This is a genomic window from Rhizobium sp. NFR07, from assembly GCF_900111905.1.
Lineage (GTDB): Bacteria > Pseudomonadota > Alphaproteobacteria > Rhizobiales > Rhizobiaceae > Neorhizobium.
The window spans coordinates 1-42,104 of sequence record NZ_FOKM01000028.1; the positions used below are offsets into that span (position 1 = coordinate 1).

Annotated in this window: 33 protein-coding genes and 2 pseudogenes; 18 read left to right on the forward strand and 17 right to left on the reverse strand. The window is 57.1% G+C overall.

Features of this window, described 5'->3' with window-relative positions:
• On the forward strand, positions 1–350 hold a 350-nt coding region (locus tag BM216_RS34520; protein WP_210217100.1), incomplete at its 5' end, for a hypothetical protein.
• 228 nt (positions 351–578) lie between these two features.
• On the opposite strand, the gene BM216_RS32415 is transcribed toward BM216_RS34520, so the two are convergent.
• From BM216_RS32415 to BM216_RS33885, 4 genes are all read right to left on the reverse strand, one after another.
• Positions 579–941 carry a hypothetical protein gene (locus BM216_RS32415; RefSeq protein WP_093002733.1) on the reverse strand — a complete coding sequence of 121 codons (363 nt, stop codon included), beginning with the start codon at positions 939–941 and terminating at the stop codon, positions 579–581.
• Positions 942–1,053: 112 nt separating this feature from the next.
• Positions 1,054–2,598, reverse strand: coding sequence for an IS66 family transposase (locus BM216_RS32420; protein ID WP_093002731.1), 1,545 nt, complete (start codon positions 2,596–2,598; stop codon positions 1,054–1,056).
• Between the two features lie 68 nt (positions 2,599–2,666).
• The gene (gene tnpB / locus BM216_RS33880; RefSeq protein ID WP_143102878.1) at positions 2,667–3,020 is read right to left on the reverse strand and encodes an IS66 family insertion sequence element accessory protein TnpB; all 354 of its coding nucleotides are present in this window, start codon (positions 3,018–3,020) and stop codon (positions 2,667–2,669) included.
• Complete coding sequence (locus tag BM216_RS33885) at positions 3,017–3,403, reverse strand: IS66-like element accessory protein TnpA (protein ID WP_143102877.1); 387 nt, start codon at positions 3,401–3,403, stop codon at positions 3,017–3,019. Before BM216_RS33885 ends, tnpB begins: the two co-directional genes overlap by 4 nt.
• Positions 3,404–4,248: 845 nt before the next feature.
• Here BM216_RS33885 and BM216_RS33890 point away from each other — a divergent pair.
• Positions 4,249–4,464: a hypothetical protein gene (locus BM216_RS33890; protein WP_143102940.1), complete on the forward strand. Its 216-nt coding sequence runs from the start codon at positions 4,249–4,251 to the stop codon at positions 4,462–4,464.
• A gap of 135 nt (positions 4,465–4,599) precedes the next feature.
• Here BM216_RS33890 and BM216_RS32430 read toward each other — a convergent pair whose 3' ends face one another.
• Positions 4,600–5,307 carry a LuxR family transcriptional regulator gene (locus BM216_RS32430; protein ID WP_093004401.1) on the reverse strand — a complete coding sequence of 236 codons (708 nt, stop codon included), beginning with the start codon at positions 5,305–5,307 and terminating at the stop codon, positions 4,600–4,602.
• A gap of 112 nt (positions 5,308–5,419) precedes the next feature.
• On the opposite strand from BM216_RS32430, the gene BM216_RS32435 reads away from it, so the two are divergent.
• Together BM216_RS32435 and BM216_RS32440 are read left to right on the forward strand one after the other, a co-directional pair.
• Entirely contained in the window at positions 5,420–7,030 is a 1,611-nt protein-coding gene (locus BM216_RS32435; RefSeq protein WP_093004403.1) for a putative bifunctional diguanylate cyclase/phosphodiesterase, read from the forward strand.
• 18 nt (positions 7,031–7,048) lie between these two features.
• Positions 7,049–7,495: a BLUF domain-containing protein gene (locus BM216_RS32440; protein ID WP_093004405.1), complete on the forward strand. Its 447-nt coding sequence runs from the start codon at positions 7,049–7,051 to the stop codon at positions 7,493–7,495.
• 83 nt (positions 7,496–7,578) lie between these two features.
• On the opposite strand, the gene BM216_RS32445 is transcribed toward BM216_RS32440, so the two are convergent.
• Complete coding sequence (locus tag BM216_RS32445) at positions 7,579–7,821, reverse strand: DUF6894 family protein (protein ID WP_093004461.1); 243 nt, start codon at positions 7,819–7,821, stop codon at positions 7,579–7,581.
• 131 nt (positions 7,822–7,952) lie between these two features.
• Here BM216_RS32445 and BM216_RS32450 point away from each other — a divergent pair, with 131 nt between their 5' ends.
• Entirely contained in the window at positions 7,953–8,642 is a 690-nt protein-coding gene (locus BM216_RS32450; RefSeq protein ID WP_093004407.1) for a Crp/Fnr family transcriptional regulator, read from the forward strand.
• Between the two features lie 3,018 nt (positions 8,643–11,660).
• Here BM216_RS32450 and BM216_RS32475 read toward each other — a convergent pair.
• A complete protein-coding gene (locus BM216_RS32475; protein WP_093004415.1) occupies positions 11,661–12,308 on the reverse strand; it encodes a BA14K family protein in 648 nt (215 codons plus the stop codon).
• A 2,248-nt stretch (positions 12,309–14,556) separates the two neighbouring features.
• Here BM216_RS32475 and BM216_RS32485 point away from each other — a divergent pair.
• The 6 genes and pseudogenes from BM216_RS32485 (at position 14,557) to BM216_RS32510 (ending at position 20,436) form a co-directional block, all read left to right on the forward strand.
• On the forward strand, positions 14,557–15,660 hold the full coding sequence (locus BM216_RS32485) for an FAD-dependent monooxygenase (protein ID WP_093004419.1): 1,104 nt from the start codon (positions 14,557–14,559) through the stop codon (positions 15,658–15,660).
• Between the two features lie 433 nt (positions 15,661–16,093).
• Positions 16,094–16,969 carry an alpha/beta fold hydrolase gene (locus BM216_RS32490; RefSeq protein ID WP_093004421.1) on the forward strand — a complete coding sequence of 292 codons (876 nt, stop codon included), beginning with the start codon at positions 16,094–16,096 and terminating at the stop codon, positions 16,967–16,969.
• A 957-nt stretch (positions 16,970–17,926) separates the two neighbouring features.
• Positions 17,927–18,154: a hypothetical protein gene (locus BM216_RS32495; RefSeq protein ID WP_093004423.1), complete on the forward strand. Its 228-nt coding sequence runs from the start codon at positions 17,927–17,929 to the stop codon at positions 18,152–18,154.
• A pseudogene (locus BM216_RS32500) lies at positions 18,154–18,824 on the forward strand (SOS response-associated peptidase). Before BM216_RS32495 ends, BM216_RS32500 begins: the two are co-directional and overlap by 1 nt.
• A 135-nt stretch (positions 18,825–18,959) precedes the next feature.
• Positions 18,960–19,478 carry a YidB family protein gene (locus tag BM216_RS32505; RefSeq protein WP_093004425.1) on the forward strand — a complete coding sequence of 173 codons (519 nt, stop codon included), beginning with the start codon at positions 18,960–18,962 and terminating at the stop codon, positions 19,476–19,478.
• Positions 19,479–20,085: 607 nt separating this feature from the next.
• Entirely contained in the window at positions 20,086–20,436 is a 351-nt protein-coding gene (locus BM216_RS32510) for a hypothetical protein (RefSeq protein WP_143102941.1), read from the forward strand.
• Positions 20,437–21,047: 611 nt separating this feature from the next.
• Here BM216_RS32510 and BM216_RS32520 read toward each other — a convergent pair.
• Entirely contained in the window at positions 21,048–23,093 is a 2,046-nt protein-coding gene (locus BM216_RS32520) for a response regulator (protein ID WP_244530459.1), read from the reverse strand.
• Between the two features lie 329 nt (positions 23,094–23,422).
• On the opposite strand from BM216_RS32520, the gene BM216_RS32525 reads away from it, so the two are divergent.
• The 4 genes from BM216_RS32525 to BM216_RS32540 all read left to right on the forward strand — a co-directional run bounded on the left by BM216_RS32525 (position 23,423) and on the right by BM216_RS32540 (position 27,823).
• Entirely contained in the window at positions 23,423–24,241 is an 819-nt protein-coding gene (locus tag BM216_RS32525; protein WP_244530460.1) for an N-formylglutamate amidohydrolase, read from the forward strand.
• Positions 24,238–26,124, forward strand: a complete 1,887-nt coding sequence (locus BM216_RS32530; RefSeq protein WP_093004431.1) for a flavohemoglobin expression-modulating QEGLA motif protein — start codon at positions 24,238–24,240, stop codon at positions 26,122–26,124. The genes BM216_RS32525 and BM216_RS32530 overlap by 4 nt, the downstream gene beginning before the upstream one ends.
• Complete coding sequence (locus tag BM216_RS32535; protein WP_093004433.1) at positions 26,124–27,170, forward strand: glutathione synthetase; 1,047 nt, start codon at positions 26,124–26,126, stop codon at positions 27,168–27,170. The genes BM216_RS32530 and BM216_RS32535 overlap by 1 nt, the downstream gene beginning before the upstream one ends.
• 404 nt (positions 27,171–27,574) lie before the next feature.
• Positions 27,575–27,823, forward strand: a complete 249-nt coding sequence (locus BM216_RS32540) for a hypothetical protein (RefSeq protein WP_093004435.1) — start codon at positions 27,575–27,577, stop codon at positions 27,821–27,823.
• Positions 27,824–28,292: 469 nt separating this feature from the next.
• On the opposite strand, the gene ugpC is transcribed toward BM216_RS32540, so the two are convergent.
• The 4 genes from ugpC to BM216_RS32560 form a co-directional block, all read right to left on the reverse strand.
• Complete coding sequence (gene ugpC / locus BM216_RS32545; protein ID WP_093004437.1) at positions 28,293–29,363, reverse strand: ABC transporter ATP-binding protein; 1,071 nt, start codon at positions 29,361–29,363, stop codon at positions 28,293–28,295.
• 22 nt (positions 29,364–29,385) lie between these two features.
• A complete protein-coding gene (locus BM216_RS32550) occupies positions 29,386–30,183 on the reverse strand; it encodes a carbohydrate ABC transporter permease (RefSeq protein ID WP_244530461.1) in 798 nt (265 codons plus the stop codon).
• A 79-nt stretch (positions 30,184–30,262) separates the two neighbouring features.
• Entirely contained in the window at positions 30,263–31,201 is a 939-nt protein-coding gene (locus tag BM216_RS32555; RefSeq protein WP_093004467.1) for a carbohydrate ABC transporter permease, read from the reverse strand.
• Between the two features lie 123 nt (positions 31,202–31,324).
• The gene (locus tag BM216_RS32560) at positions 31,325–32,620 is read right to left on the reverse strand and encodes an extracellular solute-binding protein (RefSeq protein WP_093004441.1); all 1,296 of its coding nucleotides are present in this window, start codon (positions 32,618–32,620) and stop codon (positions 31,325–31,327) included.
• A 227-nt stretch (positions 32,621–32,847) separates the two neighbouring features.
• Between BM216_RS32560 and BM216_RS32565 the strand changes: the two genes are divergently transcribed.
• From BM216_RS32565 to BM216_RS32575, 3 genes are read left to right on the forward strand one after another with little or no spacing between them, the layout of a single operon-like run.
• Positions 32,848–34,047: an ROK family transcriptional regulator gene (locus tag BM216_RS32565; RefSeq protein ID WP_093004443.1), complete on the forward strand. Its 1,200-nt coding sequence runs from the start codon at positions 32,848–32,850 to the stop codon at positions 34,045–34,047.
• Positions 34,048–34,083: 36 nt separating this feature from the next.
• Entirely contained in the window at positions 34,084–35,187 is a 1,104-nt protein-coding gene (locus tag BM216_RS32570; protein ID WP_093004445.1) for a Gfo/Idh/MocA family protein, read from the forward strand.
• Between the two features lie 21 nt (positions 35,188–35,208).
• The gene (locus BM216_RS32575) at positions 35,209–35,850 is read left to right on the forward strand and encodes a ThuA domain-containing protein (protein WP_093004447.1); all 642 of its coding nucleotides are present in this window, start codon (positions 35,209–35,211) and stop codon (positions 35,848–35,850) included.
• Positions 35,851–36,340: 490 nt separating this feature from the next.
• Here the strand turns inward: BM216_RS32575 and BM216_RS32580 are convergent, their stop codons facing one another.
• The 5 genes and pseudogenes from BM216_RS32580 to BM216_RS32610 all read right to left on the reverse strand — a co-directional run.
• Complete coding sequence (locus BM216_RS32580) at positions 36,341–36,808, reverse strand: hypothetical protein (protein ID WP_093004449.1); 468 nt, start codon at positions 36,806–36,808, stop codon at positions 36,341–36,343.
• 203 nt (positions 36,809–37,011) lie between these two features.
• Positions 37,012–37,341 carry a hypothetical protein gene (locus BM216_RS32585; RefSeq protein ID WP_143102942.1) on the reverse strand — a complete coding sequence of 110 codons (330 nt, stop codon included), beginning with the start codon at positions 37,339–37,341 and terminating at the stop codon, positions 37,012–37,014.
• A 686-nt stretch (positions 37,342–38,027) separates the two neighbouring features.
• The gene (locus BM216_RS32595) at positions 38,028–39,491 is read right to left on the reverse strand and encodes a benzaldehyde dehydrogenase (protein WP_093004455.1); all 1,464 of its coding nucleotides are present in this window, start codon (positions 39,489–39,491) and stop codon (positions 38,028–38,030) included.
• Between the two features lie 842 nt (positions 39,492–40,333).
• On the reverse strand, positions 40,334–41,485 hold the full coding sequence (locus BM216_RS32605; RefSeq protein ID WP_093004459.1) for an epoxide hydrolase family protein: 1,152 nt from the start codon (positions 41,483–41,485) through the stop codon (positions 40,334–40,336).
• A gap of 154 nt (positions 41,486–41,639) precedes the next feature.
• Positions 41,640–42,104: pseudogene (locus BM216_RS32610) on the reverse strand (glutamine synthetase); the annotation flags it as partial.

The window sequence follows — 42,104 nt, forward strand, 5'->3', positions numbered from 1 at the left end:
ACGGCTCGCGGTGTTGCTATGTCACGCAGAAGAGGCTTTCGATGTCAGAGGCTGATGAAGACCAGGAGTTCGCCAGATGCTTCGCTGAAGGGCGACGAGCAGGGCGGATTGGTTTGTCGCCGATCGCAAATCCATACATGCAAGCTGACGCGATCTGTTTAGCCGCTTGGGTTGAAGGGCATGCCTCAGTCGATATGATAAGCCTATCAGGTGCGGATCGCGCGGCTATATTCGATGAAGGATCGATCGCAGGGCAAACAGGCGAGCCCGCAACATCATGCCCATATCTTGACGATGAGGAACCAGAGCGAATGGAGATATGGTTATTAGGGTATGCTCCAAATGTCTAATTAGCCCATCCTGAGTTTTGCCGTGCGCATTTGCCAAGGGCACGAATGGACGACCATATCGCGTTTCCCCCGCGACTTAGAGCAGTCATGCCGGTACATGAAAGGTAAGCGCTGTCTCCCCGCTACCTTGACCCATTTGAAGTAGCTCGTTTCCAGCGCTACCGCTGAGACAGAGATGCTTAGAATTCGCCTACAGCTACTCCGTAGTGAATTGCTTCAAATGGTGGCTCACTTTCCGGACACATTGATTTTTCGTTCGGTATCAGGAGTGCTGATCCAATCACGCCAAGTTCGATAGGTAATCTCGCCTGACGCAATTCCTTCAATGATATCACGACACAGGCGCTCCTGTAGAGCGGAGCGAGTTAAGCCGCTCTTTTGCCGAAGCTCCTTTAGTCCAGCTTCGCTCAGCTCCAGAAAACCAGTTTTGGGGCAGCCCTTGATCATCTCGTCATGCGTGGATGGAAGCTGCCGAATTATGGATGCGCTGTATTCGAATGTTTCGGCGTTCAAGGGCTGCGGATTGCCTTGTGCGACAGCGTGACCAGTGATCGTGAGATAGGCAATCAGAAACAAGCGCCCAGTATTCATCTATGATCCCCAGCAGCGTTGAAGCGATTGCGAGCAGATTACGTCGCCGCGATGCTGTCAAGTTGGGATGGTGAAATTCGATGTCACGAGCGAATTGGCTCGATAGCAGACTTCAGCCTTGTGCTGGCTGCGGATAATTCCACGGCATCAGCACGTCAATCTGACTCTGCCTGTGCCCATTGACGATGGTGCTGAGCGTGGCGGACAGGTAGGCGAACGGATCGACAGCGTTGAGCTTGCAGGTTTCGATGAGCGAGGCGATGGTCGCCCAGTTCTCGGCTCCTGCATCGTGTCCGGCGAAGAGCGTATTCTTCCTGTTCAAGGCAATCGGCCTGATTGTTCTTTCGACTGTGTTGTTGTCGATCTCAATGCGGCCGTCGCTGAGAAATAGGCAGAGTCCGTTCCAGTATTTGTCGATGTAGGCAAGAGCCTCACCGAGCGGCGACTTGCCAGCGACACGGGCGCGATGATGCGTCAGCCAAGTTCGCATGTCCGCAATCAATGGCGATGATCGTTCTTGCCGCCCGGCGAGGCGAGCTTCTGCGGAGAGCCCGCGTAGTTCGGTCTCTATCCGATAGAGTTCGCCTATCCGCCGTACGCCGTCCTCTGCAATTGGTGCCGATCCGCTGCGCGTGATCTCGACCAGCTTGCGACGAGCATGGGCCCAACAATAGGCAAGCCGGATATCCGGTCCAACGCGATCCGGTGCGATCAGGCGATTATATCCGGCATATCCATCGACTTGGAGGATGCCTGCGAACCCTTGCAATATCCGCTCGGCATATAGACCACTGCGACCGGGTGCGTAGGTAAGGGCAACACCGGGCGGCGCACCGCCGCGCCACGGTCGGTCATCACGAGCCAAGGCCCAGAAGTATCCGGTCTTGGTCTTCCGGGAGCCAGGATCGAGGACCGGCGCACGTGTCTCGTCCATGAACAGCTTCGTCGACCGCTTCAGGTCGGCGATAAGAGCGTCGAAGACCGGGCGGAGTTCGAATCCTGCCCGGCCAACCCAGTCGGCAAGAGTGGATCGATCAAGATCGATGCCCTGTCGACTCATGATCTGAGCCTGCCGATAGAGCGGCAGGTGATCGGCATATTTGGACACCAACACATGCGCGATGGTCGCCTCGGTCGGCAGTCCAGCGTGGATCAATCGTGCAGGCGCTGGAGCCTGGGAAACGCCATCGGTGCAAGCACGGCAGGCATATTTGGGACGACGAGTGACGATGACGCGGAACTGCGCCGGGATGACATCCAGTCGCTCGGACACGTCCTCCCCGATGCAATGCAAGCCGCCACCACAGGTGCAGATCAAGCTTTCCGGCTCGATCACCTCTTCGACACGAGGAAGGTGCGCGGGAAGAGAGCCCCGATTGGCGGCGCGTGGTTTGGGTTGCGGTTTGCCCGGAGCACTGTCGGCCTCGTCTTCGGCATGAATCGCCGCAATGGCCGTTTCCAAGTCTTCCAGTGCAAGATCGAACTGCTCAGGGTCAGTCTTCTCGGATTTACGACCGAAGGCTGCCTGCTTAAAAGCAGCGACCAGTTTCTCCAGCCGCTCGATCCGCTCATCCTTGCGGGCTTCACGCGCCTGCGACGCAACCAGCATCGCCTTCAGGGCATCGATATCGTCTGGAAGATCGACCGCATCCAACATACTGGAAGTTTATCAAATTGGGCGGCGTCTCGCTGTCGGAATTTACGAACCGAGTCATCGTGACGCACCTACTCGATTGCCGTTGGCGCTCTTACCTCAACAGAACGGACCCGCCGCCAGTCGAGCCCCGCAAATAGCGCCTCAAACTGGGCATGGCCTAAGGTCATCAGACCGTCCCGGATGTCTGGCCAAGTGAACGTGTGCTCCTCCAGTCGTTTGTAGGCCATCACCAGACCGCTGCCATCCCAGTAGATCAGCTTCAATCGGTCCGCCTTGCGTGATCGGAATACGAAGACCGTCCCCGTAAATGGGTCCTTGTGCAGCTCGTTCTTGACCAGTGCGGCCAAGCCGTCGTGACCCTTGCGAAAATCGACAGGCTTGGTCGCCACCATGATCCGAACCCGGTTCGACGGAAAGATCATGCCGGAACCGCACAAGCCCGCGCAACGGCGGCGATCCGGGAGGCGGACGCGCCTTCCTCCAAGCGGATGGTGACAGCGCCGACAATGATCTCGGGACGGCTGGCTTTCTTGATGGGCGGCTCCACAACTGGTGGATCGACGACAACCGCCGCGAACTCCACCGCATCCTCGGGTGCTGGCAGAACCAGCTTGCCCTGCCGTGCCATCGTTCGCCAAGTCGACAGGTGGTTCGGCTTCAGCCCATATCGCTCAGCTACTTCATTCACCAACGCTCCGGGCCGTAGGCTTTCCGAAACGATCTGCGCCTTGATCTCGTCCGGCCAGTGCCGATGCTGCTCACGCCCAGACTTTCTGGTCGTGAGAAACTCCAATGTACTCTCCATGGAGAAACTCCAGTTGCTCGTCCGTGGAAAGGCGATCACAGATCACGGCGGCGAGGACAACGTGGGAGCGGAACACCGCTTACCATGAAAGAGCCGGCAACCATAGTAAGGGGCTTGCCGTTACCTGTGCGTTGGAAACCAATATGGCGGTGCGTTGGGACGAGTTGCCGTTTAGAGGGTCAGTGCGTTCACTGCCATTAAAACTGGCAGACAAGACGCAGCGATAGCCGCGGCCCACGTCACCAATATTTTCGCGATGTAAATCCGGCGAGCTTTCGTCGCATTCCACTCGTAATACACGCCATTTCTCCACGGAACTCTGGCATTACATCAACCATTGCTAATCCGCGATGTGAAGTAGCATGGTGGCAACAGTGGCGTATATTTTGCCAAATGGACGCCATTCCGTTGCGAACTCGCAAACTCATAAGGGACCGTCCCCATGCGGATCGAAGAGTGCTCCATCAATGAAATTCTATCAGAAATCGGCCAGGTTTCTCCGCGTGTGAGCGGGAGTACGGCTGCACTGATTGCGGCGCAACTGGGTCTCGCAATAGCAAGGATGGCTTTTCTTGTATCGGCTCGCCACGGTGCCGACACACAGCTTGAGGTGACGCTCTTGGCGTCGCTGGCACATGACATAAAAAAAGCTGCCGATCGCGATCGAGCGTTCGCGAGAGCGTTCCCGCTCCCGCTCCCAACGTATATACGGCCGCGGGCCTTGCCTCTCGGGCCCAGGCCTTCAGACCGAAACGCAGAATGGCTGCGCCGAGCCGACATTCCTCCTCGAGGCGGTAAGGGATGCTTGCAAAGTAGTGATTGTCGAACGCACCCCAGAGACGTCGATGAGTGTCCGCAAATGCGAGGCAGTCCACGTCCTTTCCAAGGAGAACTTCATCGGCATATGGTTTTCCCATATCCGGTTGATTGGCGGTTCCACGAGCCGTTTGTTCGAAGAACTCGGCAAAAGCGCACAGTCGTGGTGCCCGGCGCCATTGGTTTATGATTTCGCTGTTCATCACAACCTCTCTCTAATGGAAGCTGCAGGATTGCCGCTGTGATCCAGCCTGAAACGTTGACGCACCAAAGCTGCTCGACAGAGCGAGGATCCAGTTCGTCGTGCAACCACGCAACCTGTCGATTCAGTGAGGCTTGTGCTCTGAGGACAATCCGGTCTTTCTTCTATCGACGGCGTCTCAAATGTCGATGATCTCAAGTGCGGTGGCTCGCGCCACAGCCTGTGAAACCGTCCTGGCAAGAAGCTTTTGTTTCGCCGAATGGACGTATTGCCGGACAGCGCTCTCTGAGATTTGCAAATCGCCAGCAATCTGTTTGAAGAGAAGACCCTCCCCGAGAAGGGTAAGGCATTGACGCTCACGCCGAGAAAGAGCCTTGGGGCTGTTCGACGACCGAAGACCCGAGAGAGCGACATAGCGTTCATGGAAATGGCGGCCGAATGCGAAGAGGGCATCTTCACATAGTGCGCATTGCCGCCGCCATTCGCGCATGGAGAGATTCGACGTCACCGAGAGAAGGCTGCGTTCGCCATCCGCCGCTCGGATTGGTACCGTCAGTCCATATCGGCCAACTCCAAAGGATCGTGCCTCGTCGAAAAATTTCCGAATGGTGACCCGACGATCACCAACCAAGGACCAATGGAATGGGAAAAAAGACCTCCGTGCCTCCTCGATGATTGGGTCTATCTCGAAGTAGTTGCGCCGCACGTAAATCTCCGTCCATCCCGCCGGATAGGTTGTAACGAAAGGCGGGGTCGCTTCTTCCCGGATACCCACCCTGGCCAACAAAAACGTCAGGTGCGCGAGCCGGAACGCTTCGCGTGCCCTATGCGTGTCGATCTCCAGCTCCTGCATTACAGGCCGGCAATCAAAAGCCGGATGCTCCATCTTTATTTCTCGCTAACCGTGTCAGAAGAAACCCTCACCTTTTACGGGCTTCTAGTCTCGGCAGGTAAGGATCGCCAATTATCGTGGAGCGGACTCAAACCCGCAGGCTGCCATGAATGCCACAATGTACCTATCGCAAAAGCCCGAAGCGACCGCAGCTGACATTCTCAGTTATGAACAGATCCTGGACGTTCTGCCGCATCCCATTTTGTTGGTACGGTTCGACGGGGTCATAATCTATGCCAATCAGGCCAGCCAGGCCATGTTGGAAGCAGTCGTAGGGAAAGATGTATATCAGCTGTTCCCAAGCTTTTCACCGAGGATTGTCACTGATGCTGATCACTCGACGCATTTAATAGTGTCGAAAGACGGTAGAAGCTTCGAGGCCACTCCTGAGTTCGTAAGTGATGGAATAATCCTCCTAGATCTACGGCGTCTCTTGAACGGCCCGGTTGGCACCGCGTCGAGGGATCGGGACGAACTAACAGGCCTTATGAACCGCCAGGCGCTGTTGTCGCGTATGTCCCGCACCCTTGGTCAAGGAGGGGCTTGTCGCCCAATTGCCGTCCACTGCCTTGATCTTGACCGTTTCAAGATGGTCAACGACACACTTGGGCACGTGGTAGGCGACCTGCTTCTGAAGAAGGTGGCTGGCCGGCTGCAATCCGCTTGCGGCGGCGGTGACGCCATTGCGCGCATCGGCGGAGATGAATTCGTTATACTGCAGCATGACGTAACTGACGAGGCGACGGCAGCGAAGTTGGCCTCGCGGATCGTCGATATTGTTGGCCGTACCTATGTCATACATAGCCATACCATCAACATAGGCGTTAGCGTCGGGGTAGCTATCGAAACCGAAGCGTCGCAGGCATGCAATCTCCTTCGTAACGGAGAGCTGGCTTTGTCCGAGGCGAAAACGGACCGTGGTCGTTACTGCATTTTTCAGCCGGGCATGGATACCTGTCTCATCCAACGTCGGGAAATCGAAGTCGACCTTCGACGAGCCGTGGCCTTGAAACAGTTCAAGCTGAACTACCAGCCGTTCGTGGATGTGTTGACGAACGAAGTGGCCGGTTTCGAGGCTCTTCTTCGCTGGGAGCATCCTGCCAAGGGCTTTATCCCTCCCCTTACTTTCATTCCGGTCGCGGAAGAAACAGGTCTCATCACGAAGATTGGGGACTGGGTGATGCGAACAGCCTGTGAGGAAGCCGTCTCCTGGCCGGGCGAGGTGATCGTTGCGGTCAACGTATCGCCTCTTCAATTCCGTGCCCACACCCTCCTTCAAACAGTTGCATCCGCTCTAGAACGATCAGGATTGCCCGCCCACCGTCTGGAAATTGAAATAACCGAGGGCGCCCTTCTCGACGACACAGAGAAGGTGGTGCAGACATTGAATGCCCTGCGTGATCTCGGGGTGAAGATCTCGATGGATGACTTCGGTACCGGATATTCGTCCCTTAGTTATTTGCAGAAATTCCCCTTCGACAAGATCAAGATCGATCGCTCTTTTGTTGCTGTTGATTCCGAAGATAGCGCCGCAATCCTCAAATCTATCGCCACGTTAGGCAACAGCCTCGGCATGGCAATCACGGCCGAAGGCGTTGAGACGACCGAGCAACTCGCCCGTGTCCGCTCAGAGCGTTGCACCCATGTGCAAGGCTACCTTACGGGTCGGCCGATGGGGGCCAATCAGATCCCTTCGTTTTTCACGCAACTCGGCTGAGAGAAGGAAGTTTGAAAAATGAAGAACAGCATGTTCCGGCTCGCTTATTATAGCCACAATCATCTCCCAGATGACGCCGCGACGTTCGCCGTGAGCATTCAAGAGCTCCTGGAAAAGAGCCGGGCAAACAACCTACGTGATGGGATCACAGGTGCCCTTCTTTTTAACAAGGGATGTTTTGCGCAAGTGCTGGAGGGCTCGCTCGACAAGGTCGAAGCCGCCTTCGAAAGGATCCAGCAAGACGAGAGACATGGTGACGTGTCGCTACTTGCGCTCGACCCCATTGAACAGCGGTCATTTCCGAATTGGGCGATGGGTTTCATCGGTAAATCACAGAAATGTGCAGAACGCTTCTCCACAATCGGGACCTTGAGCGGATTCGACCCCACGGCGCTGAACGGCGGCGAGATCCAGTCCCTGCTGAGAGACCTGGCACTGGAGGAAGAGACTGCCTACCAATCGTAGTCTCCATAGGAACAGGCAGATAGGCTGCGATGTCATGCAGCAAGCCGATGAATTCGGGTGGGTGAAAACTTCTACTTTGAAGCTCACAGGGAGGATAATCGCATTGCGTCCTTGAAAAGCACTCGCTCGACGATGACGCCGTTATCATCTGTTATCTCAAAGCTTTGACCGTCGATCACTTCGTTATTCAAAAGCCTCTGCGCGAGGAGCTCGCGTGCCGAGCGGAGAGCTTCATCCTTGGCAAGGTCGATGTTTTCGAATTCCGCGCCCTCTGTATCTTTGGTCAAATTGGCGCCATCGCGGATATGAAAAAAGTACCGGCTCATTTTCACCTCTCGTTGTCGGTATGAGATGAACATCCAAGAACGTAAAACGTTTCCCCCCATGAGAACTAATTGCTGGTTGTCATGTTTCGTACCTTGGCGCCTGAGAAGGAACAGAGATTTGGGAGTAACGCATGTCCTGGACAGCAAACAAAATTCTGTCGCGTTTATCCAGCGAAGATCGCGCGATTGTCGCACCTCATCTTGAATCCGTCGAGCTAAAGCAGAGACAGATCCTTTTCAGGGCCAATGAAAAGGTCGAATATGTGTATTTTTTTGAAAGCGGACTGTCATCGGAAATCGCTGGGAAGAAAGGAGCAGAGATTGAAGTCGGCTGCGTCGGGCGTGAGGGATTCTCTGCAGTCCCGGTCGCTCTTGGTATGGACAGCACGCCGCACCACGCGTTTATGCAGCAGGGTGGAATCGCGATGCGTATCGGCGCCGCAGAACTCCGCGAGGCTTCCAATCGGAGCTCTTCGCTCCGCACGCTTTTACTGAGTTATGCACACGTGTTCATGATCCAGGTAGCTTCCACGGCGCTTGCTGATGCGCGTTATCAGGTCGATCAACGACTGGCGAGATGGCTATTGATGTGCCAGGATCGTATCGGTGACGAACTCCCGCTGACACACGATTTCCTTGCTTTAATGCTTGGAGTGAGGCGGCCCTCCGTCACTGAAGCGCTCCACCGTCTGGAAGGTGGCTACGCAATACGAGCCGATAGAGTTCTTATCACAATCAGGAACCGGAGCGTCCTCGAAGAAGTCGCGGGCGACTGTTATGGTGTGCCGGAAGCAGAATACAGACGGCTCATCGGCGATTAGGGGAAGGCAGCCTATTTGCCGAAGCCCGCAATCTTTGACCGGGAGGACCCGCCAAAGCGCTGACGGGCGTGTCCCGAGATCGGTCACACTGGCAAAACGACGCGACTACGCCTGAAGTTGAGTGCGGCACGCCTAAAGTAACATCAAAGGATGCGCAATGGGACGACGATGCGTACAATCGAAGACGCTTTATACGTAGCAGGCCAGTGGCGACGCGTCGTCTGAGGCTGACTTTTTCACATGGGATGTGCCCGAAAGTATTCTCTACGCTGATGGTGCACTGGCTGATCTTTTTGGGCTTGATCCGACGATCGCGTCACAGGGATTGCCGATCGAGTCTTATCTTGAGCGTGTTCATCCAGAAGATAAGCCGCGACTGGCCAAGACAATCCGCGATAGCATAATTCCCGATCGCCCGCATTAGGAGACGTACCGCGTCATGGACTCGGATGGCGATTACATCTTCGTCATCGGCTTTGGCAGAGGTTTCAGGAGCAAAGTCGGAGAAATCATTCGCTATGTCGGGATCGTTGTACCCATCCACACTCGGGCATCGCCTGCCCATGTGCACTAAATGCGCTCAAACGGTATTTATCTGATCGATTGACGCGCTCTGTTCTGTCTCTTGCTGTTCGACAGCCTCCAGACTTACCAGAATTCTCCGAATTCCAGAATGGTCTGTCGTATAATCAATATTTTGAGCTTCCCTACGCGTTGAGACAAGCTGGTCCTGACGCAATCTCGCAAGATGTTGCAAGAGCCCGACTGACTGGGGCCAACTTTGTTGGCCAGTTCACCAACTCGAGCCCCACGCTCGGAAATGATCTGCATTATCCGGAGCCGCTTTTGATTGACGAGGGCCGAAGCAGTTTCGCGTGATGTGCAAGTGCGTCTGTGAGGACATAGAGATCGCCTTGATCGGATCAAGGAATTCATCTCATAGCCGACCTGACCAATTAAAAAAGGGCGTGTTTGAGGCAGCCTGATTTTAGGCCCCAGACTTAGCCTTCCATGCGCGGGCTAACGGTTGGAGCGCAGGGTTCAAGAATGTTCCCATATCAATGGTCCTACCTGGAACATTAATTCTGTTATCGCGTTAGGTGCTTCGCGGGAACGGGGGCGGCACGGAATGGATATCTATGAAGCTGGCATGACGGTCTTCCACGATTGTGTGACCAAAGCTGTCTTCATAGAGTTTCGAGGCCCACTTCACTGTCTCGTCGGGCCGTTCACAAACAGCTCAGCAGGAATAACGGCGGGAGAACAGAAATGCCGCGATCTCGATTGGGCACCACGGCCGCGCAAGGCAATATCGTGATCGTCAGAATCCGACGCGGACTGTTCGCTTCTCTGCCAGCCGATTACATTTCAGCGACAGCTGTCGTGATTGGCGGCATTTGGCTTACATTCATAACCCGCTAGTGCGATGCTTACGATGCGCAATTTGCTTGGACAATGTCCTGCAGGAGTAAGCTAAGCCAGGGGTCGACGTTGCTACTCTGGCCCTGGATCGCATGTGACGTAACCCCGCACTTCGCGTTTGCTGGTTTGCGGGCCGCTGCTACCGCCGACCTTTGAAATAGTGATCTATAAGATTGGCCACCCGATTGCTCTCGAGTGTGTTCACCGCAATCCCGACGAGTGCAGGTCAAACCCAAAGGTCGAAACGCGACGAGGCGATGGTTTCGAGAGCGCGGCTGCGAATTTGGAACGATGGTCCCAGCGCGCGGTTTCACGTTGGCAACACTTGGAGGATCACGATGTTATTGCCGCCGAAAGCGCGCCGATCACGGCAGAGACAAGATATCCGCATTCTTGTTCTGTCCTGCGGGCTGCTTGTAACGATCGCGTCCGCGAGCGGTCAGTCGCCCCCGTCGAGACAGAGCTTGGAAGAAGAAATGGGATGCGGTTCCAGCAGCGCGGAGCCTGCAACACAGCCTCAAAAAAACCCCGCCGCGGGCACCGCCCCTGGCAACACAGGGTCGACTGGTTGGACGGGCGGCACTGGCGGCAATTATCTCGGCACCAACCCGCAGGGCGCATTGCCCGAATCGAGAACTTGGCAGCCACCGACTGCCCGAGGATTGGATTTGATGTCGAAACAACCTGGTTGCTAAGGCCAAGTGCTTCCGGTCGAATGGTTGACGAAAACGACCTCCCCGGGGCGGTTCGAATGTAGACGTTGGTCGCAGAATTTCGAGTTCGGGACCGGCCGCGTCGCGCCGCCCGGAGCATCCGCGCACGACGTCCCCGACGGTGACGATAGATCAGCGTCTGGACACATTCATGGGGCTTGAATGAAATTGAAAACCGCGGATGCATCTGGAAAATTCACCTTTTGCGAAACTTTTCGTGGCATCGAAATGCCCGGAGGTACCAAAATGGTCTGGAGCATAGTTTATCTCATTTCTGTCAGCGGAATGTTGTCGGTCGGGTTGAGGGCCGGGGCCGTCGTCGCCGTTCTCTTCGCCCTACTTGGGTCAGCTGTCGGGCCAGTCGTCGCCGCGTCTCTAGGCGCGACCGAGACTGGGATGTGGCTTGCTCTTGTCGCGATCCCCGTGGTGCTTTCGCTTTGGATGCTGGCTGCAGCCATGGTAGACCGCGCGGCGCGTCGAGCTTACTAGACAGGCTTCCAACCAAGCTCAGAATGCTGCTGGTTGCCGGATTGGAACACACACGCTTGATAAGCCATCAGCCTTACGCTTACGCCGCGCGGCATTGCACTCCACCCAGCCACGCAAGGATTGAACGTGCCCGCTCCTGCCGCTTTATGCATACTCCTGCACTGTTTCGCTCCCCTCACCGAAATCGTGCTCATGTCGAAAGCCGAGAGACGTCGGATCTCGTCAAACTTACCGGTTCGGTCAAATCTCGCCCTTTACTAATCAATCTTGCAGCGAGCGGAGAGCAAAGGGATTGATCGCTTGGGCGAACAACATGAGCGCTCAATATCGGCCTTGCAGCTGAGCAATCGCTGAAGGTCCCTGCTTCGTTTCTGACCGAGAGACGGACAAACGCTCAGAATTGGGCGATCGAGACCCCAGGAACACTTGTTGCGATATTATTGGCCGACTGCGAACCTGGGCCAGGACACTGCCTCCTCCCGCCTGAGGAGGGCAGGTAAGTGTTGTCTTCGGCGCGATACGAGCGGTAGCGCTCACTGCACCACTTGGCGATAGCATCGCCTCGGCCTGCAATGACTGCCCGGTTGCGTTCGACAGATGCTGCCGCCTCGAACGGCGCAGCGCAGACCTGGCGAGGCCCTCCGTCAAAGGGCTGGTAGGTATTGTCATCCGGATTATAGGAGCGATACCGTGCGCTGCACCATTTTTGCAGCGATGCGATCTGCAGCTGATCTGTCACGTCACCTGAATGCACCTGCGGCTTTTCGATTGGCGATGAGCCGCTTATCGACAGGCTCACGCGGCGCGCCGGCTCAACGTCGGCTACCAGTGTAGTGTTGCCAAGAGCGGAGGGAAGCCTTTCATACGCCTGCGTTGTGGGGTCAACCCGTTCAACCTGCGAGCTCCAAAGCGGGGTCGTATCGAGTTTCGAAACGGATCGGCGGGCGTCCTGTTGCGAAAGGTCTGAGGCGACCTGTAGGCCGCCTGAACCGACGGGGATCAGACATAAGACGAGAAATAGACTGGTAAACAGTTCGCGCATGCGGGCAGTAACCTGATGACTTTGCCCGAGAAAATGCAAAAACACACCGTTGGTTCCCTAGGCGAAAACCGCGTGATCCCTATCGACATGTTGCGCCTTGCTATGGAGAAAACAGACGGTTGGAGGAACGACTGTTCTTCGAACTCAATCGAAGGCTTGCCAGGACATGCCTGATCGTGAGTGGTCCGAGAAGCTGGCGACGCCTTAAGGTCTCGACCCATCCGACGGGTTAGCTGAAGCTGCGAGATTCTCTGGCTGGCCCTGGGCCGACGCCGACACGGTGGATGATGTCCGGGGATCCGTCGCCGGTCGGATGAGATAGCTCGCCGCGATCGTGGCGACCAAGGCGGCCGTCCCAAGGGGATTTTCGATTTGCTCGACCGGGTTTGATCGCGCATTTAATCACCCTAGACCCCTCGTTCAAAGCGAGCCCGGGCTCGATCCACACTGATGACGGTTAACGCAGGAGATAGCGGTTGGAGGATGAAGAGATAGTGGCGGACGGGAAAAGGTGTTCGCCTGGCGCTTCGTTGTCCGCATGGAGAAATCGGAAAAACCGATGCGTTCACCATCTCCGTCGTGACCGATTGGCACGCCGCAATCTCCGGTTCTCTAGTCACGGCGTGAGTATGTTCCACCAGGCGGGCTGGAAAGAGTCAAGCGGGAGATAAAATAGGAATACCGTCTCATGATTTTAGCTGAATTGCAGATTCCCTGTGTGGAAACAGATTGCCAGGAACGGCCTCAGCAGCAATCGGGAGTAGAAGAACAATTCGCCTTGCCAAACCGGTTTACCAAATCGGGCGCAGGGTATCATTGAGGTGAGATGGACCAAGGTCTTTGATCGGACCGAGATAGTGTCCGTTACTAGCGTTGAATGGCCGCATGGCGTCAGGAGGCAGGCCAGAACGTCGTGCTGCCTCACAGAAGCTTCGGTACTTAGGGATTTGCGTGACGTTCTCTGAGTTCTCCAGGTTTTCCATCGTGACTTTAAAGCGTCCATTGGAAATGGTTTAGGTCACGCCCGTTCCGCGATCGATATTTTTACGACCGACATTGAATTTGCATCCCGGAATATCGACTTTTGTAGAGAATTCCTGGAGGTCTGGATGGTCTTTACCGTCGCCGCTATGTTTGCCATTATCGCTTTCGCGTTTGTATGCCGCTATTACGCGACAAGGACACGGTTAGCCGAGAAAGAAATAGACAAGGTGATCGCGCGAAGGCTCGCTGCGAGCGACTATGTCACGCAGGTTGTCCGCGCCTTAGGGAGGAGAATACTGTGATGCGTAACATACTTCTTGATCTCATTGAGAATGAGAATACGTCGCAAATCGCGTCCAAGAACTTTTCAAACGCTGATATCGCGCGGTTGAAGACCAACAAAATTCGGCGGTATCGAGAGATTCTGGCGGAAAGCGCACATGTGCTTCAAAGCCATGACCACGATACGAATTCGTACCCGGCCCGAATGGATGCCAGCCGCCCATGACTTGGTATTTTCCGATTTCTCTCGCTTGACCAGGTTTGATCAAGCAGCCGAACTCCCCTGCCCGATCAAATTGTATCAAGCTGCTTGTTGAAGTGCGGATCCGACGCCCGTGACCACTTAGTGTGCGACGGAATTAGCGGCGCCGTAGATAACGAAGAAAATGAACAATCCCGCAACGAAAACTGCTCCGCACGCCAGTAGCAGCATGGTGGCCCCGCCGAATTTCGGCTTACGCCCACCGGGTGTCTCATGCTGCAGGTTCGGGTCATTTATCGGCATCGCTCTCTCCTTGCTCACCTTGAGCAAACACGGAGAGCCGGGTGGAGTTCCCATCGGCAGGTGGGAGCCCTAAAGATCGCATAGCTCCGTAGCATAGAGCCGATCATTTCGGCTAAGCGCCGCGCAATCAGTTGCCGGCGTAATCCGCAATGTACCGAACCTACGACTTCGCGCTCGCAGCCTTCGAGAAAGGAAGTCGATAAAATACCCGCTACCGGATGCCGAAGATTGGTATACGGCGCGAGTGGCCATCAACCCTGGCGCGAAGGTTACGGGTTTCGTTGAACTAACAGACAATCGCCTGCTCCATGCTTGGCGGGGAACGGAACCAGGGAATGTACGACCAAACATGCAGTGGCGACTGCATCATCTGCCAGGTTTCATTTGTAATGCTTCAGAAGCGATCCCGAGGTCGTCACGAGACGCATCTTGACCTATGGAGCGACTTTGATGTGTCTCTGATCGATGAGCGGCTGAATGAAAGTTTTGATAGTGGGAGCTGGCATTGCCGGGCTCGCCATGGCGCGGGCGCTAGAGATGAATGGCATCGCGAACGTGGTGGTGGAGCGTCAGAAATCCTCGCCTGTGACGGGCAAGAGCATATTTCTCCTCGGTAACGCAATGCGTGCGATGTCGGATCTTGGACTTGCCGAAGAGATCCTTCAAATCGCTTATCCCGTTGCCAGCCAGACGATCATGAGCTCCACGGGACGCATCCTCAACAAAGTCTCGACGCGAGAGTTTTGGGATGGATGCGGTCCATGCGTCTCGCTCCTTCGAAAGGAATTGCTTGCGACCCTGCAAAATTCGTTGCGCATCAGCGAGACACGCTTCGGTGCCACGGTGACGCACACAATGGTCAGGGATGGAAAGAGGGAGGTAATGTTTTCCGATGGACACACAGAGGAATTCGATCTGGTCATTGGCGCCGACGGCGTCAACTCGTCACTTCGAGCCGAGGTGTTCAAGACGGTTTCGCCGATAGGCCTTGGCTTGACTGCGTCGCGCCTCGTGACCGATCTTTCTCACGGATTGGAAGGCTGGACGGCGATGCTCACACGAGGACGATCATTGCTCGCCATTCCGCTTGGTCCGGATCGGCTTTACCTGTACGCCGACAGCCCCACATCTGATTTCCGGGGCGGAACAGTTGCCGAACTCAAAAATCTGTTCTCGGAGTTTGGCTCCCCGCTAGGCCGAGTGATCGATGCCATCCCGCCCGAGACCTCTCTCCATACCGACGAGCTTCGCGAAGTCCCAGCCGGAAAATACCTTGCGGAAAGGCTTGTCTTGATTGGTGACGCGGCTCACGCGACATCACCCAGCATGGCGCAGGGTGCCGGGCTTGCGCTTGAGGACGCCGTCGTCCTGGCTCGACGGCTTAAAGGCGAGCCGCAACTGGGTGTGGCCCTTGAGCTCTTCCACCTCGATCGTGAAAAACGTGTGTCGTGGGTGCGAAAGCAATGTCATGTCCGGGACCGGATGAGAACATCCTCCGACCTGATCTCTCATCTGCTCCTGTCGACTGTCGGTTCGGTGCTTTATAGCCGCGCCTACCGGCCCCTCCTGCCGCCGCTCTGATCTATCGGACCAATGCTGATACCCGCGTCATCTGGCGCGCTGCGAGTATGGGCCAAAAGAGACGCTGTCGTCGGCTGCCATGAGGTAGCTGCTCATTTCGCATCGACCGGCGGATGGGGGCGGTCTTGCATATGCAACTGGAAGTTTGGTCAATTTGATGCTGGAGATGTCGGGGCTCGAAGCATAAATCGCCTTGAGGCACTCCAATAGGAGGGAGCCCGCGTGCAGGGCGCCTGTAGCAACGTCACTCGATCGAGCGCCAAGCTCTGTCGATAACGTCCTTCACAGCATCTTTGCCTGGCCATCGGCGTGCCGCACATTGCCCTTCGCTTCCTAAGCTGCATCTCACTGGTCCTTGACGGACTTGATCGCAGCGACATGTCCAGCAAGCATCTCATTGACACGCGATCAGCGCGACCAGAAGGATTACGACATGCCTCATGTCGATACCGATAACCTGCGGATCACTTTTGTTGAGTCCGGATCAAAACATGGTCGACCTGTGCTTCTCCTCCACGGCTGGCCAGACGACGCCTCAACCTGGGCGGTTGTTTCAAAACATCTCGGGAGCCGTGATGTGCGATTGATCGCGCCATATCTTCGCGGCTTCGGTCCCAGCGTCTTCTGGAACCGCGATGCCCTGCGCACTGCCAACGGTGCAGTCTTGGCCATGGATGCGATCGCGCTGATGGACGCCCTTGGTATCGACACCTTTTCGGTCGTCGGACATGACTGGGGCTCGAATATCGCTGAAGGACTAGCTGTCGGCTGGCCGCAGCGCGTGGAGCGCATGGCGCTGATTTCTTCCCTACCCCGGATGGGCGGACTGAAGACGCCGTCGTTTCGCCAAGCGCAGAGATACTGGTATCACTGGTTCATGGCCACTCAGCGAGGAGCCGAAGCGATCGCCGATAATCCTCATGGATTTGCGCGGATCCAGTGGGAAAACTGGGGCCCGGACGGCTGGTTCGACGATGCGACCTTCGATGCGGTGTCAAGATCCTTCGACAACCCGGATTGGGTAGCGATTACTTTGCATAGCTACCGGGTCCGCTGGGGCGAAGCCGATCCCGATCCATCAAGCCAGTGGCTCGAGGACCGGATCAAGGAAACAAAATCGCTGTCGCTGCCCACCATCTACATCCAAGGCCTGCAGGACGGGGTAAACCCACCTGAGCTGTCAGAGAACCTGCATGAGAAGTTTTCCGGACCGTTCGAGCGCTTTGCCCTCCAGAACGTCGGTCATTTTCCCCAGCGTGAGGATCCGGAGGCGGTAGCGCGCGAGCTTGCGATCTTTCTCCAACGATGATGGTGGAAGAGAACGCTCCCGACAGCCAATGGGACGGTGATGCTTGTGGTTTACGCGCGTAACTTTGCCGGGCGTTCATCGAAAAATGAGCCACCTCCAGGCATGGTTTTCTGATCATCGCTTCTTTTCTGTGGCGCGGTGGGCGAGCTCGCCTTGAAGCGAAAGCAGTCAGCCCGGTTACCAGGATATGGCAATGGCGGGTCAGGCGATGCAGCATGCGGTCGTCGTCTTGGGCGTCGCAAAAGACGACGACCGCTTAATCTAAGGTTTGATCATGGTCGTGACGGCGCGGTGCGATCAAAAAGCACGCTCGACAGTTGGAAGAGCAACGCTCGTCTGAAGCGCATGGCGTGGCGTAGTCGTCCGCATCGAGTGGTACCGAGACGCGCTGTCACGCGTGAAGCGAGCGAACCGGTTTGTTCGGTGCTGATCGCGCCGCTCGTGGAAGCAGGCATCATGATCTCTCGCCGCGTGGCCCTGCGGCATTGGGGCAAGGTCAAGAAGACGACGGTATGAAAACTGGCTGGACGACCAGCATATGGCTTGCGGTCGCGTTTTTCGTGCGCCGATCGTCAAAGTTGTGCGCTTTGCCACAGCTGGAAGCGGTCGCCACGAACTGAAATAGTCGGCAGGGAATTCAACCCAGCTTCAATGAGATGCCCCCTGCCGGTCAGGGCTTCCTTGGCAGAGCCTGACGAATCGAACGTAGCAAGTCACATAAACGAAGGAAAGACCCCGACAATCGACAGAGCCTTTCCAGCTTGCGGGACGCAAAGCCGTTGTTGTAATTGGGCCGCTGCGACAGCACTTCTGCCTGATTTATCCAGAGCGAAATCTCACAAAAAGGCGAGGAAAGCCCTGCCTCACGACGAACACTCTCCTCTTCGTCAAGAAGTGGGACGCGCTCGCGCAAGGTCGGCGTCTTGACGGATTTCGCCCCGGCGACATGTCTCTGTCATGAAGAGGATCGCACCGCCATCGACAACCCGACACCCTGACCGCTTCTTGCAGTGCCAGGACGCGATGGCCGATCGATTTACGGATGTCGCCCTGTCTGCAGTCGACGCCGGGTGGAAACCGGAAGAGGTGGCGGCGGCGCTGGTCGAGCTGGCCGATCACCTGATGCTTGGCATGATCTCCAACCGCGATCTTAAAAAAGACCTCCCTTTCCTCAGGAGGCGCTGATGTGCGGACGCTTCGTTCTCGAGCACCCCTGGCCGGAATTCGCTGATCTTTACGATCTTGTTTGGGACGAGGAACGCGGCCGCAATACGCAACCGCGCTGGAACATCGCACCGACGCAGGATGTCCTGATCGTTCACATCGATGGCGACGGCAGACAGCAGGTGGAAAGCGCTCGTTGGTGGCTGGTGCCGTCTGGGCCAAGGAGATGCCGAAGGCGGCGATCTTCAATGCCCGCATCGAGACGATCGGCACCTCCCCCGCATTCAGGGACGCTTTCAAGTCGAAGAGGTGCCTGATCCCGGCGTCAGGCTTCTACGAGTGGACGATGAACGAAGGCGACGGAAAGAAAGATCCGTGGTTTATCTATCAGCCCGGACAGGCACCGTTCTCTTTCGCCGGGCTGTGGGCGCATAACGAGAAGCTGGGTGTCACAAGCTGTACGATCGTCACTATGCCGGCCACCGATCCGATGACGCGGCTGCATGGTAGGCAGCCGGTGATCCCTAATCCGGAATTTTACAACGCGTGGCTGGATCCAGCTACGTCAGGAGCGAGGGCAACAGAGCTTCTTGAGAACGAGAACCTCGACGGGCGGCTGGAATTCCACCGAGTGTCGCGGGACGTGAACTCGTCAAGGTTTACGGGGAAGCCTGAAGTAAATCCGCTCTGAGCTCCGGCCCGTTTCGACAAAGCACTCCGTGAATGACGGTTGGCCGGAACCTCTGGCGCCGACCGACCGTTTCCCGAAACGAGAATGTGCGACCGACCTCGTCAAGGAGGTCCACCGGGAAACGAGGAAACGATCATGGTAAGCGGTCAACTGAAGGCACTACTGGGCGTACTTGCCGTCGCCGGGTTTCAGAACAGAGACAAGATCGCTGATCTTCTCCGGGGCGTGAGCAAGCCGCAACCAACCGATGCGAATAACGCTCAGGGAACCAGCCCGCGCCAGACGGGTGGCCTCGAGGACCTCCTTGGCAAGCTGACCGGCGGGAAGGATGCCGGTGGTCTCGGGTCGATTCTGGGTGGCCTAACATCCGGCGGCATCCTGAGCGGCGGTCTCGGCGATCTGATCAAGACATTCCAGCAGAACGGATACGGGGGAAAGGCCGAGTCCTGGGTCAGGCCAGGTTCGAACGAAGACATCGACGGCGACCAGCTTGCGGAGGCGATCGGGCCTGAAGTCCTGGGCGAGCTCGCGGCCAAAACCGGACTGTCGCGGGAAGAGATTCTGGCGCGCCTCAGCAAGGATCTGCCACGCGCAGTCGACGAACTCACGCCTGATGGAAAAGTCCCTGGCGACGACCGGTCGACTAACGTCTGATTGGCCGGTCCCTCGTGCCCTCGACAAGGGAGGGCAAGTTCCGCCCTGCTGCCGAGAACCAACCGGAGATCGACTAAAAGAAAAGATGACCAGGCCGAAAGAGGATGCCGCCCCGAACCGTGTATAAACAGTCCGACAAGAACTGCTAGTTTTGAAAAGAAGGCCGAGAAATGTCTGATTGCCAACCGCGGAGCGATCTCGACGGGAACAAAAGACGTTAGAGTGTCACTGCATGGCTGGTCTCAGACACGTGTTTGTATGCGCGCGCCCCTGCCCCGATATACAAGGCATCGGGATCATCCTCCTCCTCCCAAACGATCTCGATCGGACGGCAGCCGCTCCTCCTCTCAGGCTGACGTCATCCTTCTAAGCTCGTCGCCTCCGCGACGGGCTTTCGTTTTTCTTCATCGCCGGCGCCATTCACCACTTGCTCGTTTCGCCTGTGATGCGTCAGTCTGTTCGGCTCCGGCTCCGGCTCCGTGAACGGCACATAAAAACAATCTGTTGACTCGACCTGAAATAGGAACATAGTAGGAACATCCGCCAAACGCCGGGTGTCCGACAATTGGTATGTCTTAGGCGTGCTCCAGCACGAAACGGTGAAACTATGTCTTATCAGGCCGATGACGGTACCCGCCAGCTTGGGGAAGCCATATGCGCAACATGCGGTAGCGGACTGATGTTCGAAGGCGAAAAGCCAAAGTCCGAAGATATCGTCTGGTGTGCGAACGATGCCTGCAGAACGTCGGCCGTCTACGCCGAGGTCGCAGCGGATTGCGCTGCCTGGTATCGGGAGTATTCGGATTTCCTGATGCAGCGCGTTGCGCTTGGAGCATCACCTCTTGAAGTCCCTTTAGACTGGAAGCCACGTCGTCGTCTCCGGTTCGGAATGAAGATCGTCGCCACAGGCCACGTGAAACTATTCGGAGGATGCAACGCCATTCCTCTGAACCACTAGACATTGAGCCGAGGTCGGATTGAAAGTTAAGCTGCGGTGGGACAAGGGAGCCCAAGCAAGCCGAGCGTTTTGGGAAACGGAAGGCACGGCGCGAGGGTCTGATTGGCGGCACCACCTTTCGCAAAGATCGCGACGATGGCCTCGATCGTGCTCTTGATGAGATCCGAACAGTCAATCCGAGTGCGACTTTGGAGATTGGGGAGCTGCTGCAAAAGATCTGTCAAACAGATACCCTCAGATCAATGGCTTACCGGCGGTTTGTCAAACCGATATGAACAACATGCGCGTTCGTCAAATCGGGAAATGATTGGGCCAAGAGGACTGCGTGGTGCGGGACTAGCCGGAGCAATGATGTCAGCGGTCCAAGGCAAGGCGAGCATAACTACGGTGTGGCCGTTCCGAGAGGCGAAGCTGGAGTGGCTTGAGCAACTAAGCCGGCACAGCCCTGGTCGGCGACGACCGGTCCATACCGCGCTCTGGCAAGCTATCACAGTTCGCGGCCAGAGATCACGGACATGCCGGTCTTATCCTCGACTTCAAAAACGATGTTGGCCTCGGGGATCTATTATGGGAGAAAATCGTCAGGGATTGTCTCGTGTTAGAGGCTCGATTCAAGATCTCGTGGATTGATCGAGTAGAACCACATTGGTGAGATCGGGGACACCCGAACGCGAAACAGCAAAAGCGGCGGCGAGTTCCTTTGTCGCGAATGGCTTGGCGACGACAGGTCGGGATATCACGACTCCCGCTTCAAGCTTGTCACTGTAACCCGTCATGAGAACGACTGGAAGCTCAGGCCTCCGGCGGAAAATTTCTTCTGCCAGTTCGATTCCAGACATGCCCGGCATCATGATGTCGCTGATTACAGCCTCGATCCCGCGTCGGCTCTGCAGAAAGTCTAGCGCCTCGGCTCCGCTGCGCGCTGTAATGATGTTGGCAACAAGGCCGTCCAATGCAATACGCGCGGATTCAAGAGAAGCGGGCGTGTCATCCACGATCAGTACGCTCTGGGGAAACTGTGAGTACGGGACGTTTCCTTCAGTCAGGCTGGGTGCCTTTGATTTAGGCAGCAAGAGAGTGAATGCGCTGCCGTGGCCCGGGAGGCTAGCCGCCTTGACGATGCCACCTGAACCCAGGGCGAAGCCGTAGACCTGTGTCAAACCGAGACCCGGGCCTCTGCCCTGCTTTGTCGAAAAGAAGGGTTCAAAAATCCGCTCGAGGTCGGCGGGTGAGATTCCGCTGCCTGTATCGGTAACGGTAATCGCAACAACCGGCCCCTGTACCCTTCTGTCCTCGAAAGATCCTTCCGGGACGTTGCGAGCGGTGACAGTTACACGTCCACCGCCCGTCATGGCTTCACGAGAATTGGTCAGGAGATTGATGAGCGCGATTTCGAGCCCGACTGGGTCGGCATATATCGGCCAAAGGTCGTCGGGAAGATTCATGTCGATCAAAATGCTGTCGTTGAGGGCCTGCTTGAGAAGCGGAGCCATGTCCTCGAGCTTGATCAGGAGCTCTATGTGTTCGGCACCCTGGTTGGAACGCTTTGCGAATGACAGGAGACGACGGGTGATGTTCTTCCCCCTACTAAGCCCTTCTTTCATGTGGTTTAGAAGCCGCGATACGCGCTCTTCGTCGTCTCTGCGCCTCTCGATCCCTTCAACGCCGGATTGAAAGACCATGAGGAGATTGTTGAAGTCGTGAGCCGCTTGGCCTGTCAGCTTCCCCAGTGCATCCATACGCTGCCAGTTGGCGACACTCTCGCGCTCAGCAGTCCTTGCGCGCAATTCGCGATAAAGCAGCACGGTTGCGACGGCACATAGAAATGCGATCAGGGCCCCGGCTGCGATGAGCAGAAGTATTGCCTGCTGGGCGGGGCGCTCATAGACCGCGGAAGGAAGACCGACGTGCACCCGCCAGGGGGTGCCCTCCAATAACGCGCCAGCCGTCTGAAGACTTGATCCGTCGAACAACTGAAATCGATCGCCCTCGACCGCATTTGCGAATTCGGACACAGGCCTTGCTTCCAGGTCAGACATGACAGTCGCGGCCACGAGCCTGTTCCGACTGTCGGTAACCCATGCTGTCCAGTCATGTGGCAGTCCGCCGTTCCTCAGGATCTCTGCGATCATCTCCGGACGAATGACAGCCGAAAGGACGGCTTTCGTCCGATCGTTGCGCTGGATCGGCACACGTACGGCAAAGGCAGCTTTTCCTCCAGACCCTAAGAGAACGTTTCCAATCAACCCGACGCCAGAACTTACTACGCGCTCATGGCTCTCCTGATCGACAACTTTCCGCGATGCGGAGGTCGCAAGGGGTGGAAATGAAAGAACAACGTCACCTTCATCATTTGTGACCCTGATCTGCTGCCACTGAGGTGCTCTAGCCTTCAGCCGACGCGCCGTCTCGGCGAAACTGCTCCTGGATACGGGCAGATCGAGCCGCGGTGACTCAGCCACGAGAGAAAGCAGCTGGATCTGAGTCTCGAGGTCACGCTGGACGGCTGCAGCGAGCATCGACGCTCGATCCTGGATCCCATCCGCAAGAGCAGTCTGCCGCTCGCTAATTACAAACCAGCCCATCAACGCCGCCAGCACCAGCATCGGAATAAGTGCTGCGCAAAGCAGAAGGAATGCAGGTCTGGCCTTGATCAAGAGAAAAACCTCACAAATTGCTGCTTGCTAAGTATCCGATTAACGCAGCAGAGCAAGTCAGCGGAACCAAAATCTTCGATCATCGGACAAAACCCCGGCGAGAACGATCACGCCCAGCGGTCTCGAACGACTGCCGACCTCGGAGGTTTCTCTGCGAGCCGCGCCGCAGCTCAATCGGGTCGTCGGATAAATTTCCGATTTAGTTTCGTAACAAACAATGGCTGCGTGCGTTTCCCGGTCGCACTGGAGGATAAAAGATGGGATCCGCAATGTCTGCCTATCTCCGTAAAACGACATATGGACGGGAAGTAGCGTTCGAACGAGCATTCCTGCCCAGGACGCTGATCACGCCGCCAGTCGCGCCTGGAGCCCTTTGGACTATCGAACGCGGCACGTCGCCCGTAATCGCAACAGCGATCCACGAGGGACATTCCGTGCGACAGAACATACAGGATCTTTATGCTCTGGACGATCAGGACAGGCTGCGTGAGGAAGATCCCTATACCGAGTTTACAGCTCGAGGCGTTCCCAACCGCATCGTTTTCCATCGCTCGCGTTTCGAGGTGGACATCAACCGCAATCGCGCCGGTGCGATATATCTGAAGCCGGAACAGGCTTGGGGCCTGAACGTATGGGCCAAGGAGCTTTCAAAGGACGAAATTGAAGCCTCTCTCAAGACCCATGACGCCTATTACGATATGCTCCTGGCCTTCCTGACAGGTATCGAGCGACAGTTTGGCCGATTTGTCGTTCTCGACATGCACAGCTACAATCATCGTCGCGCCGGACCGACTGCGCCGTCGACACCGCAGGAGCAGGCACCGGACATCAATATCGGGACGTCTTCAATGGACCGCGATCGATGGGCGCCGGTGGTCGAAGCGCTCATTGCCCATTTCGCGTCGCACTCGATCAACGGCCGCTTTCTGGACGTCCGCGAAAACGTGGCCTTCCAGGGCAAAGGTGAGCAGACACGGTTCATCCACGCACATTTCCCCGTCACGGGTTGCGCGATCGCGGTCGAATTCAAGAAATTCTTTATGGACGAATGGACGGGAGAGCCCGACACCGCGGTCCTCGACCAGCTTCGAGCGATCGTTGCAACAGCGGTTCCGGTGCTCGAAGAGATACTCGCGAGCCAGCCATGACCCGGGCCACGCAAAATCGCAGTTTTGACGATAGGTGGCTCGCCGAAATCGTTTCCTGCCTAGCCAACGGCAAGTCGATCCGACGCGAACTGCCGGGTGGGGGGCGACTGCATATCGATCGGCCGCTGCCATTCCTGTGCGTCCATATTGCGCAGGAGGGAGCAGAACCGGCCGCGCGCGACATTGCGCAGGCGAACGCGTCCTATCTCATTGCTCCGCACACGGCTGACGCTATCACGGTGATCGAGGCCATAGAGGCTCCGCTGCGCAGACAGTTCGGTGCATTCATCTTGTTCGATATCGGCGAGTTGAAGGAGGATCGTTTTCTGACCGACGATGCACCTTTTCTGCCGCCATTCGAGATCGCCATATGGGCAAGCACGGACATGGCGGAGGCGGCGGAAACCTTCTCTGCTGCTATCAGAGACAGCGGGGCGAGGTTCCGCACGCCGCGCGTCGAGCGTGCCGAAACGCCCCCCGCACGCGAAGATGAGTCGTTGGGGCGCAGCCTCGGCTATTCCACACTGGCCGTCAGGTTTGCCCCGATCTACCGGCAGCCAGGGGGCGAACAGATCTATCCGGAATTGCATGATCAACTGGTGTCGATGCTGTTCGACGCGGGTCTACAAGCCATCGCGCGATTTGCCAAAGCGGAGAAAATACTCCAGCCAAAGACGCATCGGGCACTCGGACGCAGGGCGTTCGTTGATGCGGTCACGCGCGTTGACCGAAGCATCGACGAAGTGGCGTCGACATTCGATTTCCTGCTTGCAGTCACGCCCATTAACGCGGAGGCAGCATTCGAGGAATTCAAGGCAGGCAGAAAGCAACCCAACTTTCTGTATCGTCCCCTCGCCCTGCAGGTCGAGGCGGCAAAAAAGAAGCTCTTTTCCATCTCGTTCGACCACCTTGAAGACCCGATCCTGCATCAGCTTTATCGGGAAAAGCAGCAGGAACTGGATCTTCAGCTCTCGCTGCTTTCCTCCCGCCATAGACCTCAGTTCGTTGAATTCGGGCGGGCGTTATACGGCCCGGTGGAGCCCGTTCTGCTGCGCGAGGCCCAAACCATCCTGTCGCAGCTCGAAAATACCGACTCTAGCGGGGATGACGATGCGGGGTCGCAGGATCGGATCGCCGACTGCTTTCAGGTGGAGCGACGTGCCAGATCGATGATCGCCGCTTATCATCGCCACCTGGGGGATTTCGAAGTTTCCGTTGAACTTCGCGATGACCTGCCGTCGGGTCTGATGGTATCGGGCCACCGGCTTTTGATCGCCCGCAGCACCGTAATGGACATGGGCCGCGTCGAGCCCTTGCTGTCGCATGAGATCGGCGTTCATCTGCTCACCTATTTCAACGGATCGGCGCAGGGTTTGCGGCTTTTTCGCTCCGGGCTTGCAGGATATGAAGGCATGCAGGAAGGTCTGGCTGTCTTCGCCGAATACCTGTCCGGTGGCATGACGCCGGCACGTTTGAAGCTGATTGCAGGGCGGGTAGTCGGATGTGCCTCCATGCTGAATGGAGCTCCCTTCCATGAAACCTATTCTCTTCTGGCCGAGCAGCACAATTTCACGTCGCCCGCCGCGTTCAATCTCGTATTGCGGCTTTACCGGGGGGGCGGCCTGGCCAAGGATGCGATCTATCTGCGAGGTCTTCTTGCCCTGCTCGATCACCTGCGCGCCGGCGGTGCAATGGAGCCTTTCTGGATGGGCAAGATCGCCGCCTCGCATTTCGGGGTGATGCAAGAGCTGGCGGAGCGTGGTCTGCTGCGCCTGCCGGCGGTTCGCCCCCTCTTTCTCGAGAGCGACGAAGGTCGCACCCGGCTGGCGCGTGCCAGAGACGGGATGCGCCCGCTCGACATGATCCAACAACAGGAGACGTGATGCGGATTGCATTTTTTGTGAACTCTATTGCCAGCGAGGCCTCGTTTTATACGACGACGGCGCTTGCACTTGCGGCGATCGCGCGCGGCCACGACGTCTGTTACCTGACGCCCGGTGATTTCGTGCTGCGTCCGGACGACAGCCTGATGGTACGTGCGACCACTATCAAGACCGGAAAAACGAAGAAGTCCGACGCCTTCGTTGCAGCATTGCAGGGCGACCAGGCCGAAATCCAGACGATCCCGATCGAGGACATAGACGTCCTGTTTCTTCGCAACGACCCTTCGCAAGATGCCGACGAGCGCCCTTGGGCAGCCCATGCCGGGATCATTTTTGGTCGCCTCGCAGCCGAGCGTGGCGTGCTCACGCTCAATGATCCAGAAGGCCTCGCTCGCGCGCAAAACAAGCTCTATTTCCAGGGCTTCCCCGAGTCTGTTCGGCCCACAACCCTCATCTCCAAGAGCATCGAGGAGATCCGTGCCTTCATTGACGCGCAGAAACAGGGCGTCATCCTCAAGCCTCTCCAGGGCTCCGGGGGCAAAAACGTGTTCAAGATCGCGTCCAGCAAGGAAGCCAATCTCAACCAGATCTTCGAGGCCGTCAGCGGCGAAGGTTACCTTATCGCACAGGGCTATCTTCCCGACGCGACGGCGGGCGACATTCGCCTTTTCCTGATGAACGGTCGGCCACTGCAGCGGGACGGCGCTTATGCTGCGCTGCGTCGTGTGCCCGCGAAGGGCGAGGTGCGCTCTAATATGCATGCCGCAGGGACAGCCGCAGCAGCAGAGATCACGCCGGAAATTCTAGCAGTCGCGGAAATGGTGCGCCCGAAACTCCTCAAAGACGGCATGTTTCTCGTGGGTCTCGACATTGTTGGCGACAAGATCCTTGAAATCAACGTGTTCACACCGGGCGGGTTGCCGGATATCGCCGAACTTCATGGTGTAGATCTTTCCGTAGATGTTATCGTCGCGCTGGAGCAGAAGGTGGAAATCCGAGAAAATTATGCCGGGCAGATAAGCAACAGTGCTCTTGCAACGCTGTAGAGGTGCTTGAGGTCGATCATTGCCGCTGGCTTGTTGAACTTAAAGGAAATGGGATGGGGCGCTCGGCAAAGCCAAGTTGCGGGCGTCCAGAAAGGTCCCAACGAAGGGTCCTCCTCTGAAGCGTGATGCTGCAAATGACGTGCATTCAATGACTCCGGATTGCGACGACGAGCAAAAAACAGGTCACCGATGCAAGACACGATCTAACTGTTCGGAAACGATCGTTGATCTTAGCGCACGGCTCACTCGACGCGTCAGTGCGGAGATAAGCGCCTGGTGCAACCCTGGCATTTACATCTTGACCTACTAATGCGCGGAATATGATCCTATTTAAGGATTATCTTCCGCACTGTGTGTCTGCGGAGCCCCGCCCTCAAAATCGGAAAACTGCTTTGCTGCCAGGAATGACTGAAGAAGAAGGTTTGCGCTTGTTTGAACGCATTGGCGCAACTGCCATAGCCAATCAGGCTATTCTCAAGTGTACCATTGCCGGCTTCCCCTTGACGGTGGAAAACGTGATCCTGTTCGTCGGTGACTTCGTCGATCCCACAATAGGCGCTTGCGCAAACATCGTTGAAATGATCGGCATGGCGATTGAAGAAGTTATCGATTGTCGTGATGTCATCGGCCGAACGGCCGAAACTGAGACATAATTATCGTGGATCAAATAGAGCTCGCACGCACTGCCGTGGTGGCTCGTGTCGTGTGTAGTGTTTAAAGCTGTTTAACCGGTTCAGGGGCCGGATCATCTGATCTCGCCCTTATCTGAAACGCGACAGGTCCGGTTTAGCTCTTCAAAAGAAGCGAACCTAGATCTGTTTGAATGATCTAAGGGCATCCAAGCTAGCGACCCGCAGTCGGAATATTTCCGACTTGGGTTCCTCTCTAGCGGCGTAACCTGCGCGGCAGGATGGAAAAGCACGGGAGGGGAGATCGGGCTTACCCATTTCATCGGGAAATGATCCGTTGCATCGGCGATGGAGACTTGCTCGGTCTGATCGAATTCTCACCGCCACGCCATCAACAGTAGGCAACACGCAGTTTGAGTGCAGTTGGTCGTTCGATTGGCTGCATTCGGCAAACCGTCGACGACAATCTCGTTGGCCGCAGCTCGCGGAAACCCTACAATGCAACGCCGGTGTCGCGGTCGAAAACATGTACCTGTTCCGCAGCGATGTTTGCCTGGAAAAGTGCGTCGTGACGCAGCGGATATTCGCCATCGACGATCGCGGTCACCGGCTGTCCTGCAAGATCAAAGATAACATGAGTCTGCGCACCTGTCGGTTCGACGAGAAGGGTCTGACCAGCGAGCGCCGTGCCACCCTTGCCGCTTCCAAGATGTTCGGGACGCAGGCCGATCTTGATCGACTGACCGCGTTTCACCTTCCGGTCCTGAGCAATGCGGATCGCCGTGCCATCCGTCAGGCGCGCCGCCGCCTCGCCGCCTTCGGCATCGATCGTGCCATCCAACAGGTTCATGGCCGGCGAGCCGATAAAGGCTGCCACGAAAAGATTGGCCGGATTTTTATAAAGCTCCATCGGCGTCCCCTGCTGCTCCACCCTGCCCTGGTTGAGCACGACGATACGGTCAGCCAGCGTCATCGCCTCGATCTGGTCATGGGTGACATAGATGGAGGTTGTCTTGACCTTCTGGTGTAAGGTCTTGATTTCGGAGCGCATCTGCACGCGCAGCTTGGCATCGAGGTTGGAGAGCGGTTCGTCGAACAGGAAGACCGCTGGGTTGCGGACGATCGCCCGTCCCATCGCCACACGCTGACGCTGGCCGCCGGAAAGCTGGGCGGGCTTGCGCTCCATCAGGGGTAAGAGATCGAGCATCCGCGCGGCTTCATTGACCCGCTCGGCGATTTCAGCTTTCGACGCGCCGGAAAGCCGAAGATTGAAGCCCATGTTTTCCGCGACCGTCATGTGCGGATAAAGCGCATAGGACTGGAAAACCATCGCAATGTTGCGTTCGCGCGGCGTCAGATCGTTGACCACGGCGTTGTCGATGATCACGTCGCCGCCGGAAATATCCTCCAGCCCGGCGATCATGCGCAACAGGGTGGATTTGCCGCAACCGGAAGGGCCGACCAGCGCCACGAACTCGCCATCCTCGATGGACAACGAAACGCCATGAATGACGTCGAGTGCGCCAAAAGCCTTGCGGACTTCGTGAAGTTCTACGGATGCCATGTGTGATCCTCCGGTCCGGCTGTCAGGATTTCACCGCACCGGCCGTGAGGCCGGCGATGATGTGTTTCTGGGCGAGGAAAAAGACGATGATGGTGGGCAGGATGGTGAGCGTGATGAAGGCCAGAACCAGCTGCCATTCGGTATTGAACTCACCACGATAGATCATGATGCCGAGCGGCCAGGGGTAACGGCTTTCCGAATTCAACATGATCAGCGGCAGGATGTAGCCGTTCCAACTGCCGACGAAGGAAATGATACCGACGGTGGCGATGATCGGCCGCGACAGCGGCAGGGTGACATGCCAGAAGAAGCGCATGTAACCGCAGCCATCGACAAAAGCCGCATCGAACAGTTCCGAAGGCAGATTGCGAAAATAGTTACGGAACAGCATGATGCTCATGCCGGTGCCAAAGGCGACCTGTGGCAGGACCACGCCCCAATAGGTATCGACAAGGCCGAGATCGCGGATGCGGATGTAAAGCGGCAGGATGGCGGTTGCGGCCGGGAACATAAGCCCGATCAGAAAATAGTTGAGCAGATAATCCGAGCCAAAAAAGCGGATATGCGCGAAGCAGAAGGCGGCCATGGCGCCAAACGCCAGCGTCAGGAACACGGTCAGCACTGCGATCACCAGAGAATTGCCCATCTGCAGCCAATAACGCTGGCTAACGATGATGTCGCCATAGTTGGACCACTGCCATTCCGTCGGCATTCCGAACGGATTGCCGCGCAGGTCACTCAGCGTCTTGAAGCCGCCGAGTGCTGTGCTGATCAGCGGCACCACGACGATGACCGCCACAAGGATAAGCGCCACATACATGTAGATCTGCGTGGCGGTGCGCAGCCGACGACCGGAACCGGGCGCCGTTGCTGCATCGATGGGCTGGGATGTGGCGATATCAGTCATGGCGCATAAAAATCCGCTTGTAGCTGAAAGCGAGCGTGACGCAGATGACGAACAGTACGACGCCGACGGCGCTACCGAAACCGACCTGCATGCGGGTCACCCCGAAATTGTAAAGGAAGGTCACCATCGTCTGCGTGGAGTTGGACGGGCCACCGCCGGTCAGCGGCATGATCATGTCGAACAGCTGCAGCGAACCGACCACCGCGAAGAAGATGGACAGGCGCACAGTGGAACCGAGCAGAGGCAGCGTGACCAGACGAAACTTCTGGAAACCCGTGGCGCCGTCGATATCGGCCGCTTCAAGCACGCTCTTGTCAATCGCCTGCAGACCGGCGATGAACAGCATCATGTGAAAGCCAAAATATTTCCAGATGACGACGCCGAGGATGGCGTACATGGCGGTATCGCGATCGGCCAGCCAATAGGGCGGCTCTGCACCGAACAGATGGGCGATGCCGCCGACCAGACCGAAATCGCCATCATAGACGAAACGCCAGATCATGCCGGCAGCGACATCGGCAAGAACATAAGGCAGGAAGAAGATAAGACGGAAAAACAGCGCGCCATGGATGCGGCTTGAAATCATCGTCGCCAGCCAGAGTGCCAGCGGGATCTGCAGCAGGATGGATGCCGCAACGATCAGACCATTGTTGATCAGTGCCTGGCTGAAGGCGCCGTTGCGGAAGATGAGCTGATAGTTGCGCCAACCGACCCATTGCTGCGGCAGGCCATAAGCGTTCCAGTTATAAAAGGAGTACCAGGCAGCCTCGCCCATCGGCAGGATGACGAGGACGGTGAACAACAGAAGCGCCGGCGGCAGGAACAGGAGCAGCACCGGCCACTTGCTGTGCTTGAGCGAACGCTTTCGCCGTTGCGGTGTCGCACGGGGCCTCGTCTGCCCATTCGCCGGGGCATAGGTCCTGCCTGGCATGGTAGTATCGCTCATGCTCATTCGCACTCCTCATCTCGCACGGACGGGGCGGTATGGTCTCGGAAAGGTCACCTGCGCTCAGGAGGCTTTTGACCTCATGGAGCGGGAGCGCAGGTGCAGGGCCTACTGGCGCTCTAGGGAAAAGGCATCCTCGATCTGCTGGGCGGCATCGGCCGGTTCCAGCCCACCCGAGACGATCTCGACGCTGACATCGTTCACGACCGCGCCGACGTTGGGCCCGAGGTCCTGATCGAGGAAATTCTGATGCCAGGTTTCTTTGGCAAGCGTCTCGGCGACGTCCTTCAGGAGCGGTTTGTCGATCGCGTCGCTGGCGCCTTTGGCGATCGGCATGATCTGCGTGTCCTTGGCCAAACGTTTCTGGACATCGATACCTGCCATGTAGCGCAGAAATTCCTCGGTTTCCGGTGGCGCGTCTTTCGTTACCGCCCAGCCGTTCAGGCCACCGAAACTGTCGGTGATCAAGCCGGGGGCACCCTCGATGGTTGGGAACTGGAAGCGGCCGATATTGTCCTCCGACAGCCCCTTGCGGCTGGTCGAATTCGACGCCTGCGTACCCGGCGTACTTTCAAAGCCGAGGAGAATGGCTGCACGGCCATCGCCGAAAGTGGCCAGCGCGTCGTTCCAGGTGGCGCCAAGATAACCGTTCTGGAAAGGCTCGAGCTTGCCGAGTTCGGCCAGATGCTGGCCCGCCTTGACGAAGGGCTCGGCCATGAAGCCGTCGTTTTCGCCGGCCTTGGCATCGGCAAAGCCTTTCTGGCCGGCCTCGCGCATGGCGAGATAACTCCAGTAGAAATGCAGTGGCCACTTATCGAGACCGCCGCCGGCTATCGGCGTGATACCGGCACCCTTCAGGGTTTTCACCGCACCCAGAAAATCATCCCAGGTGACAATCTTCGCGGCATCAACGCCCGCCTTTTGAAACATTTCCCTGTTGTAATAGAACGAGACAAGCCCGCTTTTGGCAGGCGACGCCCAGACTTTTCCGTCGAAGGTCAAACCTTCGATCGCATTCGGATTGATGGAATTACGCCATTCGCCACCATTTGTATCGAGCGCCGTATCGATCGCCCGCAAAGCGCCTGTTTCGGCCTGCGCCTTCAAAACGCCACCACCCCATGTGTAAAACATGCTCGGTGCATCCTTGGACTGGAGCAGGGTCGGCATCTTCGCCTTGAAAGCCTGATTTTCCAGGAATTGCATCTCGATCTTGACGCCGGGATGTTTCGCTTCAAACTCCTTGGCGATCTCGGTCCAAAGACTGACCGCCGCGGGCAATTGCTCGACATGCATCCAGCGGATGACACTCTCGGCACTGGCGGAACCGGAACCGCCAAGCGTGAATACGGCCAAGGCGGCCGCGGTCGAAAACATGCGGAAATGGAAAACCCTGTTCGACATAAAAGGCGCTCCTCCCAAAGCTCTTTTAATCCCGTATCCGAATTAAATAATTGAGGACCTCATCCGGCCTGTCAATAGTCAGTTTGAAAATCCGGCGATTTTGCACGATTGACGCCTTATTTTTCGAAAACTCTCTTGCGCAACGGCCAAAACTAACCCTACAAACAGCAATATTAATTTGGATTGCGTATTAAATCGCGTTCGACGCAGAGGCTTGCGCACACGACATGAAAACCGCCGACCCCGAACTGATGCGTGCGATGAACCGATTGAGTGTGCTGGATGTGATCCGGCGGCGAGGACCGATTGCCCGCGTCGAGATTTCCGAACGCACCGAGCTGTCGACCACCACGGTTTCTGCCATTACCGGATCGCTACTGGATGATGGCCTGATCCTGACCCGCCATGAGGGCGACATCCGCAACGCTGCAGCGCGCGGCAGGCCACGGGTGATGCTGGAGCTCAACCCGGAGGCGGCGCGCGTCGTCGGGGCAAAGATCACCGCCAGCCGTATGGTATTCGTCGTCACCGACTTTTGCGGAGACGTGCTGTCCACGCTCACCCTGCCGATCCGTATCGACCGCCAGCCGATCAGCGTGATCGCCGACCTGATTGAGGACGGCGTGCGCCGTTGTGTCGTTGACGCCGGCCTGTCGCTGAAGGATGTGCACAGCGTCTGCCTCGGCCTGCCCGGCGTCATCGAGCACCGCACCGGCCGCATCCGCTTCAGCCCGATCCTCAAGGACACCAATGTCGATTTCGCCACCGAAATGTCGGCGCGGCTCGACACGCCGACAATCATCGAAAGCGACGCCACGGCCATCACGCTCGCCCATCACTGGTTCGGCAAGGCCAGAGATCTCGAGGACATGGTGCTGGTCTCGCTCGAACAGACGCTTGGGCTTGGCGTGCTGCATGAAGGCCGGCTGTTTCGCGGCGCCGGCGGCCTCAGTCACAATCTCGGCGATCTCGTGCTCGGCATGGGCGAGGACGGTGCCGTGCGGCTTTCGACCAAGGCCGGTGAAACCGCCATTCTGGCAGACCAGCGCGGTGACGGCGCCTTTGCCGAAGCGGTGAAACTCGGGCGCGGCATGGCGCATGCGCAGGCCCTGATCAAGGCGGAGGATAGCCAGCTGGTGACGGCGGCGATCAGGGCCGGTGAAGCCATCGGGCTCAGCATTGCCAATATCGTCACGCTGTTTGCGCCGCCGCAGGTCATTCTGGTCGGCACCTCGCTGGCGCTTGGCGCTCCTTTCCTGAAAAGCCTCGGGGATGCCTATGCGCTTGCCATACCGCCTTCATTGCAAGGCGTGAGCGAACTCGTTTTCGATGATTCCAACGACGATTTCTGGGCGCGCGGTGCTGCCGCCGTGGCGCTTTACGAACTTTACGAATCGCCCTGGAGCACGACAGGGCCGGCGCGCTGACGCGCCACAAAAACAATGCCATCGGGAGGAGACAGGATGGATAAGGTCGGTATCGGCATCATCGGATGCGGCAATATTTCGGGCGCCTATTTGAAGGCCATGACCAGCGCATTCGGCATTCTCGACATAAGGGGACTAGCGGATCTCAACCGAGATATCGCCGAGGCAAAAGCGGCGGAATTCGACCTGCCCGTCAAAACTATCGATGAACTGCTTGAAGACCCGAAAGTCGAGATCATCGTCAACCTGACGGTTCCCAAGGCGCATGTCACTGTTGCCCTCCAGGCGCTTGATGCCGGCAAACACACCTATTCGGAAAAACCACTCGGCATCAATTTCGCTGAGGGCAAAAAACTCGCCGATGCCGCCAAGGCAAAGGGCCTGCGCATCGGGGCAGCGCCCGACACCTTTTTGGGCGGCGGCCACCAGACGGCGCGGGCCTTGATCGATCAGGGCGTGATCGGCATCCCGGTCGGCGGCAGCGCCACTTTCATGTGCCCGGGCCATGAGCGCTGGCATCCCAATCCTGGATTCTATTATGAAGTCGGCGGCGGTCCGATGCTCGACATGGGCCCCTACTATATCACCGACCTCGTCAACCTGCTCGGCCCCGTCTCGAAAGTTGCGGGTTTTGCCACTACGCCACGCTCGGAACGCATCATCACCAGCGAACCGCGCAACGGCGAACGCATTCCGGTGCAAGTGCCGACCCATGTGGCCGGCGTCATGGCCTTCGCCAACGGCGCCGTGGTGCAGATCGGCATGAGCTTCGATGTTGCCGGCCACAAGCACGTGCCGCTGGAAGTCTATGGCACCGAAGGCACCTTGATCGTGCCCGATCCGAACCATTTCGGCGGCGACGTCTCACTGCTCCGCAAAGGCGGTCAGTTCGAGATGCAGCCGCTGACGCAGCCGTATGCCGACGGCAATTATCGTTCGATCGGCGTCGCCGACATGGCCTTTGCCATCCGCAATAACCGGCCGCACCGGGCCAGCGGCGATCTGGCGCTGCATGTGCTGGAAGTGATGGAGGCGTTCCATATGGCGTCGGCCGAGGGCCGGACGATCGACATCAGCACCGCGACGGAGCGCCCTTCGCCACTATCGGCTTCATTGATCGGCGAAAAGCTGGCGAACTGAAATTTCTGGAGGAGATACATCATGCGGGAAGCACTCATCGTCTGGGGCGGCTGGAGCGGCCATGAGCCGGAGGAATGCGCGGCAGTCATCAGGGAGATGTTGGAGGAAGACGGCTTCAAGGTCTATGTCGAGCACTCGACCGAAGCGTTCGCCGACCCCTCCATCCACGACCTCAGCCTGATCGTGCCGATCATGACCATGTCGAAGATCGAGAAGGAAGAGGTGAAGAACCTCGCAGCCGCCATTCAGAGCGGTGTCGGCATTGCCGGTTACCATGGCGGCGCCGGTGACGCATTTCGCGAATCCGTCGATTATCAGTTCATCATCGGCGGCCAGTGGGTGGCACATCCGGGCAATATCATCGACTACACCGTCAACGTCACCCGGCCGGACGACCCGCTGATGGAAGGCATTACCGATTTTCCCTACACCTCGGAGCAATATTACATGCATGTCGACCCCTCGAATGAGGTGCTGGCAACCACGACATTTACAGGCGAGCATGCCTACTGGATCAACGGCGTCGTGATGCCGGTCGTGTGGAAGCGAAAATACGGGGAAGGTCGCGTCTTTTATTCGTCGCTCGGTCATCAAGCCAAGGAATTCGGTGTGCCGCAGATGAAAACGATCTTCCGCCGCGGCGCCAACTGGGCGGCGCGTTGATCGTACACTACGAAACTCAAGACGGCGGTCGCCGCTGCCGTCTCACTCATATACGAGGCGCCATTCACAGGGCGCTTGGCTCAAGCATCTTTTCTTGAATGGATACAGACCTCTAACAAGTTCTGGTCAACGAGAAGCCCAGAATGCTAGGTGATTGAAAAAGGCGCATCATCGCTGAGAAAATATGGTGGAGTGTCCGAGAGTTTGCTTAAATAGAAGGTATGTCCCACAAAATTAATGTCCGGATACGAGGCCGTTTGCTGCTGCTACCCGTGCAAAGACAGCATGTATGGAAACTCATGGTCGGACTTGGCTATTAAAGGGAACCTAATATTAGGCGGGAGGTTCGGGATTTCATCACATGAAGAGATCAGGTTTTCGAGACAAAGTCATGTCTCCTGTTGGCACTACTGCGACATGACAGCCTTAGGCCCGAAGCGCACACTATATCATCAGCGACTTCGCCTTATGCCGAAAACGTTCTATCCAGCTATCCTGCGCCCTTCTCACAAGTTGCTTCGATCACGTCTAAGACGACGCCCTCAGCGAGGATCGTGTTTTCAATCATTCGAAGCGCACCATGGGCGTCGATAGTGACCGATCCTACTGAGGCGACACCGTCGGACGCCGCGCTGTAACTGGCAGCAATCACACCGTTCGATTCTATGATCTTGGTATCTGTTGGCCAATTCGATGAGATCCCTTCCATCTCTGGCGTCCCACTCCAGAGCATAGTGGAATTCCCAGGTAGTGCTTTATTTATGTCGAGGTGAAGCCTCGCAATTTCGGGAAAGGCTGTCGAGGTCGGTTCGGAGGAACGGAGAACGTATCGAATTTGCGTGAGATTTGCGCAAGTAAACTCAGCAGCTAGACTAGGCCACGAGAACAAAGCTGCGGAGAGGCCAAGAGTGATTTTCGAGACGTTTAGACCGGTCATAATATCCTCGCTGTCTGTCATTCAAAGCATGTCTTGCGTTCGAAGAAGTAGCCATCCCGAAGTCGGTCAATGTCTCCTAATGGCGCGAAGGAGCAATGATGTCTCTGAGGAATTATGCTCTCTCAGGCCTGCGATGACGATCGTTGCGCCTGAAAAGGCGACTGACAGGTGACCTTGGCGCCCGAAAGGCGCGAAAGTAAGTTGCTCAGAGCGGCCTTGATGAATCAAAGCGGTGGGCGAGCCGCACACTCCAACGGCTGAGTTACCATTTGGATGATGTATTCCTCTGCAGTCTTTTGATAATCGCGGGGGACCCCCTCCCCATACATCTCGCACACTGTTTCCGCCGCCCGTTGCTTCATCGCGCTTAAATCTTGTCTGAAAGCCGGGCTGGTTATCACCCCATGCTCGAGAAGAGCCAGGAGAACCGCTTCAAGAGCACTGATCCTTGCTGTGATGTCACTTAGTTCGGTAGCCATTTTTTTCCCTTCAATATCCAAGGCGGGCGTTGATTTTTCGCATCTGAGCTTTTTTCGTTTAGGGGTGGTGACCAATACGCTCGCCGCTAACATATCGACTGTTTACTTTAATCCGCCTTCTGGCCCGCTTTGTCCGGGTTACAGCCGTCGAGATCATCGAAGTTGCCCAGAACCCGGAGACCATCTTGTCGCTGACCACTCACGCCGAAGCTCGCAGTACATCTACACCCGGCTGATAAGCTTCCAGTCGACCTGGTCGATGTACGACAAGGCAGTCTTTTGCGCTGCCAAAGACGTACCGCCAACCGCATCGACAATACATACAGCTCGAGGTTCTTCCTGAAGCGCCTCGAGCGGCAGGAAGGCCAGGCAAGGATCAGTCCAAAGCCTTTTCATTAGCCTGCCTGTCCAAAGGCTTCACCGCCTGCTCGAACTCGCTGTCAGACCTGCTGTTGATTGAGGCTCGTTCATTGATTGGCTGATAGGCGACCACCTCATACAGTCCCTGGATCGGCCTCTTATCGCGCCGGGTCGCAACCTTCTCGGTCGAGTGGATTATGGGCAGGTTGTAATTCACTGCCGCCTTGGACCTGCTACAAGCAGCGCGTTTTCAAAGGTGAACAAAACTCAGCATCCATGTTACAGATAGGTTCACTCGCATTATAGGTTTCCTTGAGTTAAAAGCCGCGCTGAGGTCGCCGCGGAGCTGCTCTTTCGGATGCGGGCTAGAGTGTGCGCATACTCATGAATGCAGACTGTTCTCAAAATGGATAGGGTGGCGGTGCTGACTTGATGGTGACCCATTGCCAGTCGGTGAACAGCTCCCAATTTGCCGGGCCGCCGATCGATGTGCCATTTCCGGAAGCTCCAACGCCGCCAAAGGGATTACTGACGCCATCGCTCACCGTCTGGTCATTGATGTGGAGGATACCTGCATGGATGCGGTCGCCGATCGCCATGGCTCGTGAGACATCCTTCGAGATCACGGCGGCCGCCAGACCGTAGTCAGTGTCGTTGGCAAGAGAAACCGCTTCATCGTCGGTTGCGAAGGTCGTGACCACGGCGACGGGTCCGAAGATTTCTTCCTTGAACGCGGGCATTGCCGGTGTGACGTCGGCAAGCACCGTTGCCTCGAAGAAGAGGTCCCGAGCGCTTCCTCCGGCGCGCAGTGTGCCCCCCGCGGCAACGGTGTTCTTGACGAGCTTGAGGGCATGATCCCGCTGCCGAGCGTTGATCATCGGACCGATCGCTACTTCCTCCGTGTTCGGGTTACCGATCGGTAGACGGCTTGCCTTCTCGGCAAGCTGGCTGATGAACTCCTCGGCGATCGCTTCGTGGACGAGGACCCGGCCCGCGGACATGCAGATTTGTCCCTGGTGCAGCCACGTTGCCCATGATGCGTTCCGCAGCGCGAGGTCCATGTCTGCATCATCGAGGATGATGAGCGAATTCTTGCCGCCGAGTTCCAGGGAAACCTTCTTGAGGTTTCCGCTCGCCGTCCGCCCCACCATGCGGCCAGCCCCGGTCGATCCCGTAAACTGGATCATCGCAATTATGGGATCGATACAAAGGGCCTCTCCGGCCGCGTCATCGCCCGGGAGAACCTGGAGCACACCTTGCGGCAGGCCGGCCAGTTCGAATAGGCGAGCGATGATGAAGCCACCGCAGATGGCGGTGCGCGGATCGGGCTTCAGAACGACAGCGTTGCCGACAGAAAGGGCGGGCGCAACGGCGCGCATGGCCAGATAGAGCGGAAAATTGAATGGCGAAATAATACCGACGACACCGAGCGGCCGGCGACGGGCCAGATTGAGATTTCCGCCTTCGCTGGGCAACACCAGTCCTTGCGATTGGTGCGGCATGGCGCCCGCAAGCTGAATAGCCTTCATTGAGATCGACAGCTCGAATTCGGCCTTGGCCTTAACCGAGCCGCTTTCCCGCACGATCCAACTGACGATGTCGTTCCAGTGGTTCCGGCAGAGTTCGGCGACCTTGTAGAATACCGCTGCGCGGTCGTCCGCGGAAGTTAACGCCCATCGTCGCTGCGCCGCTTGGCCTGCGCATGCCGCCACGGTGATCTCGTAAGGGCGTGCCATGCCAACCTTGCCGAGTTTTTGTCCCGTTGCCGGTTCCACCGCATCGACCGATTGTGACGCCGCTCGCCAGCTGTCGAAAAAAAGCTGACCGGAGAGATGATCGTTCGCATTAAAAAGACTGGCCGACATTGGGTCCTCGGGCTATTTGAAGGAAGGCGAAAATTGAGCCGGTCGCACAAAGCCGCTCAGCGGGCTTTCGTTGGATCCGGCCTTCAGCGAAAAACTCGCGAGCACGCAGCCTGACGAAACTCGTTCCTCCGGTATGCAGTGGATCGATAGTTTTGGCGACGTGCCCAGGTGGCATGAAAAGCTGGCGGGTAGGGCCGGTTAGGGACCGAAAGACCGACAGTTGCAGGCCCTCGATGAATTTCGAGCCTGCTCGACGAAGAAAGACGCGCTCCAATCCGAGGAATGACCCGTCGATCCAAAGCAGTCATCGCTCGTGCCGGGCGTTGAACCGTCCCTTTCCGACCGCGAAATCAATCGCACCACAGGACAACCGTAAATCCTTCAATTCGACGTCGCCGAGAGCCCTCAAACGCCGTCCAGCACGGCAGTTCTCATGGCATTTAGGAACGGCGTTCAAGCGTCCAACTACATATTTCATGGAGCTTTCCTCCGACGCTGCCGACGATGCGTAGTATTTTCGAGAAAGTGTTTCATCATGATTGCGAATTCACCTTTGTTCGTCTCAACGGCAACCATCTGAGGCCTGGGCTTGGTGCCTCTCTGGCTTGTGCCAAAGAAGGGCAAGTCCGCATGCGCGGATAACGCTGGAGTGTGGCCCCTCGCGTCGGCCAGCCACTGCGGCGTCGGTGCGCCTTTATCCATGAGTTCTTTCGACACGATACGATTCCATGAAGCTTGATGAGCCTATGATTGGGACACGGGTCGCTGCGGTGTCCAAGCGCAGAAAAACGAAGTCATGCAACCAGGATCGTAGACGGCGCTATGAACTCATGTGGGAATGATCATCTTGGCTTTCGCGCATGTCGAAACGCTTGCCGTAACTCGCTAACAAGGACGGCTGGCTGTTCCCAGCCAGGAAAATGTCCTCCGCTCTCCATCTCGTTCCATGAGATAAGGTTAGAAAACCTCCTCGCCGCCCATCGCCTTGCTATCGGATACGGCTCGCCCGGGAACAATGAACAGGCCGTTGGAACGGAGACAGACCTAGAGTTCTCTTCTTGTGCATCGGATGGGCGAGATCTTGCAGCCTCCCAATACCAGCGGGCGGAGGACGCTCCTGTTGCCGTGAACCAATAGAGCGCAATGTTATCGACCTGCCGCTCCACGCTGACGCCGCTGTCTGCACCCGCGAAGGCCGCAACCTTCTCGCTGAGCCAAGCCGCCAACCCGGCCGGTGAGTCCACCAGCGAATAACCTAACGTTTGCGGTCGCGTGCTCTGCAACAGCGCGAAGGGAACCTCCTCCTTCAGAAAGTAACGACGCTTTTCGAGCATCTGCATCTCAGCAATGTCTGTTGTGAGGTAATCTTCAGGCAGCGGCGAAGCGAAGGGCATTGTCAAATGGAGACCGAAGACCCTCTCTGGGACTAGACGGGCGAGTTCGATACTCACGGATGCGCCCCAATCGCCCCCATGCGCTGCGAACCGTTGATAGCCGAGGACGGTCATCAAATGAGCCCAGGCTCTGGCCGTTCGCTGCGGGGTCCAACCGGTCTCCTGAGGGCGATCGCTGAAACCGAAGCCTGGAAGGGACGGGACGACGACGTTAAAGGCGTCCTCTGCTGTGCCGCCGTGGGCGGCGGGATCGGTGAGCAAGTCTACAACGCCTTCGAATTCGAGTACGGATCCCGGCCAGCCATGGGTGAGGATCAAAGGGATCGCTGTTGGCTCGGAGGATTTAAGATGCCAGAAGGAGATGTTCAGGCCATCAATATACGCCTTAAACTGACCAATCGCGTCGAGCCGGCTTTCCAATTTCCGCCAATCATGCGACCGCCAGGTGCGGAGGATCATCTGAAGATTGTTCAGCTTAACTCCCTGGCTCGCATCCTGAACCGTCTCCAGTTCCGGGAGTCGTGTCTGATCGAGCCGCGTATGGAGATCTTTGATTTGTTCGTCAGAGGCCCTGAAATTAAGAGAGGAAATGGGAAACATGCTTGTCCTCTCACCATCGGTCTCGAGCCACGTTCGGGCAATCCACTGTTTTCCTAACGCAGTCGAGACGTGGGATTTGATCCGTTTTCGGGAACCGAGACGCGCTCGCGCTGTATTTGGCTGAAAATGAACACAAAGGCCTTAGGGGCCGGCATCAGGCGGCTGCAGACCTTGCGGTCGGGACTTCCGAGATCGTCTTCAGAACCTGGGACGCGATCTGGTAGGGGCAACCCTGCGAGTTCGGACGACGGTCTTCGAGGTAACCCTTGTAGCCGTTGTTCACGAAGGAGTGCGGAACGCGGATCGAAGCGCCGCGGTCGGCAACGCCGTAGGAGAACTTGTTCCACGGAGCCGTCTCGTGCTTGCCGGTCAGGCGCATGTGGTTGTCCGGACCGTAAACGTCGATATGGTCCTGCAGGTTCTTTTCGAACTGGCCCATCAGGGCTTCGAAATAGTCCTTGCCGCCAACTTCGCGCATGAACTTGGTCGAGAAGTTGCAGTGCATGCCCGAGCCGTTCCAGTCGGTGTCGCCGAGCGGCTTGCAATGGAACTCGATGTCGATGCCGTACTGTTCCGTCAGACGGAGCAGGAGGTAACGGGCCATCCAGATCTGGTCGGC

What these genes read in the sequence shown, in the direction of transcription:
- BM216_RS32495 (WP_093004423.1), top strand. Translation starts at nt 17,927, where the DNA reads ATGAAGAGGATCGCACCGCCATCGACAACCCGACACCCTGACCGCTTC.
- BM216_RS32435 (WP_093004403.1), top strand. Translation starts at nt 5,420, where the DNA reads ATGAATGCCACAATGTACCTATCGCAAAAGCCCGAAGCGACCGCAGCT.
- ugpC (WP_093004437.1), bottom strand. Translation starts at nt 29,363, where the DNA reads ATGGCATCCGTAGAACTTCACGAAGTCCGCAAGGCTTTTGGCGCACTC.
- BM216_RS32580 (WP_093004449.1), bottom strand. Translation starts at nt 36,808, where the DNA reads ATGACAGACAGCGAGGATATTATGACCGGTCTAAACGTCTCGAAAATC.
- BM216_RS32595 (WP_093004455.1), bottom strand. Translation starts at nt 39,491, where the DNA reads ATGTCGGCCAGTCTTTTTAATGCGAACGATCATCTCTCCGGTCAGCTT.
- BM216_RS32490 (WP_093004421.1), top strand. Translation starts at nt 16,094, where the DNA reads ATGCCTCATGTCGATACCGATAACCTGCGGATCACTTTTGTTGAGTCC.
- BM216_RS33890 (WP_143102940.1), top strand. Translation starts at nt 4,249, where the DNA reads ATGAGTGTCCGCAAATGCGAGGCAGTCCACGTCCTTTCCAAGGAGAAC.
- BM216_RS32575 (WP_093004447.1), top strand. Translation starts at nt 35,209, where the DNA reads ATGCGGGAAGCACTCATCGTCTGGGGCGGCTGGAGCGGCCATGAGCCG.
- BM216_RS32510 (WP_143102941.1), top strand. Translation starts at nt 20,086, where the DNA reads ATGTCTTATCAGGCCGATGACGGTACCCGCCAGCTTGGGGAAGCCATA.
- BM216_RS32535 (WP_093004433.1), top strand. Translation starts at nt 26,124, where the DNA reads ATGCGGATTGCATTTTTTGTGAACTCTATTGCCAGCGAGGCCTCGTTT.
- BM216_RS32570 (WP_093004445.1), top strand. Translation starts at nt 34,084, where the DNA reads ATGGATAAGGTCGGTATCGGCATCATCGGATGCGGCAATATTTCGGGC.
- BM216_RS32420 (WP_093002731.1), bottom strand. Translation starts at nt 2,598, where the DNA reads ATGTTGGATGCGGTCGATCTTCCAGACGATATCGATGCCCTGAAGGCG.
- BM216_RS32485 (WP_093004419.1), top strand. Translation starts at nt 14,557, where the DNA reads ATGAAAGTTTTGATAGTGGGAGCTGGCATTGCCGGGCTCGCCATGGCG.
- BM216_RS32440 (WP_093004405.1), top strand. Translation starts at nt 7,049, where the DNA reads ATGAAGAACAGCATGTTCCGGCTCGCTTATTATAGCCACAATCATCTC.
- BM216_RS32550 (WP_244530461.1), bottom strand. Translation starts at nt 30,183, where the DNA reads ATGTATGTGGCGCTTATCCTTGTGGCGGTCATCGTCGTGGTGCCGCTG.
- BM216_RS32450 (WP_093004407.1), top strand. Translation starts at nt 7,953, where the DNA reads ATGTCCTGGACAGCAAACAAAATTCTGTCGCGTTTATCCAGCGAAGAT.
- BM216_RS32560 (WP_093004441.1), bottom strand. Translation starts at nt 32,620, where the DNA reads ATGTCGAACAGGGTTTTCCATTTCCGCATGTTTTCGACCGCGGCCGCC.
- BM216_RS32530 (WP_093004431.1), top strand. Translation starts at nt 24,238, where the DNA reads ATGACCCGGGCCACGCAAAATCGCAGTTTTGACGATAGGTGGCTCGCC.
- BM216_RS32430 (WP_093004401.1), bottom strand. Translation starts at nt 5,307, where the DNA reads ATGGAGCATCCGGCTTTTGATTGCCGGCCTGTAATGCAGGAGCTGGAG.
- BM216_RS33885 (WP_143102877.1), bottom strand. Translation starts at nt 3,403, where the DNA reads ATGGAGAGTACATTGGAGTTTCTCACGACCAGAAAGTCTGGGCGTGAG.
- BM216_RS32415 (WP_093002733.1), bottom strand. Translation starts at nt 941, where the DNA reads ATGAATACTGGGCGCTTGTTTCTGATTGCCTATCTCACGATCACTGGT.
- tnpB (WP_143102878.1), bottom strand. Translation starts at nt 3,020, where the DNA reads ATGATCTTTCCGTCGAACCGGGTTCGGATCATGGTGGCGACCAAGCCT.
- BM216_RS32475 (WP_093004415.1), bottom strand. Translation starts at nt 12,308, where the DNA reads ATGCGCGAACTGTTTACCAGTCTATTTCTCGTCTTATGTCTGATCCCC.
- BM216_RS32565 (WP_093004443.1), top strand. Translation starts at nt 32,848, where the DNA reads ATGAAAACCGCCGACCCCGAACTGATGCGTGCGATGAACCGATTGAGT.
- BM216_RS32605 (WP_093004459.1), bottom strand. Translation starts at nt 41,485, where the DNA reads ATGTTTCCCATTTCCTCTCTTAATTTCAGGGCCTCTGACGAACAAATC.
- BM216_RS32505 (WP_093004425.1), top strand. Translation starts at nt 18,960, where the DNA reads ATGGTAAGCGGTCAACTGAAGGCACTACTGGGCGTACTTGCCGTCGCC.
- BM216_RS32445 (WP_093004461.1), bottom strand. Translation starts at nt 7,821, where the DNA reads ATGAGCCGGTACTTTTTTCATATCCGCGATGGCGCCAATTTGACCAAA.
- BM216_RS32540 (WP_093004435.1), top strand. Translation starts at nt 27,575, where the DNA reads ATGACTGAAGAAGAAGGTTTGCGCTTGTTTGAACGCATTGGCGCAACT.
- BM216_RS32555 (WP_093004467.1), bottom strand. Translation starts at nt 31,201, where the DNA reads ATGCCAGGCAGGACCTATGCCCCGGCGAATGGGCAGACGAGGCCCCGT.